53 protein-coding genes (2 of these 53 cut by a window edge) are annotated in these 55309 nt (G+C 64.9%); 39 read left to right on the forward strand and 14 right to left on the reverse strand.

Annotation, left to right across the window (positions count from 1 at the left end; all coding sequences use genetic code 11):
• Nucleotides 1-307, reverse strand: partial view of a branched-chain amino acid ABC transporter permease gene (locus ACE3RQ_RS06265; RefSeq protein WP_374520999.1) — the 5' end (the start) only. It extends 569 nt beyond the left edge of the window; the window shows 307 of its 876 coding nt (coding positions 1-307); it begins with the start codon at nt 305-307; its stop codon lies beyond the left edge, outside the window.
• Between the two features lie 212 nt (nt 308-519).
• Here ACE3RQ_RS06265 and ACE3RQ_RS06270 point away from each other — a divergent pair, with 212 nt between their 5' ends.
• Both ACE3RQ_RS06270 and ACE3RQ_RS06275 read left to right on the forward strand, forming a co-directional pair.
• Complete coding sequence (locus ACE3RQ_RS06270) at nt 520-1314, forward strand: crotonase/enoyl-CoA hydratase family protein (protein WP_374521001.1); 795 nt, start codon at nt 520-522, stop codon at nt 1312-1314.
• Nucleotides 1315-1370: 56 nt separating this feature from the next.
• Nucleotides 1371-2108 (forward strand): type 1 glutamine amidotransferase, encoded by a 738-nt coding sequence (locus ACE3RQ_RS06275; protein WP_374521003.1) that lies wholly within the window; start codon nt 1371-1373, stop codon nt 2106-2108.
• 9 nt (nt 2109-2117) lie between these two features.
• Here the strand turns inward: ACE3RQ_RS06275 and ACE3RQ_RS06280 are convergent, their stop codons facing one another.
• Nucleotides 2118-2546, reverse strand: a complete 429-nt coding sequence (locus ACE3RQ_RS06280; protein ID WP_374521005.1) for an acyl-CoA thioesterase — start codon at nt 2544-2546, stop codon at nt 2118-2120.
• A gap of 34 nt (nt 2547-2580) precedes the next feature.
• Between ACE3RQ_RS06280 and ACE3RQ_RS06285 the strand changes: the two genes are divergently transcribed.
• The 5 genes from ACE3RQ_RS06285 (at nt 2581) to htpX (ending at nt 8370) form a co-directional block, all read left to right on the forward strand.
• Entirely contained in the window at nt 2581-4437 is a 1857-nt protein-coding gene (locus ACE3RQ_RS06285; protein WP_374521007.1) for an ABC transporter ATP-binding protein/permease, read from the forward strand.
• Between the two features lie 150 nt (nt 4438-4587).
• Nucleotides 4588-5523: a LysR substrate-binding domain-containing protein gene (locus ACE3RQ_RS06290; protein WP_374521009.1), complete on the forward strand. Its 936-nt coding sequence runs from the start codon at nt 4588-4590 to the stop codon at nt 5521-5523.
• A gap of 13 nt (nt 5524-5536) precedes the next feature.
• Entirely contained in the window at nt 5537-6595 is a 1059-nt protein-coding gene (gene pyrC / locus ACE3RQ_RS06295; RefSeq protein ID WP_374521011.1) for a dihydroorotase, read from the forward strand.
• Between the two features lie 8 nt (nt 6596-6603).
• Nucleotides 6604-7347 carry a DUF3025 domain-containing protein gene (locus ACE3RQ_RS06300; RefSeq protein ID WP_374521013.1) on the forward strand — a complete coding sequence of 248 codons (744 nt, stop codon included), beginning with the start codon at nt 6604-6606 and terminating at the stop codon, nt 7345-7347.
• A gap of 153 nt (nt 7348-7500) precedes the next feature.
• Nucleotides 7501-8370: a protease HtpX gene (gene htpX, locus ACE3RQ_RS06305; RefSeq protein ID WP_374521015.1), complete on the forward strand. Its 870-nt coding sequence runs from the start codon at nt 7501-7503 to the stop codon at nt 8368-8370.
• 75 nt (nt 8371-8445) lie between these two features.
• On the opposite strand, the gene ACE3RQ_RS06310 is transcribed toward htpX, so the two are convergent.
• Nucleotides 8446-8745 carry a ComEA family DNA-binding protein gene (locus ACE3RQ_RS06310; RefSeq protein ID WP_374521017.1) on the reverse strand — a complete coding sequence of 100 codons (300 nt, stop codon included), beginning with the start codon at nt 8743-8745 and terminating at the stop codon, nt 8446-8448.
• A gap of 129 nt (nt 8746-8874) precedes the next feature.
• Here ACE3RQ_RS06310 and ACE3RQ_RS06315 point away from each other — a divergent pair, with 129 nt between their 5' ends.
• The 7 genes from ACE3RQ_RS06315 to ACE3RQ_RS06345 all read left to right on the forward strand — a co-directional run bounded on the left by ACE3RQ_RS06315 (nt 8875) and on the right by ACE3RQ_RS06345 (nt 16536).
• A complete protein-coding gene (locus tag ACE3RQ_RS06315; protein ID WP_374521019.1) occupies nt 8875-9603 on the forward strand; it encodes a DUF3047 domain-containing protein in 729 nt (242 codons plus the stop codon).
• Nucleotides 9604-9768: 165 nt separating this feature from the next.
• Nucleotides 9769-11319, forward strand: coding sequence for an ABC transporter substrate-binding protein (locus ACE3RQ_RS06320; protein ID WP_374521202.1), 1551 nt, complete (start codon nt 9769-9771; stop codon nt 11317-11319).
• Between the two features lie 53 nt (nt 11320-11372).
• On the forward strand, nt 11373-12353 hold the full coding sequence (locus ACE3RQ_RS06325; RefSeq protein WP_374521021.1) for an ABC transporter permease: 981 nt from the start codon (nt 11373-11375) through the stop codon (nt 12351-12353).
• A 2-nt stretch (nt 12354-12355) separates the two neighbouring features.
• On the forward strand, nt 12356-13576 hold the full coding sequence (locus tag ACE3RQ_RS06330) for a M20 aminoacylase family protein (RefSeq protein ID WP_374521023.1): 1221 nt from the start codon (nt 12356-12358) through the stop codon (nt 13574-13576).
• Nucleotides 13577-13620: 44 nt separating this feature from the next.
• Nucleotides 13621-14532 carry an ABC transporter permease gene (locus ACE3RQ_RS06335; RefSeq protein WP_374521025.1) on the forward strand — a complete coding sequence of 304 codons (912 nt, stop codon included), beginning with the start codon at nt 13621-13623 and terminating at the stop codon, nt 14530-14532.
• A gap of 13 nt (nt 14533-14545) precedes the next feature.
• Nucleotides 14546-15526: an ABC transporter ATP-binding protein gene (locus ACE3RQ_RS06340; RefSeq protein WP_374521027.1), complete on the forward strand. Its 981-nt coding sequence runs from the start codon at nt 14546-14548 to the stop codon at nt 15524-15526.
• Nucleotides 15523-16536, forward strand: coding sequence for an ABC transporter ATP-binding protein (locus ACE3RQ_RS06345; protein WP_374521029.1), 1014 nt, complete (start codon nt 15523-15525; stop codon nt 16534-16536). Before ACE3RQ_RS06340 ends, ACE3RQ_RS06345 begins: the two co-directional genes overlap by 4 nt.
• A gap of 253 nt (nt 16537-16789) precedes the next feature.
• Here ACE3RQ_RS06345 and ACE3RQ_RS06350 read toward each other — a convergent pair whose 3' ends face one another.
• The gene (locus ACE3RQ_RS06350) at nt 16790-17638 is read right to left on the reverse strand and encodes a MurR/RpiR family transcriptional regulator (protein WP_374521031.1); all 849 of its coding nucleotides are present in this window, start codon (nt 17636-17638) and stop codon (nt 16790-16792) included.
• A gap of 63 nt (nt 17639-17701) precedes the next feature.
• Between ACE3RQ_RS06350 and tal the strand changes: the two genes are divergently transcribed.
• Nucleotides 17702-18643, forward strand: a complete 942-nt coding sequence (gene tal / locus ACE3RQ_RS06355; protein ID WP_374521033.1) for a transaldolase — start codon at nt 17702-17704, stop codon at nt 18641-18643.
• Nucleotides 18644-18984: 341 nt separating this feature from the next.
• On the opposite strand, the gene groL is transcribed toward tal, so the two are convergent.
• Both groL and groES read right to left on the reverse strand, forming a co-directional pair.
• On the reverse strand, nt 18985-20628 hold the full coding sequence (gene groL / locus ACE3RQ_RS06360; RefSeq protein ID WP_374521035.1) for a chaperonin GroEL: 1644 nt from the start codon (nt 20626-20628) through the stop codon (nt 18985-18987).
• 47 nt (nt 20629-20675) lie between these two features.
• Nucleotides 20676-20966 (reverse strand): co-chaperone GroES, encoded by a 291-nt coding sequence (gene groES, locus ACE3RQ_RS06365; RefSeq protein ID WP_374521037.1) that lies wholly within the window; start codon nt 20964-20966, stop codon nt 20676-20678.
• 462 nt (nt 20967-21428) lie between these two features.
• On the opposite strand from groES, the gene ACE3RQ_RS06370 reads away from it, so the two are divergent.
• The 5 genes from ACE3RQ_RS06370 to ACE3RQ_RS06390 all read left to right on the forward strand — a co-directional run bounded on the left by ACE3RQ_RS06370 (nt 21429) and on the right by ACE3RQ_RS06390 (nt 26051).
• Entirely contained in the window at nt 21429-22193 is a 765-nt protein-coding gene (locus tag ACE3RQ_RS06370) for an ABC transporter ATP-binding protein (RefSeq protein ID WP_374521039.1), read from the forward strand.
• Nucleotides 22190-22894, forward strand: a complete 705-nt coding sequence (locus ACE3RQ_RS06375; RefSeq protein WP_374521041.1) for an ABC transporter ATP-binding protein — start codon at nt 22190-22192, stop codon at nt 22892-22894. Before ACE3RQ_RS06370 ends, ACE3RQ_RS06375 begins: the two co-directional genes overlap by 4 nt.
• Before the next feature lie 27 nt (nt 22895-22921).
• Nucleotides 22922-24145: an ABC transporter substrate-binding protein gene (locus ACE3RQ_RS06380; protein WP_374521043.1), complete on the forward strand. Its 1224-nt coding sequence runs from the start codon at nt 22922-22924 to the stop codon at nt 24143-24145.
• A gap of 89 nt (nt 24146-24234) precedes the next feature.
• Nucleotides 24235-25122, forward strand: coding sequence for a branched-chain amino acid ABC transporter permease (locus tag ACE3RQ_RS06385; protein ID WP_374521045.1), 888 nt, complete (start codon nt 24235-24237; stop codon nt 25120-25122).
• The gene (locus ACE3RQ_RS06390; protein WP_374521047.1) at nt 25122-26051 is read left to right on the forward strand and encodes a branched-chain amino acid ABC transporter permease; all 930 of its coding nucleotides are present in this window, start codon (nt 25122-25124) and stop codon (nt 26049-26051) included. Before ACE3RQ_RS06385 ends, ACE3RQ_RS06390 begins: the two co-directional genes overlap by 1 nt.
• Nucleotides 26052-26107: 56 nt before the next feature.
• On the opposite strand, the gene ACE3RQ_RS06395 is transcribed toward ACE3RQ_RS06390, so the two are convergent.
• The 3 genes from ACE3RQ_RS06395 to metK all read right to left on the reverse strand — a co-directional run bounded on the left by ACE3RQ_RS06395 (nt 26108) and on the right by metK (nt 29955).
• Entirely contained in the window at nt 26108-26887 is a 780-nt protein-coding gene (locus tag ACE3RQ_RS06395; protein ID WP_374521049.1) for an SDR family oxidoreductase, read from the reverse strand.
• A gap of 27 nt (nt 26888-26914) precedes the next feature.
• A complete protein-coding gene (locus ACE3RQ_RS06400) occupies nt 26915-28555 on the reverse strand; it encodes a PAS domain S-box protein (protein WP_374521051.1) in 1641 nt (546 codons plus the stop codon).
• Between the two features lie 218 nt (nt 28556-28773).
• Nucleotides 28774-29955, reverse strand: a complete 1182-nt coding sequence (gene metK, locus ACE3RQ_RS06405) for a methionine adenosyltransferase (RefSeq protein ID WP_374521053.1) — start codon at nt 29953-29955, stop codon at nt 28774-28776.
• Between the two features lie 150 nt (nt 29956-30105).
• Here metK and ACE3RQ_RS06410 point away from each other — a divergent pair, with 150 nt between their 5' ends.
• Nucleotides 30106-30939, forward strand: a complete 834-nt coding sequence (locus tag ACE3RQ_RS06410; protein WP_374521055.1) for a lysophospholipid acyltransferase family protein — start codon at nt 30106-30108, stop codon at nt 30937-30939.
• A complete protein-coding gene (locus tag ACE3RQ_RS06415) occupies nt 30936-31862 on the forward strand; it encodes a lipid A biosynthesis acyltransferase (protein WP_374521057.1) in 927 nt (308 codons plus the stop codon). The genes ACE3RQ_RS06410 and ACE3RQ_RS06415 overlap by 4 nt, the downstream gene beginning before the upstream one ends.
• On the opposite strand, the gene ACE3RQ_RS06420 is transcribed toward ACE3RQ_RS06415, so the two are convergent.
• Both ACE3RQ_RS06420 and yihA read right to left on the reverse strand, forming a co-directional pair.
• On the reverse strand, nt 31856-32785 hold the full coding sequence (locus ACE3RQ_RS06420; protein ID WP_374521059.1) for an alpha/beta fold hydrolase: 930 nt from the start codon (nt 32783-32785) through the stop codon (nt 31856-31858). The two genes, ACE3RQ_RS06415 and ACE3RQ_RS06420, sit on opposite strands and share 7 nt — an antisense overlap.
• A gap of 26 nt (nt 32786-32811) precedes the next feature.
• Nucleotides 32812-33501: a ribosome biogenesis GTP-binding protein YihA/YsxC gene (yihA, locus tag ACE3RQ_RS06425; RefSeq protein ID WP_374521061.1), complete on the reverse strand. Its 690-nt coding sequence runs from the start codon at nt 33499-33501 to the stop codon at nt 32812-32814.
• A 103-nt stretch (nt 33502-33604) separates the two neighbouring features.
• On the opposite strand from yihA, the gene ACE3RQ_RS06430 reads away from it, so the two are divergent.
• From ACE3RQ_RS06430 to ACE3RQ_RS06450, 5 genes are all read left to right on the forward strand, one after another.
• Nucleotides 33605-34219 (forward strand): cytochrome c, encoded by a 615-nt coding sequence (locus ACE3RQ_RS06430; RefSeq protein WP_374521063.1) that lies wholly within the window; start codon nt 33605-33607, stop codon nt 34217-34219.
• A gap of 161 nt (nt 34220-34380) precedes the next feature.
• Nucleotides 34381-36501, forward strand: coding sequence for a cytochrome c biogenesis protein ResB (locus ACE3RQ_RS06435; RefSeq protein WP_374521065.1), 2121 nt, complete (start codon nt 34381-34383; stop codon nt 36499-36501).
• Nucleotides 36498-37859 carry a c-type cytochrome biogenesis protein CcsB gene (gene ccsB / locus ACE3RQ_RS06440; RefSeq protein WP_374521067.1) on the forward strand — a complete coding sequence of 454 codons (1362 nt, stop codon included), beginning with the start codon at nt 36498-36500 and terminating at the stop codon, nt 37857-37859. The genes ACE3RQ_RS06435 and ccsB overlap by 4 nt, the downstream gene beginning before the upstream one ends.
• Nucleotides 37860-37948: 89 nt before the next feature.
• Entirely contained in the window at nt 37949-38935 is a 987-nt protein-coding gene (gene msrP / locus ACE3RQ_RS06445; RefSeq protein WP_374521069.1) for a protein-methionine-sulfoxide reductase catalytic subunit MsrP, read from the forward strand.
• Between the two features lie 2 nt (nt 38936-38937).
• Nucleotides 38938-39585, forward strand: coding sequence for a sulfite oxidase heme-binding subunit YedZ (locus ACE3RQ_RS06450; protein ID WP_374521070.1), 648 nt, complete (start codon nt 38938-38940; stop codon nt 39583-39585).
• Nucleotides 39586-39594: 9 nt separating this feature from the next.
• Here the strand turns inward: ACE3RQ_RS06450 and lysA are convergent, their stop codons facing one another.
• Nucleotides 39595-40863, reverse strand: coding sequence for a diaminopimelate decarboxylase (lysA, locus tag ACE3RQ_RS06455; RefSeq protein WP_374521072.1), 1269 nt, complete (start codon nt 40861-40863; stop codon nt 39595-39597).
• Nucleotides 40823-41011, reverse strand: a complete 189-nt coding sequence (locus tag ACE3RQ_RS06460; protein WP_374521074.1) for a lipoprotein — start codon at nt 41009-41011, stop codon at nt 40823-40825. The genes lysA and ACE3RQ_RS06460 overlap by 41 nt, the downstream gene beginning before the upstream one ends.
• Before the next feature lie 12 nt (nt 41012-41023).
• On the opposite strand from ACE3RQ_RS06460, the gene cyaY reads away from it, so the two are divergent.
• On the forward strand, nt 41024-41353 hold the full coding sequence (gene cyaY, locus ACE3RQ_RS06465; RefSeq protein WP_374521076.1) for an iron donor protein CyaY: 330 nt from the start codon (nt 41024-41026) through the stop codon (nt 41351-41353).
• Here the strand turns inward: cyaY and ACE3RQ_RS06470 are convergent.
• Nucleotides 41343-43670 (reverse strand): penicillin-binding protein 1A, encoded by a 2328-nt coding sequence (locus ACE3RQ_RS06470; RefSeq protein ID WP_374521078.1) that lies wholly within the window; start codon nt 43668-43670, stop codon nt 41343-41345. The genes cyaY and ACE3RQ_RS06470 overlap by 11 nt on opposite strands.
• Nucleotides 43671-44005: 335 nt before the next feature.
• On the opposite strand from ACE3RQ_RS06470, the gene ACE3RQ_RS06475 reads away from it, so the two are divergent.
• The 11 genes from ACE3RQ_RS06475 to ACE3RQ_RS06525 form a co-directional block, all read left to right on the forward strand.
• Entirely contained in the window at nt 44006-45085 is a 1080-nt protein-coding gene (locus ACE3RQ_RS06475) for a pilus assembly protein PilM (RefSeq protein WP_374521080.1), read from the forward strand.
• Nucleotides 45082-45669: a PilN domain-containing protein gene (locus tag ACE3RQ_RS06480; RefSeq protein ID WP_374521082.1), complete on the forward strand. Its 588-nt coding sequence runs from the start codon at nt 45082-45084 to the stop codon at nt 45667-45669. The genes ACE3RQ_RS06475 and ACE3RQ_RS06480 overlap by 4 nt, the downstream gene beginning before the upstream one ends.
• 5 nt (nt 45670-45674) lie before the next feature.
• Nucleotides 45675-46343 (forward strand): type 4a pilus biogenesis protein PilO, encoded by a 669-nt coding sequence (locus ACE3RQ_RS06485; RefSeq protein ID WP_374521084.1) that lies wholly within the window; start codon nt 45675-45677, stop codon nt 46341-46343.
• Complete coding sequence (locus tag ACE3RQ_RS06490) at nt 46340-46885, forward strand: pilus assembly protein PilP (protein WP_374521086.1); 546 nt, start codon at nt 46340-46342, stop codon at nt 46883-46885. The genes ACE3RQ_RS06485 and ACE3RQ_RS06490 overlap by 4 nt, the downstream gene beginning before the upstream one ends.
• A gap of 41 nt (nt 46886-46926) precedes the next feature.
• Nucleotides 46927-49011, forward strand: coding sequence for a type IV pilus secretin PilQ (gene pilQ, locus ACE3RQ_RS06495; protein WP_374521203.1), 2085 nt, complete (start codon nt 46927-46929; stop codon nt 49009-49011).
• Nucleotides 49012-49031: 20 nt separating this feature from the next.
• Entirely contained in the window at nt 49032-49562 is a 531-nt protein-coding gene (locus ACE3RQ_RS06500) for a shikimate kinase (RefSeq protein ID WP_374521204.1), read from the forward strand.
• 39 nt (nt 49563-49601) lie between these two features.
• Nucleotides 49602-50726 (forward strand): 3-dehydroquinate synthase, encoded by a 1125-nt coding sequence (gene aroB, locus ACE3RQ_RS06505; RefSeq protein ID WP_374521088.1) that lies wholly within the window; start codon nt 49602-49604, stop codon nt 50724-50726.
• The gene (locus ACE3RQ_RS06510; RefSeq protein ID WP_374521090.1) at nt 50723-51901 is read left to right on the forward strand and encodes a deoxyguanosinetriphosphate triphosphohydrolase; all 1179 of its coding nucleotides are present in this window, start codon (nt 50723-50725) and stop codon (nt 51899-51901) included. Before aroB ends, ACE3RQ_RS06510 begins: the two co-directional genes overlap by 4 nt.
• Nucleotides 51898-53103, forward strand: a complete 1206-nt coding sequence (locus ACE3RQ_RS06515; RefSeq protein ID WP_374521092.1) for a CynX/NimT family MFS transporter — start codon at nt 51898-51900, stop codon at nt 53101-53103. Before ACE3RQ_RS06510 ends, ACE3RQ_RS06515 begins: the two co-directional genes overlap by 4 nt.
• 14 nt (nt 53104-53117) lie before the next feature.
• Entirely contained in the window at nt 53118-53825 is a 708-nt protein-coding gene (locus ACE3RQ_RS06520) for a transposase (protein ID WP_374521094.1), read from the forward strand.
• Between the two features lie 187 nt (nt 53826-54012).
• Nucleotides 54013-55309, forward strand: the beginning of a protein-coding gene (locus ACE3RQ_RS06525; protein WP_374521096.1) for a glutamate synthase-related protein. 3476 nt of this gene lie beyond the right edge of the window; only the first 1297 of its 4773 coding nucleotides appear in the window; the start codon lies at nt 54013-54015; its stop codon lies off the right edge, out of view.

Below are 55309 nucleotides of genomic sequence, written 5' to 3' on the forward strand. Positions count from 1 at the left end.
AGCCCACGCCAATGGTCAGCATCACGATGGAGAAGGCCGGCTGCCCCAGGATGGGGCGCACCACCAGGCGCTCCAGCAGCACCCCGAACACGCCCATGCCGATGATGGCCGCCGGCACCGAGAGCCAGAACGGAAAGCCCAGCATCGTCATCGCGGCCAGGCCACCGAAGGCGCCCACCATCATCAGGTCGCCCTGCGCGAAGCTCACGGTTTCGGTGGCCTTGTAGATCAGCACGAAGCCCAGCGCGATGAGGCCGTAGATACAGCCTTGCGCCACGCCGCTGATCAGCAATTGCAGCAGTTGCACGAACGTGTCTCCTGTGAATTCTTGGTCTGCCTGCGCTTGTTCGCGGCCGAATGGCGCGCAACGATTGGCCTGGCTGCCGGGAGTTATAGCGGGGCATCTCATTGCATCCGCTAGGGGTTGTCCCGACTCGCGAATACCCGGTGTCACGTCAGCATCAGCCCATGGCGTCACCCCCTATGGACAAGCCTTCGGGTTTCACATCCACCCCCGAAATGGCCCCTGTGAACATCGAGCAATTGGATGGCATCTGGGTGATCACCCTCAGTCGCCCCGAGGTGCGCAACGCGGTGGACAGCCCCACTGCTCAAGCGTTGCACCGGGCCTTTCTGGCGTTTGATGACGACCCCCTGGCGCGCGTGGCCGTGTTCCATGGCGCGCACGGCCATTTCTGCGCTGGCTGGGACCTTCAGTTCGGGGCGCGCGTGGCCAGCAGCGGCGAGGCCTCGGCGCTGGGCGACCTGGATTTCGCCAGCGACGACCCGCGCGCCATCGGCCCCATGGGCCCCTCGCGCCTGCGCCTGCGCAAGCCGGTGATCGCCGCGGTGTCGGGCGCGGCCGTGGCCGGTGGCATGGAGTTGGCGCTGTGGTGCGATCTGCGCGTGATGGAAGACGATGCCTACTTCGGCGTGTACTGCCGCCGCTTCGGTGTGCCGCTCATTGATGGCGGCACCGTGCGCCTGCCCCGACTCATCGGCATGGGCCACGCGATGGACCTCATCCTCACCGGGCGCCAGGTCAAGGCCGACGAGGCCCTGCGTTTGGGCCTGGCCAACCGCGTGGTGCCCACGGGCCAGGCGCGCGAGGCCGCCGTGGCCCTGGCTCGGCAACTTGCTGCCTTTCCCCAGGCCACCATGCTGGCCGACCGCGAGAGCGCCTACGCGCAGTGGGACCTGCCGCTGGGAGAGGCCTTGCAGCAGGAATGGCAGCGCGGGCGCGAGCGCATTCCCGATGCGCTGCAAGGCGCGCAGCGTTTCGCGGCCGGGCAGGGGCGGCACGGCCGGTTCTGATCGCGCGGCGTTGATTGGCCCCAGCGCGCCGCGCGGGGCTTCCTAAGATCGCCGCCATGCGCGACCACCCGACCCTTCGCCCCGATGTGCTGGTGCTGCAGCACACCCTGGAAGACGGCCCCGGTTACCTGGGCCAATGGCTCGATGCCCACGGCGTGCGCTGGCAGGTTTGCTGCGCCGAAGCGGGCGAGGCTTACCCGGCCAGCGTGCGGCCCTACCGCGCCGTGGCGGTGCTGGGTGGCGAATGGAGCGCCAACGATGAGCGCGCCTCGCTGCGCCATGCCGAGGCCCTGATTCGCGAGGCCGATGCGCTGGGCCTGCCAGTGATCGGCCATTGCCTGGGCGGGCAGTTGCTGGCGCGCGCCTTCGGTGGCCAGGTGCAGCGCCTGCCCGTGCCCGAGATCGGCTGGTGCCCCATCGACATCGCCGACACCGCGCTGGCCCGCCAGTGGTTTGGCGCCACGCACCGCCCCACGGTGTACCAGTGGCACTACGACAACTTCACCACCCTGCCCGTGGGGGCCTTGCCGCTGGCCTCGTCGCCCGCCTGCGCGCACCAGGCCTTCGCGCTGGGGCCACACCTGGGCATGCAGTTCCACATCGAGATCACGCCCGCCAAGATCGACGCTTGGCTCGGCCACCCAGGGCCGGTGTACCCGCAGGCGATCGCGCGGCACCCCGACACGGTGCAGACACCTGAGGCCATGCGCGCCGCCACGGCTGCGCACCAGGCCAGCAGCCAGGCCCTGGCCGGCACGATCTACGCCGCCTGGCGCACGCGCTGGCGGCGCTGAACGCCGTGCTCAGGCGCCGCGCGGCGCGCTGTCCTTTGGAATGGGGCGCGGGCGGCCCTGGTCGTCGATGGCCACGTAGGTCAGGTTGGCCTCGGTCACCTTCACGTACTGGCCTTGGTCGGCCATGCGCTCGGCGTACACCTCCACCCGCACCGTGATGGACGTGTTGCCGATGCGCGTGACGTGGGCATAAAAGCTCAGCAGATCGCCCACGCGCACCGGTTGCTTGAAGATGAACTCGTTCACCGCCACAGTGGCCATGCGCCCGCGCACATAGCGCGCCGGCAGCACCGCGCCGGCCAAGTCCACCTGGGCCATCACCCAGCCGCCAAAGATGTCGCCATTGGCGTTGCAGTCGGCGGGCATGGGCACCACCTTCAGCACAAGTTCGCGGTCTTGCGGCAAATGGGTCTGGGTGGCGTGGGGTTCGGGTGACATGGGCACAATCTCCGTAAAGCCCGAATTTTCCTGCATGCGCCGCGAACTCTCCTCTTCACACCCGGCCTCCGCCGGCGTGTCTGCCAGCCCCGCCCCCCAACGCTCCGATTGGGCCACCCTCCAGCGCCTGCTGCCCTACCTCTGGCAATACAAGTGGCGCGTGGTGGCCGCACTGGCCTTCATGGTGGCCGCCAAGGTGGCCAACGTGGGCGTGCCCGTGCTGCTCAAGGAGCTGGTGGACGCCATGAGCATTCGCCCCGGCAGCGCCCAGGCGCTGCTGGTGGTGCCCGTGGGCCTGCTGCTGGCCTACGGCGGCTTGCGCCTGTCGAACAGCCTGTTCACCGAGCTGCGTGAGCTGGTGTTCGCCAAGGCCACCGAAGGCGCCACCCGCAGCATCGCGCTGCAGGTGTTTGGCCACCTGCACGCCCTGAGCCTGCGTTTTCACCTGGAGCGCCAGACCGGCGGCATGACGCGCGACATCGAGCGCGGCACGCGCGGCGTGCAGTCGCTCATCTCGTATTCGCTCTACAGCATCGTGCCCACCCTCATCGAGGTGGTGATGGTGCTCACCCTGCTGGGCACGAAGTTCGACATGGGCTACGTGTGGATCACCCTGGCCGCGCTGGTGCTCTACATCGCCTACACGGTCAGCGTCACCGAGTGGCGCACCCAGTTCCGTCGGCGCATGAACGAGCTGGAGTCCACCAGCCAGACCAAGGCCATCGATTCGCTGCTGAACTACGAGACCGTCAAGTACTTCAACAACGAGGCCTTCGAGGCCCGGCGCTACGACGAATCGCTGGAGAAGCTGCGCCGCGCGCGCCTGCTCAGCCAGAGCACGCTGTCCATGCTGAACGCGGGGCAGCAACTCATCATCGCCGTGGCCCTGGTGCTCATGTTGTGGCGCGCCACGCAGGGCGTGGCCAGCGGCGCGCTCACCCTGGGCGACCTGGTGATGATCAACGCCTTCATGATCCAGCTCTACATCCCGCTGGGCTTTCTGGGCGTGCTCTACCGCGAGATCAAGCAAAGCCTCACCGACCTGGACAAGATGTTCGTGCTGCTGGAGAAAGAGCGCGAGATCGCCGATGCCCCCGATGCCCAGCCCCTGCGCCTGAACGGGCCGCCGGCCGTGCGCTTCGAGAACGTGCGCTTCTCGTACGAGCCGGCGCGCGAGATCTTGCACGGCATCGACTTCACCATCCCGGCGGGCAAGACGGTGGCCGTGGTCGGCCCCTCGGGCTCGGGCAAGAGCACCTTGGCGCGCCTGCTCTACCGCTTCTACGACGTGAGCAACGCGGGCGATGGCCGCATCACCATCGATGGGCAGGACATTCGCCACGTCACGCAGGCCAGCGTGCGCCAGGCCATTGGTATCGTCCCGCAGGACACGGTGCTGTTCAACGACACCATCGAATACAACATCCTCTACGGCCGTCCCGAGGCTGGCCACGAGGCAGCGGTGGCGGCGGCCCAGGCGGCTCACATTCACGGGTTCATCGAGCGGCTGCCCCAGGGCTACCGCACCATGGTGGGCGAGCGTGGCCTCAAGCTCTCGGGTGGCGAGAAGCAGCGCGTGGCCATCGCCCGCACCCTGCTCAAGAACCCACCCATCCTCATCTTTGACGAGGCCACCAGTGCGCTCGATTCCGCCAACGAACGGGCCATTCAGGCCGAGCTGAAAAGCGCCGCCCGCAACAAGACCACCCTGGTCATTGCCCACCGCCTGTCCACCGTGGTGGACGCCCACGAGATCCTGGTGCTGGAGCACGGCCACATTGTCGAGCGCGGCACCCACGCGCAGTTGGTGGCGCGGGGTGGGGTGTACGCGGGGATGTGGGCTTTGCAGCAGGCGGGGGGTGAGGGTTCGCCTTCTTCTTCTGCTCAGTAGTGGGGGTTTCGCCCTCACGGGCGAGTCACTTTTCTTTGCCTTCTTTCTTTTGACGAAGCAAAAGAAAGAAGGTCGCCCGGGAGGGCGAAACCCCACCCACCTCCATACCGTCACCAAGCCCAAATCGAGCCCGCCGCATAATCCGCCCCCATGGAAACCAAGTGGCTGGAAGATTTCGTCAGTCTCGCGGAAACCCGCAGCTTCAGTCGGTCAGCGCAGTTGCGCCACGTGACCCAGCCCGCGTTTTCGCGCCGCATCCAGTCGCTGGAGGCCTGGGCCGGCACCGACCTGGTGGACCGCTCGTCCTACCCCACGCGGCTCACGCCCGCCGGCCAGACCCTCTACCAGCAGGCCCTGGAGATGCTGCAGGCCTTGCAGAGCACGCGCGCCATGCTGCGCGCCCACACCGCCGCCGCGCAGGACGTGATCGAGTTTGCCGTGCCGCACACGCTGGCCTTCACCTTCTTTCCGGCCTGGCTCAGTGGCCTGCGTGAGAGTTGCGGGCCGATCAAAAGCCGGCTGATCGCGCTGAACGTGCACGACGCGGTGCTGCGCCTGGTGGAAGGCAGTTGTGACCTGCTGATTGCCTATCACCACCCGGCGCACCCCATCCAACTGGACGCGGCGCGCTACGAAATGCTGCCGCTGGGCACCGAGTCGTTGGCGCCCTACACGCGCCCCACGGCGACGGGCGCGCCGCAATTTGCCTTGCCGGGCGCGGCCAGCCACCCCTTGCCGTATTTGGCCTACGCACCAGGCGCTTACCTGGGGCGGGTGGTGGACCAGATCATCAAGACCAGCCCCACGCCCGTGCACCTGGACCGGCAATACGAGACCGACATGGCCGAAGGCCTGAAGGCCATGGCGCTGGAAGGGCATGGCATCGCCTTTCTGCCCGCCAGCGCGGTGCGGGGCGAGTTGGCCTCTCGCCGCCTGGTGCCCGCCGGCGCCGGGCTGGACGCGCAGCTGGAAATCCGCATCTACCGCGACCGCACGGCGCATCGGCCGGTGAAGGGCACGGTGGACAAATTCTGGAACGATCTGGCGCAGCACCTGCAGCGCCACCCGGCCGGCAAGTCGGTTTGAGACAATCGGGGGCATGAACGCCGCCACCGCCCCCTCCGCTCCCGACACCCTCACCATCACCCGCCCCGACGACTGGCACCTGCACGTGCGCGACGGCGCCGCGCTGCACACCGTGGTGCCGCACACCGCGGCGCAGTTCGGCCGGGCCATCATCATGCCCAACCTCAAGCCGCCGGTGACCACCGCGGCCCAGGCCGTGGCCTACCGTGAGCGCATCCTGGCGGCGGTGCCCCATGGCGTGAATTTCCAGCCGCTCATGACGCTGTACCTCACCGACAACCTGCCGGCCGACGAGATCCGCCGTGCCAAGGACGCCGGCGTGGTGGCGCTCAAGCTCTACCCGGCTGGCGCCACCACCAACAGCGACGCCGGTGTCACCGACATCCGCAAGACCTACCGCACCCTGGAGGCCATGCAGCGCGAGGGCGTGCTGCTGCTGGTGCACGGCGAAGTCACCTCCAGCGACATTGACCTGTTCGACCGCGAAGCGGTGTTCATTGATCAGCAGCTCATTCCCCTGCGCCGCGACTTCCCCGAACTGAAGATCGTGATGGAGCACATCACCACCAAGGAAGCCGCCCAGTACGTGGCCGAGGCCGGCGCCCACACGGCCGCCACCATCACCGCCCACCACCTGCTCTACAACCGCAACGCCATCTTCACCGGCGGTATCCGCCCGCATTACTACTGCCTACCGGTGCTCAAGCGCGAAACCCACCGCCAAGCCCTGTTGGCCGCCGTGGCCAGCGGCAGCGACCGCTTCTTCCTGGGCACCGACAGCGCGCCCCACGCGGCCCACCTGAAAGAACACGCCGTGGGCTGCGCCGGTTGCTACACCGCGCACGCCGCCATCGAGATGTACGCCGAGGCCTTCGAGTCGGTGGGCGCGCTGGACAAGCTCGAGGCCTTCGCCAGCTTCCACGGCCCGGCCTTCTACAGCCTGCCACGCAACCAGGGCACCATCACCCTCAAGCGCGAGGCCTGGACGCCGCCCGAGAGCTTTGCCTTCGGCGACGCCGAACTCAAGCCCCTGCGCTCGGGCGAGGCGCTGCCCTGGCGACTGGTGGCCTGAGCCCGGCGGTGCAACGCATCGACTGGTCGGCCCCGTGGTTCGCGGCGGTGGCCGATGGCGGGCTGGCCTTGGAGAGCCTGAACGGGGCCGAGGTGGCGCCGCGCCTGAATGCCCTGGGCCACGCGCCGGTGCGCTTTGTGCCCCAGCAGGCCTTGCCTGACGGCGTGGCCTATGAGCAGTTCATCTTCGACACCGCCCAGGTGCCCACGCGCGACAACCTGCACGACCTGTTCAACGGCCTGGTCTGGCACCGCTTCCCGCTCACCAAGGTCGGCCTGAACCGCCGCCAGGCCCAGGCCATTGCCGAACTGGGGGGCGTGGGGCAGGTGCGCGGCCCGGTGCGCGACGCGCTCACGCTGTTCGACGAAAACGTGGCCCTGCTGCAGGCGCCGCCAGCCCTTTGGGCGGCGCTCCTGGCGCGCGACTGGCAGCGCCTGTTCGTGGATGGGCGCGGTCTTTGGCAGCAGGCGCGGATGGTGGTGTTCGGCCACGCGCTGATGGAAAAGCTGGTGCAGCCCTACAAGTCCATCACGGCCCATGTGCTCACCTGGGCCGTGCCCGAAGCGTTGGGCGCTGACCTCGCGGCATGGGACGCCTGGCTGGCCGGCGAGCTGGTTCGCCAGCCCCTGGTGCCCAAGCCCTTCACCCCACTGCCCGTGCTGGGCGTGCCCGGTTGGTGGCCCGAGAACGAGGCCCCCGATTTCTACGCCGACGTCACCGTCTTTCGCCCGCCGCGCCCCGCCCGCGCCTGACGCGGCGGCCCTTGAGATACGGCCGGGCGGGCGCATATTCCGTTCTCGGTATCATCCGCTGCCCCGAGGCCGGCCCGGGAACTGGCGCCCCGTTTTCAGGGTCGCAGTGGCCAGCCGGTGCAGGGTTGCACCGCCGACCATTCTGGAGAACACATGAAGCGCATCCTGTTGTTTGTTTTGACCAACGTCGCCGTGATGGCGGTGCTCATGGTCACCAGCCGCATTCTGGGCGTGGACCGTTTCCTCACCGCCAACGGCCTGAACATGACGGCCCTGGCCGGCTTCTCGCTGGTCATGGGTTTTGGTGGCGCCATCATCTCGCTGCTCATCAGCAAGCCGATGGCCAAGTTCAGCACCGGCGCCCACGTGATCGACCAGCCGCGCAACGCCGACGAGGCCTGGATCGTGGACACCGTGCGCCGTTTCGCCGACAAGGCCGGCATCGGCATGCCCGAGGTGGCCATCTACGAGGGCGAGCCCAACGCCTTTGCCACCGGCGCGTTCAAGAACTCGGCCCTGGTGGCGGTGTCGACCGGCCTGTTGCAGAACATGACTCGCGAAGAGGTGGAGGCCGTGATCGGCCATGAAGTGGCCCACGTGGCCAATGGCGACATGGTCACCATGACCCTGATCCAGGGCGTGATGAACACCTTCGTGGTGTTCCTCAGCCGCGTGATCGGCTACGCGGTGGACAGCTTCCTGCGCAAGGGCGACAGCGAGAACAGCGGCCCCGGCATCGGCTACATGGTCACCACCATCGTGCTGGACATCGTGCTGGGCTTCGTGGCCGCCATCATCGTGGCCTGGTTCAGCCGCCAGCGCGAGTTCCGGGCCGACGCTGGCGCCGCCCAGCTCATGGGCCGCAAGCAGCCCATGATCAACGCCCTGGCCCGTCTGGGTGGCTTGACCCCGGGCGAGCTGCCCAAGACCATGCAGGCCATGGGCATCACCGGCGGCCTGGGCAAGCTGTTCAGCACCCACCCGCCGATCGAAGAGCGCATTGCCGCTTTGCAGCAGAGCTAATGGCCGATGGCCAAACGCCTTTGGGCAACAAAAAGCCGCTCCAGGGAGCGGCTTTTTTGTGGGCGACGGGTGGCCTTAACGCGCGGGCTTGGCGGCCGGTGCGGCCGGTGCCTTGTAGCCCGTGCCATTGACCGTGAGGCCGTGGGTGGAGAGTTGTGCCGCGCGCTTGTCACCAATGCCAGGCACGCGCTGGATAAAGTCTTGCCAGTCTTTGAACGGGGCGCTTTTGCGCTCGCTCAAGATTCGGCTGGACGTGCTTGGCCCGATGCCCTTGATGCTGTCAAGATCGGCGGCCGTGGCCTTGTTCAGGTCAACGGCGGCAAAGCTGAGGTGGGCAGACAAGGCCAGGCACAGGCCCAGCAGGGTTTTGATCATGGAGTTCTCCCTTTGGGTTTTGCGCGTGAACGCTTCACGCCCGAAAAATATAGGTCAAAAGAGTTAATGAAAAATCCGGGTTTGCCCAGTTGGCGCGCGTGGCGCCATCGCCTAGCAGCGTTCGGGGTCGTGGCCGCATTGGCCGCTTGCTCCACCACGGCACCGGTGGATGAGGCCGCCGACGAGGCGGCGCAAGACGCCGCGCGGGCCACGCTGGCGGCTACCACCGAGCAGCTGTTGCGCCTGCCCGCGCCGCCCGCGCCGTGGCAGCCCTTGCCCTTGCCGGCCAAGCGCTTCGCCCCGTTTGAGGTGCAGGGCAATGCGCTGCGTGTTCGTGCCGACAGCTCGGTGAGCATTCTTCGGCAGCGCTTGCAGCCCGCGCTCACGCAGAAGGTGCTGCTCAGTTTTGACTGGAAGGTGGACGGCTTGCCTCGCCAGGCCGACCTGGCCGACGTGGACAAAACCGACTCGCCCGTGGGGGTGATGGTCGCCTTTGACGGCGACCGCAGCCGCTGGAGCCCGCGCACGCATCGCCTGTCTGACCTCACGCGCCTGCTCACGGGTGAAGAGCTGCCCTACGCCACGCTGGCCTATGTGTGGAGCGAGCAACACCCGCCGGGCACGGTGATTGCCAACCCGCGCACCGACCGCATCCGCAAGCTGGTGGTCGACTCGGGGAGATCGGGCATCGGCCAATGGCAGCACCACCGCCGAGATGTGCAAGCCGATTTCCGGCATGTGTTCGGCGAGGAGCCGGGGCCCATCACCTCGGTGGCCTTGATGACCGACACCGACAACACGCGCAGCCGGCTGACCGCCTGGTACGGCCCGTTGCGAATGGAGCAGGCGCCCGACTGACCAACGCGACGACTGGGGCGACCGAGGTGGCTGGTGGCCCCATCGTTCGGGGTTAAATCGGATGCGTGCTCTGGCACGCTTGCTGCATAGTCAGGGCTTCACAATTTTCAGGTGGGCCCAATGAAACTGCACTCTATCTGGTCACGCGCGGGTGTTTCGGTGGCAATGCTGGCGGCCTTGTCGACCCTGTCGGTCGGCGCGCAGGCCAAGACCTTCAAGTGGACGAGTTCCAGCGACATTCCCACGTGGGACATTCATTCGCAGAACAACGCGCTGTCCAACGGCATTCACGCGGCGGTGTACGAGTCGCTGGTGTACTACAACAGCAAGACCTTCAAGCCCGAGCCCGTGCTGGCCACCAGCTGGAAGCAGGTGTCGCCCACGCAGTTGCGGCTCACGCTGCGCACCGGTGTGAAGTTCCACGATGGTGCACCCTTCACGGCCGACGACGCGGTGTTCTCGATCGAGCGCGCCATGGCCAAGACCTCGAACTTTGGCATCTACGCGCAGGGCATCGACCGCGTGGTCAAGGTGGACAACAACACCATCGACATCTTCACCAAAGACCCCAACCCGGTGCTGCTCAACCAGCTCACCGAGCTGCGCATCATGAACAAGGCCTGGGCCGAGAAGAACCGCTCGACCGCGCCCAAGGACATCAAGACGCAGGACGAAAACTTCGCCCACCGCAACGCCAACGGCACCGGGCCCTTCATGTTGAAGGAATGGCAGCCTGACCAGAAGCTGGTGCTCACGCGCAACCCCGCCTGGTGGGGCAAGACCGAGGGCAACGTGACCGAGGTGGTGTACACGCCGGTCAAGTCCACCGCCACGCGCACCGCCGCGCTGCTCTCGGGCGAGGTGGACCTGGTGCTGGACCCCAGCCCGCAAGACCTGCCCCGCCTGCGCCAGGACCGCAACCTGAAGGTGATTGATGGGGTGGAGAACCGCACCATCTTCCTGGGCATGGACCAGTTCCGCGACGAGCTGCCGGGCAGCAACGTGAAGGGCAAGAACCCGCTCAAAGACCAGCGCGTGCGCCAGGCCCTGTACCAGGCCATCGACATGAACACCATCGCGCGCGTCACCCTGCGTGGCCTGGGCCAGCCCACGGGCGCGCTGGTAGCGCCGCAGGTCAACGGCTGGACCGAGGCCGTGCACAAGCGCCTGCCCTTTGACCCGGCCGCCTCGCAGAAGCTGCTGGCCGCCGCGGGCTACCCCAACGGCTTCGAGGTGGATTTCGCCTGCCCCAACAACCGCTACATCAACGACGAGGCGATCTGCCAGGCCGTCACCGCCATGTGGGCCAAGGTGGGCGTGAAAGCCAAGCTGCGCACGCTGCCGCTGGTGACCTACTTCCCCATGATCCAGCGCTACGAGGCCAGCATCTACATGCTGGGCTGGGGCGTACCCACGTTTGACGCGCTGTACAGCCTGCAATCGCTGGTGCGCTCGGTGGGCGCCGGTGGCGACGGCAACTACAACGTGGGCCGCTACAGCAACCCGCAGATGGACGCCCTGGTGGAGCGCACCAAGAAGGAAACCGACCTGAAGCTGCGCACCGAACTGCTGACCAAGGCCCTGGCCCTGCAAAACAGCGACGTGGCCCACATTCCGCTGCACAACCAGATCATTCCCTGGGCCATGAAGAAGAATGTCGAGGTGGTGCACCGCGCCGACAACCGCCTGGACTGGCGCCTGATCCAGGTGAAGTGACCATCGACCCTCGGGCGCCGTGGCCACACGGCGCCCTTTCGCGGACCTGAACGATGCTTGTGTTTGTTCTCCGGCGCCTGGTGCAGGCCGTGGTGGTGATGGCCAGCGTGGCGCTGATCGCGTTCATGCTCTTTCAGTACGTGGGCGACCCGGTGGTGTTCCTGCTGGGGCAGGACGCCACGCCCGAGCAGGTGCGCGAGCTGCGCGCCTCGCTCGGCCTGGACCAGCCCTTCATCGTGCAGTTCTGGCACTTCCTGGTGAACGCGGCGCAGGGCGAGTTCGGCATCAGCCTGCGCCAGGGCGCCAAGGTGTCCACCCTGATCGCCGAGCGCTTCCCCGCCACGCTGGAGCTGGCGCTGGTGGCCGCCTTTCTGGCGCTGCTGGTGGGCGTGCCCATGGGCATTTACGCGGCGCTCAAGCGCGGCAACTTCCTGAGCCAGGTCTTCATGACGATCTCGCTGCTGGGGGTGTCGCTGCCCACTTTCCTGATCGGCATTCTGCTGATCCTGGTGTTCTCTGTGCACCTGGGCTGGCTGCCCAGCTTCGGCCGTGGCGAGGTGGTGCGCGTGGGCGGCTGGACCAGCGGCCTCTTGCACCCCGACGGCTGGCAACACCTGGTGCTGCCGGCCATCACGCTGGCCATCTTCCAGCTCACGCTCATCATGCGGCTGGTGCGCGCCGAGATGCTGGAGGTGCTGCGCACCGACTACATCAAGTTCGCCCGCGCCCGTGGCCTCACCGACCGTGCCGTGCACTTCGGCCACGCGCTGAAGAACACCCTGGTGCCGGTGATGACCATCACCGGCCTGCAACTCGGCGGCCTGATTGCCTTTGCCATCATCACCGAGACGGTGTTCCAGTGGCCGGGCATGGGCCTGCTGTTCATCCAGGCCGTCACCTTTGCCGACATCCCGGTGATGGCGGCCTACCTGTGCCTGATCGCCCTGATCTTTGTGGTGATCAACCTCATCGTCGACTTGCTGTACTTCGTCGTTGACCCTCGCCTGAGCGTGGGCAAGGGCGGGGGCCACTGACCATGCCACTGCCGCGTTACAAGGTTCACGGCCGCGCGTTCGCGCAAATCGCCGCCTTCCACCCCGAGCTCACGGCCTTTCGCCGCGAGTTGCACGCCCACCCCGAGCTGGGCTTTGAAGAGCACTACACCGCGCAGCGCGTGGTGGAGTCGCTCAAGGCGTGCGGCGTGGACAGCGTGCACACCGGCATTGGCAAGACCGGTGTGGTGGCCACCATTCGCGGCCGCAGCGACACCCAGGGCCGCCTGATCGGCCTGCGCGCCGACATGGACGCCCTGCCCATGACCGAACAGAACGACTTTGCCTGGCGCTCCACCCGCGCCGGGCTGATGCACGGCTGCGGCCACGACGGCCACACCGCCATGCTGGTGGGGGCCGCGCGCTACCTGGCCGAAACGCGCCAGTTCGACGGCACCGCCGTGCTCATCTTCCAGCCCGGCGAGGAGGGCTTTGCCGGCGCCAAGGCCATGGTGGAAGACGGCCTGTTCGACCGCTTCCCGGTGGACTCTGTCTTTGCCATGCACAACTGGCCACAGATGCGCCCGGGCACGGTGGGCGTGAACCCAGGGCCCATGATGGCCTCGGCCGACCGCGTGACGATCGAGATTGCCGGCAAGGGCGGGCATGGTGCCCACCCCTACCAGACGGTGGACCCGGTGCTGGTGGCGGCGCACATCATCACGGCGGTGCAAAGCATCGTGTCGCGCAACGTGCGCGCCATCGACAGCGCGGTCATCAGCCTGTGCGCCATGCAGGCCGGCGACCTGGGCGCCTTCAGCGTGATTCCCGGCCAGGCCACCCTGGTGGGCACGGTGCGCACCTTCAACCCCGAGGTGCAGGCCATGGTGGAGCGCCGCCTGAACGAGGTCTGCTCAGGCGTGGCCCTGGGCCTGGGCGCCACCGCGCACGTGAAGTACGAACGCATCTACCCCGCCACCATCAACACCCAGAGCGAGGCGCACTTCGCGGCCGACGTGGCCCAGCGTCTGGTGGGCCACGAGCACGTGGACCGCAGCATGGACCCGAGCATGGGCGCGGAAGACTTCTCTTTCATGCTGCAGGTCAAGCCCGGCGCCTACCTGCGCCTGGGGCAGGGCGCCGACAACGGCGTGGGGAGCTGCTTCCTGCACAACGCCCGGTATGACTTCAACGACGAGGTCTTGCCCCTGGGTGCGGCCTTGCACGCCAGCCTCATCGAACAGGGCATGCCCCTGGCGGCCTGAGGCGATGCGCGCGCGTTTTCCCTTTCTTTGATGCAGGAGACCGGATGATCGATCGGCTGCGCCGTGCCTTCGACAGCGACCTGGGTTACAGCTTTCGCACCTCGCCCACCGCGGTGCTGGCGGCCGCCATTGCCCTGGTGTGCGTCTTCTGTGCGGTGTTCGCGCCCTGGGTGGCGCCGCACAACCCCTTTGACCTGGCCTCGCTTGACCTGATGAACGCCCGCCTGCCGCCCATGTGGAGCGAAGGTGGCAACCCATCGTTTGTGCTGGGCACCGACGACCAGGGGCGCGACATCCTCTCGGCCCTGATGTACGGCGCGCGCATCTCGCTGGCCGTGGGCCTGGCCTCGGTGGTCTTGTCGGTGGTGCTGGGTGTGGCGCTGGGGCTGCTGGCGGGCTTTCTGGGCGGCTGGGTCGATTCGCTGCTGATGCGCGTGTGCGACGTGATGCTGTCTTTTCCCGCCATCCTGGTGGCCTTGTTGATCGCCGGCGTGGGCCGGGTGCTGTTCCCCGAGGCGCACGAGTCGCTGGCCTTTGGCGTGCTGGTGGTGTCCATCACGCTCACCGGCTGGGTGCAGTACGCGCGCACCGTGCGCGGCAGCACGCTGGTGGAGCGCCAGAAGGAATACGTGCAGGCCGCCCGCGTCACTGGCGTGGCGCCGCTGCGCATCATGCGCCGCCACGTGCTGCCCAACGTGATGGGCCCGGTGCTGGTGCTGGCCACCATCCAGGTGGCCACGGCCATCATCACCGAGGCCACGCTCTCGTTTCTGGGGGTGGGGGCGCCGCCCACCTCGCCCTCGCTGGGCACGCTCATTCGCGTGGGCAACGACTACCTGTTCTCGGGCGAGTGGTGGATCACCATCTTTCCCGGCGTGATGCTGGTGCTGATCGCGCTGAGCGTGAACCTGCTCGGCGACTGGCTGCGCGATGCCCTCAACCCCCGTCTGCGCTGAGCGCACCCACTGCATGTCCTTGTTGCAAGTTCAGAACCTGGTGGTGGAATTCCCCACGCGGCGCGGCGTGTTGCGCGCGCTGGACGATGTGTCGTTTGACATTGCCCCGGGCGAGATCCTGGGCGTGGTGGGCGAATCGGGGGCGGGCAAGTCGCTCACCGGCGCGTCCATCATCGGCCTGCTGGAGCCGCCCGGCCGGGTGGCCTCGGGCCAGATCGTGCTGGACGGCCAGCGCATCGACCACCTGCCACCCGAGGCCATGCGCCGCATCCGCGGCCGCCAGATCGGGGCCATCTTTCAAGACCCGCTCACCTCGCTCAACCCGCTGTACTCGGTGGGGCGGCAACTCATCGAGACCATCACCACCCACTTGCCGGTGAGCCGCGCCGAGGCGCGCCGCCGCGCCATTGACCTGCTGAAAGACACCGGCATTCCCGCGGCCGAAGAACGCATCGACCACTACCCGCACCAGTTCAGCGGCGGCATGCGCCAGCGGGTGGTGATCGCGCTGGCGCTGGCGGCCGAGCCGCGCCTGATCGTGGCCGACGAGCCCACCACCGCGCTGGACGTGTCCATCCAGGCCCAGATCATTGGCCTGCTCAAGCGCATCTGCAAAGAGCGCGGCGCGGCGGTGATGCTCATCACCCACGACATGGGCGTGATCGCCGAAACCTGCGACCGCGTGGCCGTGATGTACGCCGGCCGCGTGGCCGAAATCGGCCCGGTGCACGAGGTGATCAACCAGCCGGCCCACCCCTACACCCGTGGCCTCATGGCCTGCATTCCCGACATGAGCGTGGACCGCGACCGCCTGCACCAGATCGACGGGGCCATGCCCCGCCTGAACGCCATTCCGCCCGGCTGCGCCTTCAACCCGCGTTGCGACCGCGTGTTTGACCGCTGCCGTTCGCAGCGCCCCGACCTGCTGCCGGCCGGCGCCACGCGCGCCGCCTGCTGGCTGCACGCTGCTCACGACGCAGGAGCGCGCGCATGAGCCCAGTGCCCACCCCCGGCCAGCCCCTGGTGCGCGCCACCGACCTGGCCAAGACCTTCGACGTATCGGCCCCCTGGCTCAACCGCGTGATCGAGCGCAAGCCGCGCCAGTTGCTGCGCGCGGTGGACGGCGTGTCGTTCGACATCGCCCGTGGCCAGACCCTGGCCCTGGTGGGCGAGTCGGGCTGCGGCAAGAGCACCGTGGCCCGCCTGCTGGTGGGCCTGTACGAGCCCACCCGGGGCGGCTTCGAGTTCGACGGCCAAGACGCCCACGCCGCCTTCAAGACGCCGGCCGGCCGCGTGCTGCGCCGGCGCATCCAGATGATTTTTCAAGACCCGTACGCCAGCCTCAACCCCCGCTGGCGGGTGGAAGACATCATCGCCGAGCCCCTGCGTGAGCACGGCATCGAGACCGACCCGGCGCGCCTGCGCGAGCGCGTGGACGCGCTGCTGCAATCGGTGGGCCTGTCGGGCCAAGACCGCGTGAAGTACCCGCACCAGTTCAGCGGCGGGCAGCGCCAGCGCATCTCGATCGCCCGCGCCCTGGCCACCCAGCCCGACTTCCTGGTGTGCGACGAGCCCACCAGCGCGCTGGACGTGTCGGTGCAGGCGCAGGTGCTCAACATCATGAAAGACCTGCAGCGCCAGCAGGGCCTGACCTACCTCTTCATCAGCCACAACCTCGCCGTGGTGCGCCACGTGAGCGACCAGGTGGGCGTGATGTACCTCGGCCGCCTGGTGGAACTGGCCGACAAGAAGACGCTGTTCGAGAGCCCGCGCCACCCTTACACGCGCATGCTGCTCGACGCCATTCCCAAAATGCACGACACCGGCAAGGCCCGCACCCCGGTGCAAGGCGAAGTGCCCAACCCCCTGAACCCACCCGCCGGCTGCGCCTTCAACCCGCGCTGCCCCCACGCCAACGACCGCTGCCGCCAGGAACGGCCCACCCTGCAGACCATCGGCGGCATCCGCGTGGCCTGCCACGCGGTGGAAGAAGGCAGGATCTGACGCGCTGACGCCTGGGCGTTGGCGTGGCTGATGGGTGCTCCCCTCCGCGAATGTCCCCCGGCCCGCTGCGCGGGCCTCCTCCTTTGTTTCGCTGCGGGAAGCCCCCCTCATCCCAGGGCATTTCTGGCGCGCGTGCCCCCAGCCGAGGATGCCGCGGCTTCGGCTCCGCCGAGCCGCAGGCATCGTCCCCCCTTCGGGGGGAAGCCGCGTCAGCGGCGCAGGGGGGCGTGTGACCTGTGCGCGAAGCGCACGGTCACGCGTACCGCTTGCTCCGCAAGTTGTCCTTCATCTCACTCAGCATGGGCTGCAGCTGCGGCCCGCCAATGCGCAGCGCCAGGCAAGTCACCACCACGTCGATGATCATCAGGTGCAGAAGCCGCGAGGTCATGGGGCTGTAGCGGTCATAGCCCTCCGGGTGGTCGGCCGCCAGGTGAAGGTGGCCAACCTTGGCCAACGGTGAGCCGCTGGCGGTGATGGTGATCACCGTGGCGCCGTGGCGGCGCGCAATGTCGGCCGCGTCCATCAGGTCTCGGGTGCGGCCCGAGTTCGAGATGATCACCACGCAATCGCCCGGCCTCAGCAGCGAGGCGCTCATCACCTGCATGTGGCCGTCGCTGTACGCGATGGCGTTGATGCCCAGGCGGAAGAACTTGTGTTGCGCGTCCTGCGCCACGATGCCCGAATTGCCCGCGCCGAAGAACTCGATGCGCCCGCGCTGGTGGTAGGTGGCCATGAGTGCGTCCACCGCCTGCTCAATGGCGTGGGTGGAGGCATCGTTACGGTATTTCAGAAACGCCGCCACCGTGTTGTCGATCACTTTCACCAGCACGTCGCTGGTCTTGTCGTCCACGTCCACGCTGCGGTGGATATAAGGCACGCCCTCGCTCACCGTGCCCATGAGCTTGAGCTTGAAGTCGCTCAACCCGTCGTAGCCCATGCTGCGGCAAAAGCGCACCACGGTGGGTTTGCTCACGTGGGCACGCTCGGCCAGCTCGCTCACGGGCAGGCTGGCAAAGCGGCGCGGGTCTTCCAGCACAAGCTGGGCCACGCGCTGCTCGGCCGGGGCCAGCGAGGACATGGAGGCGGTGATGCGGTCAAGCATGAGGGGCAATCGGATGGTCGCGGGTGCTGAAATTCTATTTCGCGCTCGTTTGATAATGGCGGCATGAACCAGCTCGACGCCCTCAAACAGTTCACCACCGTCGTGGCCGACACCGGCGACTTCCACCAGTTGGCCGCCTACGCGCCGCGCGACGCCACCACCAACCCCTCGCTCATCCTCAAGGCGGTGCAGAAGCCCGAGTACGCGCCACTGCTGGCCGACGCCGTGGCCCGTTACGGCAGCCAGGGCAAAGACGAGGTGATGAACCGCCTGCTGGTGCGATTTGGTTGCGAAATCCTGCGCCTGATTCCCGGCCGCGTGTCCACCGAAGTGGACGCCCGCCTGAGCTTTGACACCGCCGCCACCGTGGCGCGCGCGCGCCGCCTCATCGAGCTGTACCAGGCCGAGGGCGTGGCCCGCGAGCGCGTGCTCATCAAGATCGCCTCCACCTGGGAAGGCATCCAGGCCGCGGCCCAACTGGAGCGCGAGGGCATCCGCACCAACCTCACCCTGCTGTTCAGCTTCTGCCAGGCCGTGGCCTGCGGCCAGGCCAAGGTGCAGCTGATCTCGCCCTTCGTGGGCCGCATCTACGACTGGTACAAAAAGCAGGCCGGTGCCACCTGGGACGAAGCCGCCATGGCCGGCGCCAACGACCCCGGCGTGTTGTCCGTCAAGCGCATCTACAACCACTACAAGAAGCACGGCATCGCCACCGAGGTGATGGGCGCGAGCTTCCGCAACGTGGGCCAGATCACCGCCCTGGCCGGCTGCGACCTGCTCACCATCAGCCCCGACCTGCTGGCCCAACTCGCCGCCACCGAGGCCCCATTGGCCAAGGCCCTCGACGCCCAGGCCGCCCAGGCCATGGACCTGCCACCCGTGCAATACAACGAAGCCAGCTTCCGATTCGCCCTGAACGAAGACGCCATGGCCACCGAAAAGCTCGCCGAAGGCATCCGCGCCTTCGTGGCCGACACCGTCAAGCTCGAAGGCATGATGAAGTAAGCCCCTCAGGCCCGCCCAATGAAAAAACCCCGCGAGGTGACTCGCGGGGTTTTTTCTTGCGGTTGGCAGGAGCGAATCAACGCCCCTTCGACGCAGCGTGAGGCGCCAGGCCAAGGCGCAAGGGCGCAGACAGCGGCAGCGCCACGGCACACGGTGGTTCGTTTGCCCAATGAAAAAACCCCGCGAGGCAACCCGCGGGGTTTTTTTTTGCGGTCGGCACGAGCGAATCAACGCCTCTTCGACGCAGCATGAGGCGCCAGGCCAAGGCGCAAGGGCGCAGACAGTGGCAGCGCCACGGCAAGCCCTTGCAACGCCGGCATGGCGTCTCAGGCAAGGAGCAATTACATGCCCATGCCGCCCATGCCGCCCATGTCCGGCATCCCACCGCCAGCGGCGGGCGCATCGTCCTTCGGGGCCTCGGCCACCATGGCTTCGGTGGTCAGCAGCAGGGAAGCCACGGATGCGGCGTTCTGCAGGGCGGTGCGGGTCACCTTGGTCGGGTCCAGGATGCCCATTTCGATCATGTCGCCGTAGGTGTCGTTGGCGGCGTTGAAGCCAAAGTTGCCCTTGCCTTCCAGCACCTTGTTCACCACCACCGAGGGCTCGCCACCGGCGTTGGCCACGATCTCGCGCAGGGGGGCCTCGATGGCCTTGAGCACCAGCTTGATGCCGGCGTCTTGGTCAGCGTTGTCGCCCTTGACTTCACCAATGGCTTGCTTGGCGCGCAGCAGGGCCACGCCACCGCCGGCCACGATGCCTTCTTCCACAGCAGCGCGGGTGGCGTGCAGGGCGTCTTCCACGCGGGCCTTCTTTTCCTTCATCTCGACTTCGGTGGCGGCACCGACCTTGATGACGGCCACGCCGCCGGCCAGCTTGGCCACGCGCTCTTGCAGCTTCTCGCGGTCGTAGTCGCTGGTGGCTTCTTCGATCTGCACGCGGATTTGCTTGACGCGGGCTTCGATGTCCTGGGCAGCGCCAGCACCGTCGATGATGGTGGTGTTTTCCTTGCCCACTTCGATGCGCTTGGCCTGGCCCAGGTCGGCCAGGGTCACCTTCTCGAGGGTCAGGCCCACTTCTTCGGCGATCACCTTGCCACCGGTCAGGATGGCGATGTCTTCCAGCATGGCCTTGCGACGGTCGCCGAAGCCAGGGGCCTTCACGGCCACGACCTTCAGGATGCCGCGGATGGTGTTCACCACCAGGGTGGCCAGGGCTTCGCCCTCGACGTCTTCGGCAATGATCAGCAGCGGACGGCCGGCCTTGGCGACTTGCTCCAGGGTGGGCAGCAGGTCACGGATGTTGCTGATCTTCTTGTCGAACAGCAGCACGAAGGGGTTGTCCAGCAGGGCGGCCTGCTTTTCGGGGTTGTTGATGAAGTAGGGCGACAGGTAGCCGCGGTCAAACTGCATGCCCTCGACCACGTCGAGTTCGTTCTGCAGGGACTTGCCGTCTTCAACGGTGATCACGCCTTCCTTGCCGACCTTGTCCATGGCGTTGGCGATGATTTCGCCGATGGACGTGTCGCTGTTGGCGGAGATGGAGCCAACCTGAGCGATTTCCTTGCTGGTGGTGGTGGGCTTGGAGGCCTTCTTCAGCTCGGCGATCAGGGCTTCCACGGCCTTGTCGATGCCGCGCTTCAGGTCCATGGGGTTCAGGCCGGCGGCCACGTACTTGGAGCCTTCGCGCACGATGGCCTGGGCCAGCACGGTGGCGGTGGTGGTGCCGTCACCAGCGTTGTCGCTGGTCTTGGAGGCCACTTCCTTCACGAGCTGGGCGCCCATGTTCTGCAGCTTGTCCTTCAGTTCGATTTCCTTGGCCACGGACACGCCGTCCTTGGTCACGGTGGGGGCGCCGAACGAGCGCTCCAGCACCACGTTGCGGCCCTTGGGGCCCAGGGTGACCTTGACCGCGTTGGCCAGGATGTTCACGCCTTCAACCATGCGGGCGCGGGCTTCGCCGCCGAAAACTACGTCTTTTGCTGCCATTTGATGACTCCGGATTCAGTGAGAAAGAGGGGGAATGCGATCGGAAATTACTTCTCGATCACGGCGAACAGGTCGTCTTCCTTCATGACGAGCAGTTCATTGCCGTCAACCTTGACGGTCTGGCCGCTGTACTTGCCGAACAGGACGCGGTCGCCGACCTTCACGTTCATGGCCAGCAGCTCGCCCTTGTCGTTCTTCTTGCCGGGGCCGACCGCCAGCACTTCACCCTGGTCGGGCTTCTCGGCAGCGGCGTCGGGGATCACGATGCCCGAGGCGGTCTTGGTTTCGCTGTCAATGCGCTTGACGATCACGCGATCGGCGAGAGGACGAAGGTTCATTGCATCTCCTGAAATGGACGGTTTGGTGAAGGGGATACCCGGCGGAACCGCCGGGCCTTGGCGAGGTGTTAGCACTCATCGCCAGCGAGTGCTAATCATAAGGGCGGGCCATGGCGTTTTCAAGACAGGCCATGCCGACTTTTTGTCGATGCCCGTGTTTGCACCGGCATGCCCAAGGCCCGGTGTGGCCGTCAATCGGCCCTTGGCGCCTTGCTGATAGCTGACGACACAGGCCAAAGGCCCGGGAGCATGAAGGGGGAAATCGCTGCCGAAAACGGTGCTTACGCAATCAAATTGTGAGCGTCTGAATGATGTGCGATCAGCTTTTGCAGCGCCTTGTTCGCTTTGTCAATGCCGTGAGAACCCTCCCGGGGGAAATCCCAGTGTGTGCAGTGCACAACTCTGCCAACAATGCGTCGCAGCATGTCGGCGGCTCCTCCGCTGGCGGTTCGGACATGACCGATGAGCAACGACTACATCCTCGAAACACGGGACCTGACGCGCGAGTTCAAAGGCTTTGTGGCCGTTGACCACGTCAACCTGCGCGTGCGGCGCGGCTCCATTCACGCCTTGATCGGCCCCAACGGCGCGGGCAAGACCACGGTGTTCAACCTGCTCACCAAATTCCTGCCGGTGAGTTCGGGCCAGATTTTTTACAAAGGGCGCGACATCACACCGCTGAAGGCGGCCGAGGTGGCGCGCGACGGCATGGTGCGCTCCTTCCAGATCTCGGCGGTGTTCCCCCACCTCACGGTGCTGGAGAACGTGCGCGTGGGCTTGCAGCGGCAGTTGGGCACCAGCTTTCACTTCTGGAAGTCCGAGTCTTCGCTCTACAAGCTCAACGACCAGGCCATGCACCTGCTGGAGCAGGTGGACCTGGGCGGCTTCGCCGACACCGTCACCGTCGAGCTGCCTTACGGCCGAAAGCGCGCGCTGGAGATTGCCACCACCCTGGCGCTTGAGCCCGAGCTGATGCTGCTGGACGAGCCCACCCAGGGCATGGGCCACGAAGACGTGGGCCGTGTGGTGGAACTGATTCGCCGCGTGGCGGCCAACCGAACGGTGCTCATGGTGGAACACAACATGAACGTGGTGTCCCACCTGTGCGACACCATCACGGTGCTGGCCCGGGGCAGTGTCTTGGCCGAAGGGCCTTACGAGACGGTGTCCCAGGACCCACGCGTCCTGGAGGCCTATGTGGGTTCGACCGAGGAGACCAGCGCATGAGCCAGCCCTTGCTCAAGGTCTCTGACCTGCACGCCTGGTATGGCGAGTCGCACATCCTGCACGGCGTCAACTTCGAAATTCACCGCGGTGAACTCGTCACGCTGCTGGGGCGCAACGGCGCGGGCCGCAGCACCACCATCAAGTCCATCCTGGGTCTGGTGGGCAAGCGCACGGGCTCGGTCACGATCGATGGTGTTGAGACCATCCACATGCCCACCAACCGCATCGCGCGGCTGGGCCTGGGCTACTGCCCGGAAGAGCGGGGCATCTTCTCTTCGCTGAGTTGCGAAGAAAACCTGATGCTGCCGCCCAAGGTGGGCGAGGGTGGCATGAGCGTGGACGAGATCTACGAGATGTTCCCCAACCTGAAAGAGCGCCGCCACAGCCAAGGCACGCGCCTGTCGGGGGGCGAGCAGCAGATGCTGGCCATGGCGCGCATCCTGCGGTCCGGGGCAAAGGTCTTGCTGCTGGACGAAATCACCGAAGGCCTGGCTCCAGTCATCGTGCAAACCTTGGGCCGCGTGATCCGCGCGCTCAAGGCCAAGGGCCTCACCATCATCCTGGTGGAGCAGAACTTCCGCTTTGCCGCTCCGCTTGCCGACCGTCACTACGTGATGGAACACGGCCAGATCGTGGCCAGCGTGGAGAAGCACGAACTCGAGAGCAAAGCAGCCATGCTGCACGAGTACCTCGGCGTCTGACGCCATCTTTTCATCTGGAGACAACCCATGAAACGCAAACTGATTGCTGCTGCCATCGCCGCCGTTGTGGCGGGCGGTGCTCCTTTCGCCATGGCCCAGCAGGGCAAGCTTTCGGGGGATGCCGTGAAGATCGGCGTGCTGACCGACATGTCTGGCCTGTACGCAGACTACGGCGGACCTGGTGCCGTGGCCGCTGCCCGCCTGGCGGTGCAGGACTTCGGCGGCAAGATGTTCGGCAAGGACATCGTGGTGGTCAACGCCGACCACCAGAACAAGCCCGACATCGCCAAGAACGTGGCCCAGCAGTGGTTCGACCGCGATGGCGTAGACATCTCGGTGGAGAACCTGAACTCCGCCGTGGCCCTGACGGTGCAAGCCCTGGCAAAAGAAAAGAACAAGATCACCATCACCACCGGTGCGGCCACCGCCCGCTTGACCAACGAAGACTGCGCCCCGGCCAACGGCATTCACTACCTGATGGACACCATTGCCCTGTCCAACGTGGTGGGCAAGGCCATCGTGAAAGATGGCGGAGACAGCTGGTACTTCCTGACCGCCGACTACGCCTTCGGCCACTCGCTGGAGAAAGACACCGGTGATGTCGTGAAGAACGCGGGCGGCAAGGTTCTGGGCGCCGTGCGCCACCCGCTGGGCACCAGCGACTTCTCGTCCTTCCTGCTGCAGGCCCAGACCTCGGGCGCCAAGGTGGTGGGCCTGGCCAACGCCGGCGGCGACACCGTGAACAGCATCAAGGCCGCTGCCGAGTTCGGCATCACCCGCAAGCAGAGCCTGGCCGCCCTGCTGATGCTGCTGACCGACGTGCACGCCATTGGCCTGAACACCGCCCAGGGCCTGTACCTGACCGAGGGCTGGTACTGGGACCTGAACGCTGACACCCGCGCCTGGGCCGACAAGTTCAGCAAGGTCATGAACGGCCGCAAGCCGAACTCCAACCACGCGTCGGTCTACTCCGCCACGCTGCACTACCTCAAGGCCGTGCAGGCCGCCGGCACCGACGACACCGCGGCTGTGATGGCCAAGATGAAGGAAATGCCGATCAACGACATGTTCGCCAAGGGCGGCAAGATCCGCGAAGACGGCCGCATGGTGCACGACATGTACCTGTTCCAGGTGAAGAAGCCGTCCGAGTCCAAGGGCGCCTGGGACTACTACAACCTCAAGGGCACCGTGAAGGGTGACGACGCGTTCCAGCCGCTGGCCCAGAGCCGCTGCGCTGCCATCAAGAAGTGACAAACCTGGCCGGCTGATGCCGGCCCGATTCACCGAGCCGAACAGACGGGCCGTGCTGGCCACGGCCCGTCCTCATTCAACGGACTGCAATGGACCAAATTTTTGGCGTACCAACAGCGGCCTTCATGGGGCAACTCATGCTGGGGCTGGTGAACGGTTCCTTTTACGCGCTGCTCTCCTTGGGCCTGGCCGTCATCTTCGGCATGCTCAACATCGTCAACTTCGCGCACGGCGCTCTGTACATGGCCGGCGCGTTCATCGCGTGGATGCTGCTGAACTACGCCGGCGTGAACTACTGGTTCGCGCTGTTGCTGGCGCCGCTGGCGGTGGGCCTGATCGGCGTGGTCATCGAGAAGACCATGCTGCGCTGGCTGCATGGGCTGGACCACCTCTACGGCCTGCTGCTCACCTTTGGCCTGGCCCTGTTGCTCGAAGGTGTGTTCCGCGAGTTTTATGGTTCGTCGGGTCTGCCCTACGAACTGCCTGAGATTTTCCGGGGTGGTTTTGACCTGGGCTTCATGTTCCTGCCCAAGTACCGCGCCTGGGTGGTGTTCGCCGCCATCTTCGTCTGCCTGGCCACCTGGTTCGTGATCGAGAAGACCAAGCTCGGCGCCTATTTGCGGGCTGGCACCGAGAACCCCAACATGGTCAAGGCCTTCGGCATCAACGTGCCGCTGATGGTCACCCTGACCTACGCCTTCGGCGTGGGCCTGGCGGGTCTGGCTGGCGTGATGGCCGCGCCCATTTACCAGGTCAGTCCGCTGATGGGGTCGAACATCATCATTATCGTGTTCGCGGTGGTGGTGATCGGCGGCATGGGCTCGATTCTGGGCTCCATCCTGACCGGCCTGGTGCTTGGCCTGATCGAGGGCCTGACCAAGGTCTTCTATGCCGAGCTGTCCTCGACCGTGGTGTTCATCATCATGGTCATCGTTCTGATGTTCCGCCCGGCGGGCCTGTTCGGTCGGGAGAAATGATGTCCAAGACCCGCATTCTGTACAGCGTCCTGTTCGCGGCGCTCATGGTGGCTCCCTTCGTGGGCTATCCCATCTTTCTGATGAAGGTGCTGTGCTTCGCGCTGTTCGCGTGTGCCTTCAACCTGCTCATTGGCTTCACTGGCCTGCTGTCCTTCGGTCACGCCATGTTCTTTGGCTTCGCGGCCTATGTGTCGGGCCACGCCGCCAAGGTCTGGGGCCTGACGCCTGAGCTGTCCATCCTGGCCGGCACGCTGTGCGCCACGGGCATTGCGGTGGTCACGGGCTGGCTGGCGGTGCGTCGCCAGGGCATCTACTTCGCCATGGTGACCCTGGCCCTGGCCCAGATGGTGTATTTCATCTGCGTGCAGGCGCCCTTCACTTACGCGGAGGATGGCATCCAGAGCATTCCGCGCGGCAAGCTGTTTGGCGTGATCGACCTGGCCAGTGACACGGCCATGTATTACCTGGTGGCCGCCGTCTTCGTGTTCGGTTTCGCTCTGATCTACCGCATCATCCACTCGCCCTTCGGGCAGGTGCTGAAGTCGGTGCGCGAGAACGAGCCGCGCGCCCTTTCGCTGGGCTACAACGTCGACCGCTACAAGCTGCTGGCGTTCGTGCTCTCGGGCACCATCGCTGGCATGGCCGGTGCCACCAAGTCGATCGCTTTCGGCATCGCCACGCTCACCGACGTGAGTTGGCAGATGTCCGGAGAAGTGGTGCTGATGACGCTGCTCGGTGGCATGGGCACCATCCTTGGGCCCGCCGTGGGCGCGACCATCATCGTGACCATGCAGAACTACCTGGCCGACCTGGGCTCGATGGTGTCGATCATCATGGGCCTGACCTTCGTGGTCTGCGTGCTGGCCTTCCGCCGTGGCATCGTCGGCGAAATCGAGCACCGCCTGATCAACAAGAAGAAGTCGTCTTGAGTGCTGGTGGCTGCTGCGCCGAGGGGAGTGGTCTTCTCTCGGCCGGCAGCGATGCCTCAGAAGTGCGCGAGGTAGCCACCGTCCACCGCCAGCACCTGGCCCGTCACGTAACTGGCGGCGTCGCTGGCCAGGAATACCGCCGCACCCGCGATTTCGGGTGCTTGCCCCCAGCGGCCCAGTGAGGTGCGGCGCTTGAGCCAATCGGCCACGCCAGCGTCTTCCACCATGGCTGCATTGGTCTCGGTGGCAAAGTAGCCTGGTGCAATGGCGTTGACGCGCACACCATGTGGCCCCAATTCGGCCGCCAGGGCACGCGTCATTGCCTCGACCGCACCCTTGGATGTGGTGTAAGCCGCGTCGCCCGCCCGGGCGATGGGGCCCGCGATGGATGTGATGTTGACAATGCTGCCCTTTCCCTGGGCCTGCATCACGCCGGCTGCCTGGCGGCACAGGTTCCATGCACCCACTAGGTTCACCTCGAGCAGCTCTCGCAATGCCTGCGGAGGCAACTGCTGGAGAGACTCGCGCCGTCGTTGGCCCACCGCGTTGACCAGAATATCCCAGCGACCAGCTTGCTCAAGGAAGTTGCGAATGCCTTCGTTGGTATCCGTCTCGTGACCGACGTCGAAGGCCAGCAAGTGAACTTGACCATCGATGCCACGGGCGGCCTCTTGCAGTGCGGCTTGATCTCGGCCACAGAGCCAGACGTTGGCGCCATGGGCGGCAAAAGCATGCGCGATCTCGCGGCCTAAGCCACGCGCGGCGCCCGTCACCAAGGCGGTGCGCCCGGCGAGGTGGAAGAGAGATGGAGAGCAGGCTTGAGGGTGGAGGTTCACGCCACCATTATCGACAGCTGGGGAACTTCAGTTGGTCAGTTCGGCCAGTGATGAGAAGCCAAAACTGATTTCCGGCTCCACCTCTTCGCAAGGCAATGTGAAGAAGAAGGTACAGCCTTCGCCCACCGCGGTTTCGCACCACAGCCGACCGCCATGACGCTCAATGATGCGCTGACTCAGGGAGAGGCCGGTGCCAGTGCCTTCGAAGTCCATGGAGTGATGTTGGCGCTGGAACATCACGAACAGGTTTTGCGCCTTGCTCAGGTCGAACCCGGCGCCGTTGTCCTTGATGTAGAACATGCGGCCGCCAACTGGGTTCAATCGCCAGCCGATTTCGATGCGCGCGTGCTCGACCTTGCTGGTGAATTTCACCGCGTTGTCCAGCAGCTTGCCCATGGCTTGAGCCAGCATCATGGCGTCACCCAACACCACCGGCATGTCCTCGTCAACGACCCACTCGATCTGGCGATCGACGTGCTCACGTTTGAGGTGCTCTATCACGCCGTGCATCAGTGGGGAGAGCGGCACAGGCTGGGTTTCGAGCGCCACCCTGCCGAGGCGTGCGTATTCCAACAGGCCTTCGATCATGGTTCCCATGCGCTTGCTAGCCTTGCCGATCGCCAGCAGGTAGGGTTTCAGGACAGGGTCATTTGAGTCGGCCAGCTGCTCCTGCAGCAGGCCAATGAAGTTCGAGATGTGCCGCAGCGGTGCCCGCAGGTCGTGGGAAACCATGTGCGAGAACACGTCAAGGTCTTTGTTGGCGGCCACGAGCTGCTGGGTGCGCTCAGACACCCGTTTTTCCAGTTCCCGGTTGAGATCGTTCATCACGTCCTCGAGGTGCTTGGCGGCGGTCATGTCGCGCGTGATGCAAGATAGACCACGTAACTCGCCAGTCTGATGGCGAAGCGCTGTGACCACGGTGTGACCCCAGAACCGCGACCCATCTTCGCGTCGACGCCAACCCCGTGTTTCCCACTGACCATTGGCGATCGCCAATCGGAGAACTTGATCCAGATCGGTCTCATCGGCAGGTTCGGCCACCAGTCGTAGGGCATCGCTGTTCTGCCCCAGCATTTGCTGGTGGGTGTAGCCGTGCAGGCGTTGTGCGCTCTCTGTCCAGTCCGTCACGAGGCCCGTCTCGTCAATGAAATAGATGCAGTAGTCCTGCAGGGCATCCACCATCAATCGATATCGCTGTTCGCTTTCGAACAGCTCAGCGCTGCGTTCGCGGACGCGCTCTTCCAGGTCATGGTTGGCCCTGAGCACCATTTCCTCAATGCGGCGACGTTCGGTGATGTCGCTCATCTCGATGAAGATTCCGCGGACTTCCGATTCATGGAAGTCGGGGATGTAGTGAATCTCGTAGAAATGCTCGGAGCCATCTGCGTGTGTTCGCTGAGTTTCAAAGCTCACGGATTCACCGCTCAGCGCTTGTGCCACCTTGGGCAAGATCTCGGGCAGGGTTTCGGTCGGCATGATCTCGCTGATGTTCAAGCCGACAATCTCGTCTGCGGTCTTGCCGAAGCCTTGGGCATGGGCAAGGTTGGCAAACCGGCAAACCAGGTCCTTGTCGTAGTAGCTCAAGCGCGTGGGAATGCGGTTGGCGACTCGCTGGATCAGGTCTGCGTTGCTCTCGGTGGCAGGTGCAGAAGAAGAGATGATGTCCATGGTCTGGCCTCGTCGGATCGGAGCAACTGGCAACAAAGTCTTCGGTCTTATCGACAGCTGGACCGGAAAATTCAATGGCCCTGGCGTACGATCTGACACGCCGGTTGGGCGAAAAAAAACCCGCACCTGAAAAGTGCGGGTCTTGTTGGTGGGCGCTCGCTTTCGATCGGAGTTCCGTCAAGTCTTGGGTAGGCTCAAGAGCCTTACCGGGGATGAGATCAGAGTCCGGCGGCGGCGCGCAGGGCCGCGGCCTTGTCGGTGCGCTCCCAGGTGAACTCGGGCTCTTCACGGCCGAAGTGGCCGTAGGCCGCCGTCTTGGAGTAAATCGGGCGCAACAGGTCCAGCATCTGGATGATGCCCTTCGGGCGCAGGTCGAAGTGTTCGTTCACCAGCTCGGCAATCTTCTCGTCGGGGATCACGCCCGTGCCTTCGGTGTAGACCGTCACGTTCATGGGCTTGGCCACGCCGATGGCGTAGGCCACCTGCACCTGGCACTGGCGCGCCAGACCAGCGGCCACCACGTTCTTGGCCACGTAGCGGGCCGCGTAGGCGGCAGAGCGGTCCACCTTGGACGGGTCTTTGCCCGAGAAGGCGCCGCCACCGTGGGGGCAGGCGCCGCCGTAGGTGTCCACAATGATCTTGCGACCGGTCAGGCCGCAGTCGCCCTGCGGGCCACCAATCACGAAACGGCCGGTGGGGTTGATCAGGTAGCGCGTGTTCTGCAGCCACTCCTTGGGCAGCACCGGCTTGATGATTTCTTCGATCACGGCGTCAATGAAGCTCTGCTTCATTTTCGTGGCGGTTTCGCTCTGGTCGGGGCTGTGCTGGGTGGACAGCACCACGGTGTCAATGCTGTGGGGCTTGCCGTCGACATAGCGCATGGTCACCTGGCTCTTGGCGTCAGGGCGCAGGAAGGGCAGGCGGCCGTCTTTGCGCAGTTGCGCCTGGCGCTCCACCAGGCGGTGGGCGTAGTAGATGGGCGCCGGCATCAGTTCGGGCGTTTCGTCGCAGGCGTAGCCAAACATCAGGCCCTGGTCGCCAGCGCCAATGTTCAGGTAATCGTCAGAGGCGTGGTCCACGCCCTGGGCGATGTCGTTGCTCTGCTTGTCATAGGCCACCAACACGGCGCAGCCCTTGTAGTCGATGCCGTACTCGGTGTTGTCGTAACCGATGCGCTTGATGGTGTCGCGCGCCACCTGGATGTAGTCGACGTTGGCCTGGGTGGTGATTTCACCGGCCAGCACCACCAGACCGGTGTTGGTCAGCGTCTCGGCGGCCACGCGGCTGCGCGGGTCTTGCTCGAAGATCGCGTCAAGGATGGCGTCAGAGATCTGGTCCGCCACCTTGTCGGGGTGGCCTTCGGACACGGATTCGGACGTGAAAAGAAAATCGTTCGCCATTTAAACTCCTGAAGTGCTGTGGATCGGCGTTGCCGGTCTGTCAGAAGTCGGCGAACGCTTTAGCGGTATTTGTGAATCGCCCCGCAATCAGTTCATCAACTCGGCGATGGCGCGATTCTAGGCCAATCCGCACCAACCCCCTGGCCGCCCTTGTCCACCTTCGTTAACTGTTTGTTCCGAGGCCTGAGTTGCCTTCCCCTGCCGGTGCTGCACGCGCTGGGCTGGCCCTTGGGCTGGCTGAGCTTTTGGCTGTCGGCCCGTTATCGCCAGCGCCTGTTGGCCAACGCTGCCCTGGCCGAAGTGCCGCGCCGGCAGGCTTGGGCGTCGGTGGCCGAGGCCGGCAAGCTGGTCACCGAGTTGCCTCGCTTGTGGCTGGGGCGGCCAGTGCCAGTGCATTGGCGTGGCGCCGAGCACATTGAGGCCGCCCTGGCAGAAGGCCAAGGGCTTCTGTTTCTGACCCCTCACCTGGGGTGCTTTGAAATCACGGCCCAGGCCTACGCCGCTCGTTTTGGGGCTCTCCATCCCATGACGGTCCTGTTCAGGCCTGCGCGACAACCCTGGTTGCGTGATCTGGTGGCGGGGGCTCGCCAGCGCCCCGGTTTGCGCACTGCGCCCACCACTTTGGCGGGCGTGAAGCAACTGCTCAAGGCCCTCAAGGGTGGCGAAGCGGTGGGCTTGCTGCCAGACCAGGTGCCGCCTATGGGCCAGGGCGCGTGGGCGCCGTTTTTCGGGCGCGATGCCTACACCATGACCCTGTCCGCCAGGCTGGCCCATGCCGGGCCGGTGCGGGTGCTGCTGAGCTGGGGCGAGCGGCTTTCCTGGGGGCGCGGCTACGTGGTGCACGTCAGACCCCTTGCTGAGACTTTGTCCACCGATGCCGGGCTGGCGGCCGCCCAGATCAACCGTGCCATGGAGTCGCTGGTGCGAGAATCGCCCACCCAGTACCTGTGGTCTTACGACCGTTACAAGGCACCGCGCGAATGACCGCTCCCGATTCTGCTTTCGCTCCATCGAACGATCACCCGAACGCGTCGAGTCATTGGGTCAACCGACTGGGCATTGGCTTCATGCGCTTGTTGGCCCGGTTGCCGCTGCCATGCGTGCGCGCCGCTGGCTGGGTGTTCGGGCAGGTGTTGCATGCCGTGGCCGGGCGCCGCCGGCGCGTGGCCCGCACCAATTGGGCCTTGTGTTTTCCCGAGCAGACCGAAGCCCAGCGCAACGCGGCGGTGCGCCGCCACTTCGTGCTGTTTGCCCAGGCCTGGCTGGACCGCGGCTGGCTTTGGGAGGCCCGTCCCGACGTGGTGCGTCGCCGCCTGGTGCTCAAAGGAGACCTGAGTGCCCTGGCGGGCCAGGCGCCCACCGTGCTGTTCGCCCCGCACTTCGTGGGCATGGACGCTGGCTGGACGGCCCTGACCGCCCACCTGGATCGGCGTTTCTGCGGCATCTACGCCGGCCAGCTCAATGCCGATGTCGACCGCTGGATGTCCTTGGGGCGCCAGCGCTTTGGCCAGCCGCACATCGTGGCCATGCGCCAGGGCCTCAAGCCCCTGGTGAGCGCTTTGCGCCAGGGCATGCCCCTGTACCTGCTGCCGGACATGGACTATGGCACCCGAGACTCGGAGTTCGTGCCCTTCTTCGGCGTGCAGACCGCCACCATCACCTCGCTCTCGCGCTTCGCGCGCATGGCGCGGGCCAAGGTGGTGCCGGTGCTCAGTCGCCTGGTCCCCGAGGGCTACGAAGTGACCGTTTTGTCACCCTGGGAGGCCTATCCCACCGACGATGTGCCGGCGGACACCGCCACCATGAACCGCCACCTTGAGGCCTACATTCGCACCATGCCCGAGCAGTACTACTGGGTGCACAAGCGCTTCAAGACGCGGCCACCAGGCGAGCCGTCGTTTTATTGATTCGCGCGCGCCAGGTAGGCGCCAATCACCTCGGCCACCCGGTCGGGCATTTCATGCACGATCCAGTGGCTGGCCTCGGGCTCCAGGTGCACGGTGAGTTGGGGCACCCAGGCCTCTAGACCATTGAGCAAACCGCGAGGCAACGCGCTGTCGTTCAGGCCCCAGATCACCAGGGTGGGCAGGGCCACTGCCAAGCGTTCATGGGGCACGGTCAACGCAGCGGCAGCCGGGTCCCCCGGGCGAGGTGGACGAAGGGGGGAGGCGGCGTAATAAGCGCATGGGCCTATCAGCCCGTGGCGCCACGCCTCGCGGTAGCGCTCTCGGGTGGCGTCATCCAGCCAGGCTTTGGGGCCTGTGTCGGCGCCCATGTTCGTGAAAAAAGGCCACAGACGGGCGAAGTCGTTCTCGGCCAGCAGGTCCGGGGCATCGGGCCGAATCAGAAAGTTCATGTAGGCGCTGGCCGCCTGTTGCTCGGGCGATGACGCCAGCTCGCGCAGAAAAGGGCCGGCGTGCGGTGCGTTCAGGATCACCAGCCGCTGCATCAACGCCGGGTGCTGGTTCGCCACGGTCCAGGCGATGGCACCACCCCAGTCGTGGGCCACCAAGGCCGCCAACTGGCCTGGGGTGGGGGAGTGTGTGGTGATGGCCGCTGCGGTGGCGGCGATGTCCTTCACCAGCTCTTTGGCCTGATAGGCCGCCACTTCGGTTGGGGCACTGGAGCGTTCGTAGCCCCGCAGGTTGGGGGCCACGCAGCGGTAGCCACCGTGTTCAGGCTGGGCAAAATGCTCAAGCAGTGCATCCCAGACAAAGGCCGCTTCCGGGAAGCCGTGCAGAAACAGCAGCACTGGGCGGCCAGGTGAACCGCTGGCCCGGCAACTCAGGGTGATGCCGTGCGGCAGGGCAAGGTCGAAGGTCTCGATCATGGCGGGCATCCAGTGGCCCGCCGACATCAGTCGAGCGCGGGCGGTTCGTCTTCTGGGGGCGTTACCGGCTCGCGGCTCCACTGCCAAAGCAGGCCCGCCACCTCGTCCAGGCCCTGCTTCTTCAGGGCAGAGAACAGTCTGGCTTCGCCCCCGCCGGATTGCAGTCGCGCAATCGACAGCGCTTTCTGGGCCTCGGCATGGTTCAGCTTGTCGGCCTTGGTCAGCAGCACCAAAAACTTCAGGCCCTCTTGCACCCGTGGGCGGATGACGTCCAGGAGGGCTTCATCCAGCTCGGTCAGGCCCAGGCGTGGGTCCACCAGCAGCACCACGGCCCGCAGGTTGCGCCGCGTCACCAGGTAATTCGCCATGACCCGCTGCCAGCGCAGCTTGGCCTCTTGCGGCACGGCGGCGTAGCCATAGCCCGGCAGGTCGGCCAAGACCGCATCGACCACACCTTGTTTGCCCAGGGCAAACAGGTTGATGCTCTGGGTGCGCCCCGGCGTCTTGGAGGCAAATGCCAAGCGCTTTTGCTGCGTGAGTGTGTTGATGCAGGTGGATTTCCCCGCGTTGGAGCGACCGACAAACGCAATTTCCGGCACGTCCAGAGCCGGCAGGTGCTCCAGTTGGGGCGCCGTCGTGAGGAAGCGGGCGGTGTGTAGCCAGCCGTGCAGGGTGCGCGGGTCTGGCAGGGGGGCTGGAGCAGGGTGTTGGGTCATTGAGTGGGGTATCTAGCCGGCCATTGTAAAATCGTCAGGCTTTGCCCGGTCCATCCGAGATCCTTTATCAACCGAAACCGTCGCACCCGACGCCCGCCCCGTCATGAAACTGCCTGCTTTCCTCTTCAGCGCCGTTGCCGCCGCAGCCCTGTCGTTCAGCGCCCAGGCGCAAACGGCCAAGCCCGACCTGGCCAAAGGCGCGGCGACTTACGGCGCGGTTTGCGTGGCCTGTCACGCAGCCGATGGCAACTCGACCACGCCGGCCAACCCCAAGCTGGCCCAGCAGCACCCTGAGTACCTGATCAAGCAGCTTCAGGAATTCAAGTCGGGCAAGCGCAAGAACGCCGTGATGCAAGGCTTCGCTGCCGCCCTGTCGGACGACGACATGCGCAACATTGCCTACTGGCTGGCCGACCAAAAAGCCAAGGGTGGCGCTGCCACCGACAAAGACCTGGTGAAGCTGGGTGAGCGCATTTACCGTGGCGGCATCGCCGATCGTCAGATTGCTGCTTGCGCTGGCTGCCACAGCCCCAACGGCGCTGGCATTCCCGCCCAGTACCCCCGCCTGTCCGGCCAGCACGCCGATTACACCGCGGCTCAACTGCAGCAGTTCCGCAGTGGCGCTCGCGCCAACAACGTCCAGATGACCGGCGTGGCCGCCAAGATGACCGACATGGAAATCAAGGCCGTCTCCGATTTCATCGCCGGCCTGCGTTGAGCAAGCCCCCGGCCACAGGCCGGGATATAAGCCGTCATTAATGTTTGACGGCAAAATGCACAAATTGCCGCGCCGGCGTTGAACCGCCAGCCGAAAACAACATCAGAGAAGGGCGCGTTCCGGGCAAGCTGGAACCGCCCTTTTTCTTGTACCCCCACCCCATGAGTGTTTCCACCCAAGGCCTGCGCCTGCGCTCCGGCTCCCAATGGCTCAGTGACGCAACCGAGTTGCTGTCATCGATGCGCTTTGCCATCGCCCTGCTGAGCGTGATTTGCATCGCGTCGGTCATCGGCACGGTGGTCAAGCAGCACGAGCCCATCAACAACTACGTCAACCAGTTCGGGCCGTTCTGGGCCGAGGTGTTCGGCTCGGCTGGCCTGTTCTCGGTGTACAGCGCCTGGTGGTTCTTGTTGATCCTGGCGTTCTTGGTCATCAGCACCTCGCTGTGCATCATCCGCAACACCCCGAAAATCTTCGCGGACTTCAAGGCCTACAAAGAGAACATCCGCGAGCAGAGCCTCAAGGCCTTTCACCACCGCGCTGAAGGCTCGGTGGACGAAGTGCCGGAGGCGGCGGCCCATCGCATTGGCCAGCAACTGCTGGGCTCTGGCTGGAAGGTGAAGCTGCAGTCTCGCGAGACGCCGCAGGGCACCGGCTGGATGGTGGCCGCCAAGGCAGGCGCGGCCAACAAGGTGGGCTACCTGGCGGCGCACGGCGCCATTGTGCTGGTGTGCATTGGTGGTCTGCTTGATGGCGACCTGGTGGTGCGGGCGCAGACTTGGTTCAACGGCAAAACCCCGTTCACCGGCGGCGGCCTCATTGCCGACGTGCCGGCCCAGCACCGTTTGTCGCCCCAGAACCCCACCTTCCGGGGCAACCTGCTGGTCAGCGAAGGCACATCGTCCAGCACCGCCGTGCTGCCACAGGCCAGCGGGGTGCTGCTGCAAGACCTGCCCTTCTCGGTGGAACTCAAGAAGTTCATCGTCGAGTACTACGAAACGGGCATGCCGCGCCTCTTTGCCAGCGACATCGTCATCCATGACCTGGAAACCGGCGAGAAGAAGGAAGCCCGCGTGGAGGTGAACCACCCCGCCAATCACCGGGGCATCAACATCTACCAGTCCAGCTTTGACGATGGTGGCTCGCGCGTGAAGCTGCAGGCCGTGCCCATGCAGCCCATGGCCAAGGCCTTTGATGTGGAAGGCAACATCGGCGGCTCCACCGAACTGAGCAATGGTGAGCAGCGCATGACGCTGGAGTTCACTGGCCTGCGCGTCATCAACGTGGAGAACTTCGCCAATGCAGGTTCTGCCACCGACGTGCGCAAGGTAGACCTGCGACAGTCGATCGAGAGCCGCCTGGGCTCTGGCCACAAAACGGTCACCGAAAAAACCTTGCGCAACGTCGGCCCCAGCGTCAACTACAAGCTGCGCGACAGCGCCGGCCAGGCCATCGAGTACCACAACTACATGCTGCCGGTCGAGCTGGACGGTCAGCGCGTGTTCCTGCTGGGCATGCGCGAAACCCCGCAAGAGCCCTTCCGTTACCTGCGGGTGCCCGCTGACGAGAACGACAGCATGGACGGTTTTGCCCGCCTGCGAGCGGCGCTGGCCGACCCGGTGTTGCGCGAGCAGGCCGTGCGCCGCTACGCGGCAGGCTCAGTCGAAGGAGGTCGCGCCGACCTGGCCGAGGCCCTGGCCGCATCGGCCACCCGCGCGCTGGATCTCTTTGCGGGGGCCGAGTCGGTGAAGCCAGCCAATGGCGGGGCGCCGGTTTCGGGCGGCTTGCAGGCGGTGTCCACCTTCCTGGAGACCAATGTGCCCGAGGCCGATCGAGAGCGCGCGGGCGATGTGCTGGTGCGCATCCTTAATGGCAGCCTGTTCGAGCTGTTGCAGCTCAGCCGCGAGAGGGCTGGCTTGGCGCCCGCCGCGCGCGATGAGGCCACCCAGCGCTTCATGACCCAGGCGGTCATCAGCCTGAGCGACACCTTCTTCTATCCCGCGCCCATGACCTTCTTGCTCAAGGACTTCACGCAGGTTCAGGCCAGCGTGTTCCAGGTGGCGCGTGCGCCGGGGCAGAACATCGTTTACCTCGGCTGCGTGTTGCTCATCGTCGGCGTTTTCGCCATGCTGTACGTCCGCGAACGCCGCTTGTGGGTATGGCTGGCGCCCCGCGAATCTGGCTCTGCCGCCACCATGGCCTTGTCGTCCAACCGCAAGACGCTGGACGCTGACCGCGAATTCGATCTGCTCAAGACCCAATTGCTCAAGGTGAACCCATGAATACCGCCACCCAGACCATCGAGCTCAAGAAAAGCCACAGCGGCCAGGGGGGACTGGCGCCCGGTTACTGGGCGCGCCGCAACGTGTGGGACTGGCTGTTTGCCGTGCTTTGCGTGGTGGGAGCCGGCGTGGCGTTTCAGCGTTACGGCGCTGCGATGGACATCTACGAAAAGTCCATTCTGGTGGGAACCGTGCCCAGCGTGATCTGGCTGGGTTGGTTCTGGCGCCCCCTGCGCACGCTGATGGTGGTGGTGGCCGCGATTTCATTGCTCGCGATCAACTTGTACCAAACCCCGACGGGGGCTGATTTGGCGCGTGCCGATCAGGTGTTCCTGCTCAAGTACTTCATCTCCAGCCAGTCCGCGATTCTGTGGATGAGCATGCTGTTCTTCATGAGCACGGCCTTCTACTGGATTGGCCTGCTCACCCGCGGCGGCCAGACCTTCGAGGCCCTGGGCTCGCGCCTGGCCTGGGTGGCCAGCGGCCTGGCCCTGATCGGCACCATGGTGCGCTGGTATGAGAGTCACCAGATTGGCACCGGCATCGGCCACATTCCGGTCAGCAACCTCTACGAGGTATTCGTGCTGTTCTGCTGGATGACAGCCGTCTTCTACCTGTACTACGAAGACCAGTACAAGACCCGCTCCATGGGAGCGTTCGCCATGCTCATCGTGAGCGCGGCGGTGGGCTTTCTGCTGTGGTACACGGTGGTGCGCGAGGCCCACCAGATTCAGCCGCTCGTGCCAGCTCTGCAGAGCTGGTGGATGAAGCTGCACGTGCCGGCCAACTTCATCGGCTACGGCACCTTCGCCATTGCCGCGATGCTCGCGTTCGCCTACCTCATCAAGCAAAGCGCTGGTGAAACCCGGTGGTACAAGCTCGCGCCGCTGTGGCTGCTGGGCGTGGTGCTCTGCTTTGAGCCCATCGTGTTTCGCCAGGGCGCTGCGGACAAAGGCGGCAGCTACTGGTTTGTGTACTTCGGCGTGTCGGCTTTGATCGTGGGCGGCATCCTCACGGCCCGTGGCCGCATTGCCGAGCGACTGCCCAGCTTCGAGGTGCTGGACGACGTGATGTACAAGGCCATCGCCGTGGGCTTCGCTTTCTTCACCATCGCCACCGTGCTGGGTGCCTTCTGGGCGGCCGAGGCCTGGGGCGGTTACTGGAGCTGGGACCCCAAGGAAACCTGGGCGCTGATCGTGTGGCTTAACTACGCGGCGTGGCTGCACATGCGCCTGATGAAAGGCCTGCGCGGCACCGTGGCTGCCTGGTGGGCACTGGTGGGCCTGGCCATCACCACCTTCGCCTTCCTCGGCGTGAACATGTTCCTGTCGGGCCTGCACAGCTACGGCGAGCTGTGATCCGGAAACTTCTCGCTGGCTGGGTGGTCTGAAAAGACCTGTGGGGGCGCCTTGGAGGGCGCCCCTGTTCTCTTGAAGAAGGACCGTTTATGTTGATTCGAACAGGCGGCGACGGCTTCCAGCACCCGCTCAGCAGCGATATCACGCCCCGTGAGGCGTACTTCTCTCGCCGGCTGTGGCTGACGGCCATGGCCGCTTCTGGCGTGGCGTGGGCCGGCCGCGAAGCATTCGCACAAGGCTCGGCTCGCCCCAACCGACTGGCCGCCTTGCCAGGGCAGCGCAGTGCGGTGGACGGGGCGACCTCGGCAGAGAAGCTCACGTCTTACCAAGACGTCACCCAGTACAACAACTTCTACGAATTCGGCACCAGCAAATCCGATCCTGCTGCGCGAGCCGATTCCCTCAAGCCCAGACCCTGGACGGTTCAGGTGGAAGGCTTGGTCAACAAGCCTGGCACCTTTGACCTCGATGCCCTGCTCAAGCTGGCCCCGATGGAGGAGCGCATCTACCGGCTGCGCTGCGTGGAGGGCTGGTCGATGGTGATCCCCTGGGTCGGCTATTCCCTGTCAGCGCTCATCAAGCGTGTCGAACCGCAGGGAAGCGCGAAGTATGTCGAGTTCGTGACCCTGGCCGATCCCAAGCAGATGCCAGGCTTGCGCTCGCGCGTGCTGGACTGGCCCTACACCGAGGGCCTGCGCCTGGACGAAGCCCTGCATCCCTTGAGCCTGTTGGCCTTTGGTCTCTACGGCGAGGTCCTGCCCAACCAGAACGGTGCGCCGGTGCGCCTGGTGGTGCCATGGAAATACGGCTTCAAGAGCGCCAAGTCGATCGTCAAGATCCGCTTCACCGAGCGGCAGCCCAAGACGGCATGGAACGAGGCGGCTCCGCAAGAGTACGGGTTCTATTCCAACGTGAACCCGCAGGTCGCGCACCCGCGCTGGAGCCAAGCCTCTGAGCGGCGCATCGGCGAAGAGGGCGGCCTGTTCGCGAAGCGACGCCCCACGCTGATGTTCAACGGATACGAAAAGCAGGTGGGCCAGCTGTATGCCGGCATGGACCTGAGCAAGTTCTACTGAGCATGAGCACCACAGCCCACGCGGGCGCCATTCGTTCCCGCCTGTCCTGGCCCAACCGGATCGTCATGCACCCGCTGGCCAAGCCCACGCTGTTCGCGGCCTTGTCTCTGCCCATGCTGTATTTGGTGTGGGCCGCTTTTGCTGACGCCCTGGGCGCCAACCCAGCGCAGGCCATGGTGCGAGCCCTGGGGGACTGGACCCTCCGCGCGCTGGTGCTGGCGCTGGCCGTGACGCCTCTGCGCGTCATCACCGGCTGGTCGGCCCTGGTGCGTCTGCGTCGAATGTGCGGTCTCTTCGTGGCGTTCTACGCCAGCATGCACTTGCTGGCCTACGCCTGGCTCGACACGGGCTGGGATTGGGCCGAGGTGGTGCACGACACAGCCAAACGGCCCTTCATTCTGGTGGGCATGCTGGCCTGGGTGTTGCTGATAGCGCTGGCGGCCACTTCGTTCAACGGTGCGGTTCGGGCCCTGGGTGGCAAGGCCTGGCAGCGGCTGCACCGCCTCGTGTACCTGGTGGCCGGTCTCGCGGTGCTGCACTTTTATTGGATGCGCAGCAGCAAGAATGACCTCACCGAGGTGAGCGTCTACGCGGCCGTGTTCATCGGCTTGCTGGGCTGGCGTGCCTGGCGCCGCTGGGGCCCGCGCTGAGGTGCTGCCTCAGCTCAGCAGGGTCTCTAGCCGCAACTGGTCAGCGGCGGTCTCGCGGTGGCGAATGACGGTGGCCCGATCGCCGTCCACCAACACCTCTGCGGCGCGTCCACGGGTGTTGTAGTTGCTGGCCATGCTCATGCAATAGGCGCCAGCCGACAGCACCGCCAGCAGATCGCCGGGCTGCACCGCCAGCGAGCGTTCGTGGCCCAACCAGTCGCCGCTCTCGCACACCGGCCCCACCACATCCCACATGATGGATGCCTCGCCATCGCGGGGCTTCACCGGCTCGATGCGGTGGTAGGCCTGGTACATCGCTGGGCGGGGCAGGTCGTTCATGGCCGCGTCCACGATCAGGAAGTTCTTCTGCTCACCGGGCTTGAGGTACAGCACCTCGGTCAGGCACACGCCCGCGTTGCCCACCAGAGAACGGCCAGGCTCGATGTAGATGGCGCGATCACCGAAGCCGCGGGCGTCCAGCTTGGCCAGCAACTGGGCCCAGAGTGCATCGGCGGCCGGTGGCACATCGCCGCTGTAATCAATGCCCAGGCCACCACCGAAGTCGATGTGGCCGATGTGAACGCCAGCCGCCTCCACCGCTTCCACCAGATCGAGCACCCGGTCCATGGCGTCGAGGTAGGGCTCGACCTGGGTGATCTGTGAGCCGATGTGGCAATCGATGCCCACCACCCGCAGGCCGGCACAAGACGCGGCATGGCGGTAGGTGGCCACGGCGGATTCGTGTGCAATGCCGAACTTGTTGCCCTTCAGGCCGGTGGAAATGTAGGGATGCGTCTTGGCGTCCACATTGGGGTTCACGCGCAAACTGACCGGGGCGCGCAGGCCCATGCCACGGGCCACTTCGTCCAGCACGTCGAGTTCTGCAATGCTTTCGACGTTGAAGCAGCCAATGCCCACTTCCAGTGCTCGGCGCATCTCGGCGCGAGTCTTGCCTACGCCCGAGAAGATCACCTTGGCCGGGTCCACCCCCGCCGCCAAGGCCCGTTCAAGCTCACCGCCGGACACGATGTCCAGCCCGCAACCTTCACGCACCAAGGTTTGCAGAATGGCCAGCGACGAATTGGCTTTCATCGCGTAACAGATAAGGTGCTTGCGCCCGCTCAGGCCGCGCTGATAGGCGGCCAGGGCTTCCAGCATCGCGGCTTTGCTGTACACGAACAGTGGTGTGCCGTGCTCGTGGGCCAGGCGCGAGAGCGGCACGCCCTCAAAGTGCAGTTCACCGTTGCGGAGCGTCAGGAAGGCGGGCAGGGGCGACATCAGAGGTCTTGGCTGGAGTGGGGGTGGCAGAGGGCAAATACAGCGGACCCTTTTGCCCGCAACCGACCAAGCCCAACAGCACGCACGCCATGGCCATGACCCGCGAGGGGCCGGACCACCGGCCTAGAATTCGCTGCATCCCAAACATCCTCGCATTGTAATGACCGACACCGAATACCAGGACCGCGCAGAGGCCTTGCTCAAAGCGGTCGAGCTGGCCTGCGATCGCCTCAACGAGGCCACCGACGCCGACATCGACAACCAGCGCGTGGGCGGCATGATCACCCTGACCTTTGCCAACCGCAGCCAGATCATCATCAACCTGCAAAAGCCACTACACGAGGTCTGGCTTGCAGCTCGCGCTGGCGGCTTCCACTACAAGTTCGACGGTGCGGCCTGGGTGGACACCAAAGGCAATGGTGAGTTTTTCGCCAACCTGAGCCGCTACGCCAGCGAGCAGGCCGGTTTGACCTTGAGCTTCAATTCCTGAACAAGTCCAGAATGCTGCGCCGCTCTTCGGTCGGCGTGGGTTTGGCGGCGCCCTCTGAACTGCCGGGGGCTGCCGGGTCTGACATGCCCAGCGAGTTCACGCTGTTGCCCGGACCAAACTCGTCGTAGTACCACTCGCCGCCGATGTTCGTCACGCCAGTGGGTGGGTCATAGGTCATGACGGGCACGTTCTTCAATGCCGTCTGCATGAAAGAAATCCAGATCGGCAGGCTCAGGCCGCCACCGGTCTCGCGGCTGCCCAGGTTGCGCGGGGTGTCGTAACCCACCCAGGCGGCGGCGACCAGGGTCGGCTGGTAGCCCACGAACCAGGCGTCGACCGCGTCGTTCGTGGTGCCGGTCTTTCCGTAAAGGTCGGGGCGCTTCAGGGTGGCTTGAGCCCTTGCCGCGGTGCCGGTGCGCGTAATTTCCTGCAGCAGGCTGTTCATGACGAACGCGTTGCGGGCATCGATGACGCGGGGCGATTGGTCAAGCGGCTTTTCCGGTGCTTCAAACAGCACCTTGCCTCGCTGGTCAGTGACTTTGGTGATCAGCGTGGGCGACACCCGGTAGCCACCGTTGGCGAACACGGCATAGCCGGTGGCCATCTGCAGCGGCGTCACCGACCCGGCCCCCAGCGCCATGGTGAGGTAGGGCGGGTGTTTGTCGGCATCAAACCCAAAACGGCTCACCCACTCCTGCGCACTCTGGGTACCCACCAATTGCAGCACCCGGATCGACACCATGTTTTTCGACTTGGCCAGTGCCCGGCGCACCGACATCGGCCCTTCGAACTGCCCGTCGTAGTTCTTGGGTTCCCACGGTTTGCCGCCGGTCTGCTCGGCGCTGTAGAACAGTGGCGCGTCGTTCACCACGGTGCTTGGGGTCAAGCCCTTTTCGAGCGCAGCCGAGTAAATGAAGGGCTTGAAGCTGGAGCCGGGCTGGCGCCAAGCCTGGGTAACGTGGTTGAACTTGCTCTTCTGGAAGTCAAAGCCACCCACCAGGGCGGTGATGTGTCCGTTGCGCGGGTCCATGGCCACGAAGGCCGATTCCACCTCGGGCAGCTGGGTGATGCGCCAGCCGCTGTTGCCCACTTTGACCACGCGGATCACGGCGCCTGGGCGGATCTTCACATTGGGTCCAGCCTTGTCCGACAGGCCGGACTGCGCGGGACGGAGCCCTTCGCCCGTGATCTCGAACGGTTCACCGTCCGAGCGCACCGCCACCACCTTTTTCGGGTTCGCGTCCAGCACCACCGCCGACAGCAGATCGCCGTTGTCCGGTCGCTCGTTCAGCGCCTCGTCGATGGCGTTGTCGCGCTCGGTGGGGTCGGTCGGCAGGGAAATGAACAATTCCGGGCCACGGTAGAACTGCCGACGCTCGTACTCCAGCACGCCATCTCGAACCGCCTTGTATGCCGCCAGTTGAGCGTCAGCATCCAGTGTGGTGGTCACCACGAGACCTCGCGTGTAGGCCTCGTCGCCGTACTGCTGCACCATGGCCTGGCGCACCATCTCGGCCACGAACTCGGCGTGAATGCCGTCCTGGTTGCCCGGCATGCGCAACTTGAGCTGCTCGTTCTTGGCCTGTTCTGCCTGTTCGGCCGTGATGAAGCCGTTCTCCACCATGCGATCGATGATGTGAAGCTGCCGCGCCCGCGCCCTCCTCGGGTTGCGAATGGGGTTGTAGGCCGATGGGGCCTGTGGCAGTCCTGCCAGCATGGCAGCCTCGGCGATGGACACGTCCTTCAGTGGCTTGCCAAAGTAGATCTGCGATGCCGAGGCAAACCCATAGGCTCGCTGGCCCAAAAAGATCTGGTTCATGTAGATCTCAAGGATCTGCTCTTTGGTGAGCATGTGCTCCAGCTTGAAGGTCAGCAGCACCTCATAGATCTTGCGGGTGTAGCTCTTCTCGGCCGAGAGGTAGACGTTACGAGCCACTTGCATCGTGATGGTCGACGCGCCCTGACTCTTGGCCTGTCTCAGGTTGGCCAGCGCGGCACGCAACATGCCTCGGTAGTCGACACCACTGTGCTCAAAAAACCGTGAGTCTTCGATCGCGAGCACGGCGTTTTTCATCACGTCGGGGATTTCGTCAATACGAAGTAGGTTGCGCCGCTCCTCGCCGAACTCGTTGATCAACGTGCCGTCCGCCGCCAGCACACGCAGGGGCAGCTTGGGTCGGTAGTCGGCCAGGCCCGTGACGTCAGGCAAGTTCGGGTAGGCCACCGCCAGCGCAATGCCGATGGCCATCAGCAGGGTCACCCCGGCCGCCACCGCCAGTCCGACCACGCCCACCACCAAGCGACCCAGCCAGGTCATGTTCGTGGGGCCCGTTGATACTTGTTTACCGGCTGTGCTGGTGGCGGGTTTCTTGTTTGAAGACATTCAGATCGTCCAAGGCGGCGAGCAGGAATTATAAAAACCGCTCCCAGCGTGCCGATGCAGACGGGTTGGACGGTTGGTCAGCGTGGCGGATCGCTGCGCAAGCGTGAATGTATCGGCTTCTGTCAGACCTGCTTATTCGTCTTGTTTTGACAACGTTTCAAAATGCTAGCTGGGCAATATTTCTTTGCCGCTCAATGGCCTTGCTGCTAGCATTCATGTGAATTATTAGGTACGGCAGCTCGGCTGCGCTACAGAATTTGGGGGCTGCCTTGGCATCACTGGGGTCGTTATTCAGCCGGGAACCGGTGCCGATGTTGGGCATCGACATCAGTTCTTCGAGTGTCAAGCTGGTTGAGCTGGGGCGTAATCGCGCGGGGGATCTCGTGTTGGAGCGCTGTGCGATCGAGCCGCTGGAGCGCGGCTGGATCACCGACGGCAACATCGAGAACTTCGATGAGGTGGCCGAAGCCGTCAGGCGCGTCGTGCGCAAAAGCGGCAGCCGGACCAAAAACGTGGCGCTCGCCCTTCCCGCTTCTGCGGTCATCACCAAAAAGATCACCCTGCCCGGCGGTCTTTCTGAGCGTGATTTGGAGGCGCAGGTGGAGGCTGAGGCCAATCAGTACATCCCCTTCTCCCTCGATGAAGTCAGTCTGGATTTCTGCGTGATCGGGCCCAGTGCCTCGTCGGTGGGTGACGTCGAAGTCCTGATTGCGGCCTCGCGCAAGGAAAAGGTGTCTGACCGTCAAGGCCTGGCGGAAGCTGCCGGCTTGAAGCCGATGGTGATGGACGTGGAGTCGTATGCCTCACGCCTGGCGGCTGGTCGAGTGATTGAAACCTTGCCCAACCAGGGCGTGGACGCCGTCGTCGCCCTGTTTGAAGTGGGTGCAATGACCACCAGCATGCAGGTGCTGCGCAACGACGAGGTGCTGTATGAGCGCGATCAGGCGTTTGGTGGGGCCCAGCTGACGCAGCTGATCGTTCGCCAATATGGATTTTCTTCGGACGAGGCGGAAGCCAAGAAGCGGTCGGGCGACTTGCCGGAGGACTATGGCAGTGCCGTGCTGAGCCCGTTCATTGAGAGCATGGCGCAGGAGATCGGTCGCGCACTGCAGTTTTTCTTCACGAGTACCCCTTACAACAAGGTCGATCACATTCTGATCGCAGGCGGAAGCGCGGCTTTGCCCGGGTTGACCGACGCCGTGACCTTGCAGACCTCGTTCGCTTGCATGGTGATCAACCCATTCGACGGCATGGAGATGGGGGCTTCCGTGCAAGCGCGCAAGATCACTCGCGAGGCGCCTTCCTACTTGACCTCGACTGGGCTGGCTCTGCGGAGGTTTTACCAATGATTTTGATCAACCTCCTGCCCCACCGCGAGGCAGCCCGCAAGCGCCGCAAAGAGCAGTTTTTTACCCATTTGGGTGCCTCTGCCCTTCTGGGTGGCCTGATCGGCGGCGCTGTGTTCACCTGGTACCAAGGCCAGATTGCCGCTCAGCAAGAGCGCAACCAGTTTTTGCAAACTGAGATTTCCAAGTTAGATGCGGAAATCAAGGATATTGCATCTTTGCAGCAGCAAATCGCTTCTCTGCGAGCTCGTCAGGGTGCTGTCGAGAACCTTCAGGCCAATCGCAATTTGCCTGTGCATTTGTTGGAAGAATTGGTCGCGCAGATTCCTGATGGAATATTCCTGAACACCATGAGGCAAGAAAATGAAAACGTCTTGCTGACTGGCGTTGCTCAATCCCAAGAGCGTGTTTCCGAATTGTTGAGAAACCTGGGCGGCAAGAGCAAGTGGTTGTCTCGTCCTGAATTGGTTGAAATTGTCGCGGCCAGTTCGTCGGTGGCCGGACAGCCCAGGCGCGTTGCCAATTTCACGGTCAGGGTGGTGGTCAAACGCCCCGCCACTGAGGCGGCGCCCGCCGGGAAGGTGTAAAGACCATGGCCCCCAAAACCGCAATGTCATTTGACTTTCAGGCGCTTCAGGCTCGGTTGCAGTCTCAGTTCCGCAATCTGGATCCCAACGATCCTTCCCAATGGCCCTCGTTCCCTCGCAACCTACTCTTCGTGGTCGTGTGCGTGGCCGTGGTGGCGGTGCTGTGGTTCGCCTGGATTCAGTCCTCTGACGAAGAGCTGCTGGCGGAGAAGGCCAAGGAGGAGCAACTGCGGCAGAGTTACAAAGGCAAATTGGTGCAGGCCGTCAACCTGGACGCTCTGAAGAAGCAGTTGGAACAGGTGCAGCAATACGTTACCCAACTGGAGAAGCAGCTGCCCAGCAAGGCTGAGATGGATGCCTTGCTCTCTGACATCAACCAGGCTGGGTTGGGCCGCAGCCTGCAGTTTGAGTTGTTCCGCCCTGGGCAGGTGGCGGTCAGTGAATACTATGCCGAGTTACCCATTTCGATTCGGGTGACGGGCACTTACCATGACATTGGCCTATTTGCGGCCGATATCGCCAACCTGTCGCGCATTGTGACGTTGAACAACCTGACTTTGAATCCTCAGCGTGACCGAGAGGGCGTGCTGACCATGGATGGCGTGGCTAAGACCTACCGTTACCTCGACCCCGAGGAAGTGGCGGCTCAGCAGAAGGGCAAGGGGGCGAAGTGATTGACCGAGCACAGACCGGGCTTTTGGCGCTCGCGTTGTTGGTGGTTGGCTGTACCTCCGCCAACGACGACGATCTGAGCGCCTGGATGCAAGCCGAGCGCAGTGGCATCAAGCCATCGGTTCAGCCCATCCCTGAGCCGACCAAGTTTCAGCCCAATCCCTATGACGGGGAGGGATCGGCACCTCCGTTCAGTACCGAGAAGCTGGCAGGTGTGCTGCGAGGGCTTACCGCAGCGCCGGTGGTGAACGCCGCCTTGATTGAGCCAGAGCTGCGCCGACGCAAGGAGCCTCTGGAGGCATTCCCTCTGGACACCATGGGCATGGTGGGCAGCCTGAACCGCAGCGGGCAGCTGGTCGCGCTGGTCAAGGTGGGTGGTTTGCTCTACCAGGTGCGTCCTGGGCAGTACCTGGGCCAGAACTATGGACGGGTGACCCGCATCAGCGAGACCGAGGTCACCCTCAGAGAGATCGTGCAAGACAGCGGCGGCGAGTGGATTGAGCGTCCCGCGGCGCTAAAGCTAGTAGAGGAAGGTTCCAAATGAAAAAGGCTAACCAGGCATCGTCGATCACGTCCTTGGAGCGGATGTTGGCCAAAGGGGCTCTGTGGGCGTGCTTGGCGATGGGCTCGCTGGTGGCCCACGCGCAGAACGCCATTCAGTCTGTAACCGGTGGCGTCGAGTCGGGTGTTGAGGTCGTTCGGATCACCACCGCAGAGCCGCTCAAGGCGGTCCCCACGAGTTTCGCCATCCAGTCCCCAGCGCGCATTGCGTTGGATTTTTCTGGTGTGACCAACGGTGTCGGCCGTAGCTTGGTGGATATCAACCAGGGCAACCTCCGTTCCGCCAATGTGGTCCAGGCCGGGGATCGCACCCGCGTGGTGATCAATCTGAAGCAATCGGCGGGCTATCAGGCCAAGGTGGAAGGCAACACGTTGTTGGTGGTGCTGGACCGCTCGGAGGCGGTCACCGCCGTCACTCAGCCCCCACAGGCGTTCGCCGAAAGCCGCAACCTGGACGTGGTGTCCCTGCGTGACATCGATTTCCGCCGAGGCGTGGGCAATACCGGCCGCGTGATCGTTGAACTCGGTAACAGCCAGGTGGGCGTGGACATTCGCCAGCAAGGTCAGGGCCTGGTGGTCGACTTCCTTAAAACGTCGTTGCCAGAGGGTCTGCGCCGGCGCCTTGACGTCACCGACTTCGGCACCCCGGTTCAGAGCGTGGTGACCACCCAGGTGGGCGACCGTGTTCGCATGGTGGTGACGCCGTCCGGCAATTGGGAACACTCGGCCTACCAAAGCGACAACCAGTTCGTGCTGGAAATCCGGGAGCAGAAGATTGACAGCAACAAGCTCAGCAAAGGGCCAGGCTACAGCGGAGAGAAGCTGTCGCTGAACTTCCAGAACATCGAAGTTCGCTCGCTCCTGCAGGTGATTGCCGACTTCACCAACTTCAACGTGGTCACGTCCGATTCCGTGAGTGGCTCGGTGACCCTGCGCCTGAAGGATGTGCCTTGGGACCAGGCACTGGAAATCATTCTGCAGGCCAAAGGCCTGGGCATGCGCAAGTCGGGCAATGTGTTGTGGATTGCACCCAAGGACGAGATTGCCGCGCGTGAGAAGCAGGAGTTGGAAGCCAAGGCCTCGATCGAGAGCCTGGAGACCTTGCGTACCCAGGGCTTCCAGATGAACTACGCCAAGGCGGCCGACATTGCTGCCCAGTTGGTCTCGGGTGGCGCCGCGGGTCAAGCCGCGACGTCGGGCACCACTGGCGCCCGTATCTTGTCGGGTCGGGGTAGCGTGATCGCCGAGGCTCGCACCAACCAACTCTTCGTGACCGATGTGCCTTCTCGCCTGGAAGCCGTGCAAGAGCTGATCAACAAGCTCGATATTCCGATTCGCCAGGTGATGATCGAAGCGCGCATCGTTGAGGCGGACGACACGTTCAGCAAGTCGATCGGTGTGCGACTGGGTGGCGGCATCAATGGTTTCAAGGTCGGTTCCAACAACGGCAACGACGTGTACGGCAACTTTGGCTCCACCTACAGTGCCGTGAGCACGGGTCCGACCATGACCTCGCTGCCCTTCGTCAACCTGCCGGCCAACCCGTCAGGTGCGCAGGCGGCCTCGTATGCCCTGTCGCTGTTCAGCCCGAACAAGTCTCGGTTCCTGTCGCTGGAGCTATCGGCACTCGAGTCCGATGGCAAGGGGCGAATCGTGTCCAGCCCGCGCGTGGTCACCGCTGACCAGGTCAAGGCATTGATCGAGCAGGGCACCGAGTTCCCCTACCAGACGGCCACTTCCAGCGGTGCCACGGCCATCGCTTTCCGCAAGGCCAACCTGAAGCTGGAAGTCACGCCCCAGATCACGCCGGAAGGCAACATCATCCTGGACCTGGACATCAACAAGGACAGCCGAGGCGAGACCACGGTGGACGGGATCGCCATCAACACCAAGCACGTGAAGACCCAGGTGCTGGTGGAGAACGGCGGTACCGTGGTGATCGGCGGTATCTTCGAGCAGACCGAGCGCAACGAAGTGGACAAGGTGCCGCTTCTTGGCGACCTACCTGGTCTTGGCAACCTGTTCAAGACGCGCAATCGCATCAACGACAAAAGTGAATTGCTGATCTTCATCACCCCTCGGGTGTTGGGTCGCACGGCCATCAATTGAGTTCGTCACCTCTTTATTTGGTGGGCTTGCCAGGGTCTGGCAAGTCAACTGTTGGACGGCACCTTGCCAAGCGTCTGGGTGTGCCCTTTCTTGACTCGGATCATGTGATCGAAGAGCGGCTGGGTTGCACCATTCGAGAGTTTTTCGAGCGTGAAGGCGAAGATCGTTTTCGCGATCTTGAGTCCGAGGTGCTGGATGAGTTGACCCGTCTTCCCGGGGTGGTGCTCTCCACCGGTGGTGGTTCGGTGTTGCGCAAGGCCAACCGCGAGTGGCTTCGGGAGAGGGGGCATGTGGTGTATTTGCGTTCGCATCCGGAAGAAATCTTTCGGCGCTTGCGCCACGACCGGGTTCGCCCACTTTTGCAGGTGGCCGATCCGCTGCAACGCTTGCGCGACCTGTTTGCAGCGCGAGATCCTCTTTACCGTGAGACTGCTCACTTTGTCATTGAGACGGGCCGCCCATCCGTGTCCACCTTGGTCAATATGATCGTGATGCAGTTGGAGTTGGCAGGCGCTGTGCCGGCGCCTGACCTGGGGGCACCCCGGGGTTGAGCTGCGCGTGGCCCGAAGGGCAACGCATACACTTCGGGGATGCAAGGCACTTCCTCTTCGAACCTCTCTGCCGTGGTGTCGATCGACCTCGGCGACCGGCGTTATGACATCCGCATCGGATCGGGCCTTCTGGACGATCCTGCGCATTTCGCAGATCTGCCCAAGGCGGCCACCGGCATGGTGGTCACGAACACCACCGTGGGGCCTTTGTATGCCGAGCGTCTGCGGGTGGTGCTGGCGCGCCAGTACCAGCGGGTGCTGGTGGTGGAGCTGCCCGATGGCGAAGCCCACAAGACCTGGGAAACCCTCAACCTGATCTTCGATGCCCTGCTGGCCAACGGCTGCGACCGCAAGACCGTGTTGTTTGCCCTGGGCGGCGGGGTGGTGGGCGACATGACGGGCTTTGCCGCCGCTGCGTTCATGCGCGGCGTGCCCTTCGTGCAGGTGCCCACCACGCTCTTGGCCCAGGTGGATTCTTCGGTGGGGGGCAAGACGGCCATCAACCACCCCTTGGGCAAGAACATGATCGGCGCCTTCTACCAGCCACAGCGGGTGCTGTGTGACCTCGACACGCTGGCCACGCTGCCGGCGCGCGAGCTCAGTGCCGGGCTTGCCGAGGTGATCAAGTACGGGCCCATCGCCGACATGGATTTCCTGGCCTGGATCGAGGCCAATGTCGATGCGCTGCTGGTGCGCGAGCCCCAAGCCATGGCGCACGCGGTGCGCCGGAGTTGTGAAATCAAGGCCCTGGTGGTGGGGCAGGACGAACGAGAGAGCGGGGTGCGCGCCATCCTGAATTTCGGCCACACCTTTGGCCACGCGATCGAAGCCGGCATGGGTTACGGCCAGTGGCTTCACGGCGAGGCCGTGGGGTGTGGCATGGTGATGGCTGCCCGGCTCTCGGCGGCGCTGGGTCACGTGGACGCGGCTTTCGTGGCGCGCCTGACGCGCCTGATCGAGCGGGCCGGGCTTCCCGTGGTGGCCCCGGTGCTGGACGACAAGGACAACGTGGGTCGGTACCTGGAGCTGATGCGCGTTGACAAGAAGGCCGAGGCTGGGCAGATCAAGTTTGTGGTGATCGCAAGGCCGGGTGAGGCGGCGGTGGAACCCGCACCGGATGAGGTGGTGGCCGAGGTGATTCGCGCCAGTTGCTTGCCGGCATGACAGACCAGCCCATTGGCAGCGGGGTCTTGGCCTCCTACGCCAGCCACCCGTCTCACAGCAGAGGGCGTCGACACGACGAGCCGCCTGCGCCTACCCGCAGTGCCTTCCAGCGCGATCGCGATCGTGTTATCCACTCGACCGCCTTTCGGCGCCTGGTCTACAAGACGCAGGTGTTTCTCAACCACGAGGGTGATCTGTTTCGCACGAGACTGACGCATTCGCTGGAAGTGGCGCAACTGGGCCGCAGCATTGCCCGCTCGCTGGGGCTGAACGAGGACCTGGTGGAGGCCATTGCACTCGCCCACGACCTGGGCCACACACCCTTCGGGCACGCCGGTCAGGATGCCTTGCACGCCAGCCTCCAAGCCGTTCCCGCGACGGACGATGAGCCCGATGGATGGGGCTTTGAGCACAACCTGCAAAGCTTGCGGGTGGTGGACGAACTGGAGGAGCGCTACCCCGCGTTCGATGGCCTGAACCTGTGTTTCGAGACGCGTGAGGGCATCCTCAAGCACTGCTCGCGCCACAACGCTCGCCGTCTGGAGGCGCAAGAACCCGGCGGCGTGGCCCACCGGTTTTTGCACGGCGGCTCGCCCTCACTGGAGGCGCAGTTGTGCAACCTGGCCGATGAGATCGCCTACAACGCCCACGACATCGACGATGGCGTTCGTTCGGGCCTGATCACCCTGGAGCAACTGGAGGCCGTGGAGCTGTTTGGCCACTACCGCCGGCAGGCGTCGGCGGCGCACCCCCATCTGCAGGGCCGGCGCCTCTTGTACGAATCGGTGCGGCTGATGTTGAGTGACCAGGTGTACGACGTGATTGACGCCTCCCGCGAGCGGCTAACAGCCAGCGGCGTGGACAGCGCTGACGCCGCCCGCCGAAGCGCCCCGTTGGTGGGCTTCTCCGATGGCATGCGCCAGCGCAGTCAGGCGCTCAAAACCTTCTTGTTCCGCAACCTCTACCGCCACCCCCAGGTGGTGGAGACCACCGGGCGTGCCCGGCGAGTGGTGGACGAGCTGTTTCGCTGCTACCTCGCGCGGCCCGAGGAAATGCCGCCTTCGCCAGGCCGTGAACACGGCCCGCGCCGGGTGGCCGATTACATCGCCGGCATGACCGACCGCTTCGCCATCCGTGAACACGAGCGCCTGCTCGGTGAGGTGTTGTTCCCATGAGCCGGTCGGTGAGTGAGGCCGGCCTGGCCGCCACCGTGGTGCTGGCTGGCGTGGCCAGCGCGCTGCACATCGGCAAACTGCCGGTGGCCATCCCGGTGCTGCAGCAGACCATGGGCCTGAGCTGGATGCAGGCCGGGTTTCTGTTGTCGGTGGTGCAGGTGGCGGGCATGGCCCTGGGGCTGCCGGCAGGCTTGCTGGCCGATCGTTTTGGGCCGCGCCGTGTGATGCTGTGGGGCCTGTGCCTGTTGGCGCTGAGCAGCGCCGCTGGCGCCCTGGCCCCGACACCGGACGCCATGCTGGTGGCTCGCGCCTTTGAGGGCGCGGGTTTTTTGCTTGCGGTGCTGCCGGCGCCTGGCTTGCTGCGGCGCTGCGTGACGCAACCGCAAGCACTGGCCAGGTCCCTGGGTTGGTGGGGCGCCTACATGCCGCTGGGCACGGCCCTGGCTTTGGGCCTGGGGGGCGTGTCCATCGAGGCGGTGGGCTGGCGTTGGGTCTGGCTGGGCCTCGGCGCGCTCGCCTTGATCGCTGCCCTGGCGCTGGCGCGCCAAGTGCCTGCAGACGCACCTGCCGCGCCCGGCGCGGCTGCCGCACTGGGGCCTCGTCTGCGGCGCACGCTGGGCGCACCCGGCCCGTGGCTGGTGGCCCTGCCGTTTTTTCTGTACTCGGCGCAGTGGCTGGCCGTGATCGGTTTTCTGCCGGCCTTGTTGGCGCAGGCCGGCTATCAGGGGCCGGTGGCGGGAGCGCTCACGGCGGCGGTGGCGGCTTCCAACATGCTGGGCAATATCGGTGCCGGGCGTTGGCTGGCCCGCGGTGCCCGCCCCGGGGTGTTGCTGGCGGTGGCTTTTCTGGCGATGGCGGTGGGGGCTTTGCTGGCCTTCGGCGTGCGTGAGTGGCCATTGCTGGCCTATGCCTCGGTTGTGCTTTTCTCGGCCCTGGGGGGCATGATCCCTGGCACCTTGTTCAGCGTCGCGGTGGCCGTGGCGCCGGGGGAGGGCACGGTGTCCACCACCGTGGGCTGGATGCAGCAGTTCTCGTCGCTGGGCCAGTTCCTGGGGCCGCCCGTGGTGGCCTGGGTGGCCACGCGGGTTGGGGGCTGGCATTACACCGGCTGGGTCACGGCTTCTGCCGCCCTGTTGGGCTTGGTGCTGGCCTGGCGTCTGCAACGCGAATGGGTCGCGCACCGCCACCCGGGCCACGCCTGAGGCTGTTTGTTCCCATGGCCCGACTGCCTCGTCTCACCGTTCCCGGTCAGGTGCACCACGTCATTCAGCGGGGCAACAACCGGCAGCCCATCGTGCACAGCGATGCCGATCGCCAGTTCCTGCTGGACCTGCTCGGTGAGCAAGCGCGCCAACACCGGGTGGCCCTGCACGCCTATGTGCTGATGGACACCCACTTTCACCTGTTGCTCACACCCGAGTCGGAGACCGGGTTGGCCGCGATGATGCAGGCGGTGGGGCGCCGCTATGTTCGGTATTTCAATGACTTGCATCACCGCAGCGGCACGTTGTGGGAGGGGAGGTACCGCTCCACCGTGGTGCAGGACGGTCCCTTGGTGCTGCAGTGCATGGCCTATCTGGACCTCAATCCGGTGCGCGCCGGGCTGGTGGTGGAGCCGACCCAGTACCCGTGGTCCAGCCACCGGCACGGCGTGGGGCAACTGGTGGATCGCCGCCTGACGCCGCCCGCGGCCTACTGGGCCTTGGGCAACACGCCCTTTGCCCGCGAGGCCGCTTACGCCCTCCTGGTGAAAGAGGGGCTGTCTGCCGCCATCGAGCGCGCCATCGTGGACGCCGCGCTGCACGGCTGGGCCTTGGGTGACCCGGCGTTTCTGGCCCAGCTGCAGCAGCGCACTCCTCGGCGGGTGAGCCGTGGCCGCCCGGGTCGGCCGCCCTCGCTCGACAAATCCGACGCGACCCGTTGAACGCCCTCGGGCGATCTCTCAAGGGTCAGTCATTGCCCTGATTAATCTGTCCCCATTTAAACAATGAAGATTTTTTAAGTCTTCAAATAAGAATCTGACCCCATTTAATCTGCTTGGCATCGATGTTGCGTTGCGATAGGCTCGCGCATTCGCATTTCTGTCCGCCCCGAACCCTAAAGGAAGCGCCATGACGACGGCAGCCGAGCAGCAGCAAATTCAACAACAGGGTCTGTACGACCCGGCCAACGAGCACGACGCGTGCGGCGTGGGTTTCGTGGCCCATATCAAGGGCGAGAAGCGCCACGACATCGTGACCCAGGCGCTCAAGATTCTGGAGAACATCGACCACCGTGGCGCCGTGGGCGCCGACCCGCTGATGGGCGATGGCGCCGGCATCCTGATCCAGTTGCCCGACGCGCTGTACCGCGAAGAAATGGCCAAGCAGGGCGTGACGCTGCCGCCCGCCGGTGAATACGGCGTGGGCATGATCTTCCTGCCCAAGGAGCATGCCTCTCGCCTGGCCTGCGAACAAGAGATGGAGCGCGCCATCAAGGCCGAGGGCCAGGTGCTGCTGGGCTGGCGCGATGTGCCGGTGAACAAGGACATGCCCATGTCCCCCACCGTGCGCGAGAAAGAGCCGATCATGCGGCAGGTCTTCATCGGCCGTGGCGCCGACGTGATCGTGCAGGACGCGCTGGAGCGCAAGCTGTACGTGATCCGCAAGACCGCCAGTGCGCACATCCAGGCGCTCAAGCTCAAGCACAGCAAAGAGTATTACGTGCCCAGCATGAGCAGCCGCACCGTGGTTTACAAGGGCCTGCTGCTGGCCGACCAGGTGGGCACCTACTTCCTGGACTTGCAAGACCCCCGTTGCGTCTCGGCCCTGGGCCTGGTGCACCAGCGCTTCTCCACCAACACCTTCCCCGAGTGGCCGCTGGCCCACCCCTACCGCTACGTGGCCCACAACGGTGAGATCAACACCGTCAAGGGCAACTACAACTGGATGAAGGCGCGCGAAGGCGTGATGTCCTCGCCTGTGCTGGGCGAAGACCTCAAGAAGCTCTACCCGATCAGCTTCGCCGGCCAGTCCGATACCGCCACCTTCGACAACTGCCTTGAGCTGCTCACCATGGCGGGCTACCCCATCAGCCAGGCCGTGATGATGATGATTCCCGAGCCTTGGGAACAGCACACCATGATGGACGAGCGCCGCCGTGCGTTCTACGAGTACCACGCCGCCATGCTGGAGCCCTGGGACGGCCCGGCCTCCATCGTGTTCACCGATGGCCGCCAGATCGGCGCCACGCTGGACCGCAACGGCCTGCGCCCCTCGCGCTACTGCGTGACCGACGATGACCTGGTCATCATGGGCTCCGAGTCGGGCGTGCTGCCCGTGCCCGAGAACAAGATCGTGCGCAAGTGGCGCCTGCAGCCCGGCAAGATGTTCCTGATCGATCTGGAGCAGGGCCGCATGATCGACGACG

It is taken from the genome of Hydrogenophaga sp. (assembly GCF_041913525.1).
Classification (GTDB): Bacteria; Pseudomonadota; Gammaproteobacteria; order Burkholderiales; family Burkholderiaceae_C; genus Hydrogenophaga.

What these genes read in the sequence shown, in the direction of transcription:
- ACE3RQ_RS06270 (WP_374521001.1), top strand. Translation starts at nt 520, where the DNA reads ATGGCCCCTGTGAACATCGAGCAATTGGATGGCATCTGGGTGATCACC.
- ACE3RQ_RS06275 (WP_374521003.1), top strand. Translation starts at nt 1,371, where the DNA reads ATGCGCGACCACCCGACCCTTCGCCCCGATGTGCTGGTGCTGCAGCAC.
- ACE3RQ_RS06280 (WP_374521005.1), bottom strand. Translation starts at nt 2,546, where the DNA reads ATGTCACCCGAACCCCACGCCACCCAGACCCATTTGCCGCAAGACCGC.
- ACE3RQ_RS06285 (WP_374521007.1), top strand. Translation starts at nt 2,581, where the DNA reads ATGCGCCGCGAACTCTCCTCTTCACACCCGGCCTCCGCCGGCGTGTCT.
- ACE3RQ_RS06290 (WP_374521009.1), top strand. Translation starts at nt 4,588, where the DNA reads ATGGAAACCAAGTGGCTGGAAGATTTCGTCAGTCTCGCGGAAACCCGC.
- pyrC (WP_374521011.1), top strand. Translation starts at nt 5,537, where the DNA reads ATGAACGCCGCCACCGCCCCCTCCGCTCCCGACACCCTCACCATCACC.
- htpX (WP_374521015.1), top strand. Translation starts at nt 7,501, where the DNA reads ATGAAGCGCATCCTGTTGTTTGTTTTGACCAACGTCGCCGTGATGGCG.
- ACE3RQ_RS06310 (WP_374521017.1), bottom strand. Translation starts at nt 8,745, where the DNA reads ATGATCAAAACCCTGCTGGGCCTGTGCCTGGCCTTGTCTGCCCACCTC.
- ACE3RQ_RS06320 (WP_374521202.1), top strand. Translation starts at nt 9,769, where the DNA reads ATGCTGGCGGCCTTGTCGACCCTGTCGGTCGGCGCGCAGGCCAAGACC.
- ACE3RQ_RS06325 (WP_374521021.1), top strand. Translation starts at nt 11,373, where the DNA reads ATGCTTGTGTTTGTTCTCCGGCGCCTGGTGCAGGCCGTGGTGGTGATG.
- ACE3RQ_RS06330 (WP_374521023.1), top strand. Translation starts at nt 12,356, where the DNA reads ATGCCACTGCCGCGTTACAAGGTTCACGGCCGCGCGTTCGCGCAAATC.
- ACE3RQ_RS06335 (WP_374521025.1), top strand. Translation starts at nt 13,621, where the DNA reads ATGATCGATCGGCTGCGCCGTGCCTTCGACAGCGACCTGGGTTACAGC.
- ACE3RQ_RS06340 (WP_374521027.1), top strand. Translation starts at nt 14,546, where the DNA reads ATGTCCTTGTTGCAAGTTCAGAACCTGGTGGTGGAATTCCCCACGCGG.
- ACE3RQ_RS06345 (WP_374521029.1), top strand. Translation starts at nt 15,523, where the DNA reads ATGAGCCCAGTGCCCACCCCCGGCCAGCCCCTGGTGCGCGCCACCGAC.
- ACE3RQ_RS06350 (WP_374521031.1), bottom strand. Translation starts at nt 17,638, where the DNA reads ATGCTTGACCGCATCACCGCCTCCATGTCCTCGCTGGCCCCGGCCGAG.
- tal (WP_374521033.1), top strand. Translation starts at nt 17,702, where the DNA reads ATGAACCAGCTCGACGCCCTCAAACAGTTCACCACCGTCGTGGCCGAC.
- groL (WP_374521035.1), bottom strand. Translation starts at nt 20,628, where the DNA reads ATGGCAGCAAAAGACGTAGTTTTCGGCGGCGAAGCCCGCGCCCGCATG.
- groES (WP_374521037.1), bottom strand. Translation starts at nt 20,966, where the DNA reads ATGAACCTTCGTCCTCTCGCCGATCGCGTGATCGTCAAGCGCATTGAC.
- ACE3RQ_RS06370 (WP_374521039.1), top strand. Translation starts at nt 21,429, where the DNA reads ATGAGCAACGACTACATCCTCGAAACACGGGACCTGACGCGCGAGTTC.
- ACE3RQ_RS06375 (WP_374521041.1), top strand. Translation starts at nt 22,190, where the DNA reads ATGAGCCAGCCCTTGCTCAAGGTCTCTGACCTGCACGCCTGGTATGGC.
- ACE3RQ_RS06380 (WP_374521043.1), top strand. Translation starts at nt 22,922, where the DNA reads ATGAAACGCAAACTGATTGCTGCTGCCATCGCCGCCGTTGTGGCGGGC.
- ACE3RQ_RS06385 (WP_374521045.1), top strand. Translation starts at nt 24,235, where the DNA reads ATGGACCAAATTTTTGGCGTACCAACAGCGGCCTTCATGGGGCAACTC.
- ACE3RQ_RS06390 (WP_374521047.1), top strand. Translation starts at nt 25,122, where the DNA reads ATGTCCAAGACCCGCATTCTGTACAGCGTCCTGTTCGCGGCGCTCATG.
- ACE3RQ_RS06400 (WP_374521051.1), bottom strand. Translation starts at nt 28,555, where the DNA reads ATGGACATCATCTCTTCTTCTGCACCTGCCACCGAGAGCAACGCAGAC.
- metK (WP_374521053.1), bottom strand. Translation starts at nt 29,955, where the DNA reads ATGGCGAACGATTTTCTTTTCACGTCCGAATCCGTGTCCGAAGGCCAC.
- ACE3RQ_RS06415 (WP_374521057.1), top strand. Translation starts at nt 30,936, where the DNA reads ATGACCGCTCCCGATTCTGCTTTCGCTCCATCGAACGATCACCCGAAC.
- ACE3RQ_RS06420 (WP_374521059.1), bottom strand. Translation starts at nt 32,785, where the DNA reads ATGATCGAGACCTTCGACCTTGCCCTGCCGCACGGCATCACCCTGAGT.
- yihA (WP_374521061.1), bottom strand. Translation starts at nt 33,501, where the DNA reads ATGACCCAACACCCTGCTCCAGCCCCCCTGCCAGACCCGCGCACCCTG.
- ACE3RQ_RS06430 (WP_374521063.1), top strand. Translation starts at nt 33,605, where the DNA reads ATGAAACTGCCTGCTTTCCTCTTCAGCGCCGTTGCCGCCGCAGCCCTG.
- ACE3RQ_RS06435 (WP_374521065.1), top strand. Translation starts at nt 34,381, where the DNA reads ATGAGTGTTTCCACCCAAGGCCTGCGCCTGCGCTCCGGCTCCCAATGG.
- ccsB (WP_374521067.1), top strand. Translation starts at nt 36,498, where the DNA reads ATGAATACCGCCACCCAGACCATCGAGCTCAAGAAAAGCCACAGCGGC.
- msrP (WP_374521069.1), top strand. Translation starts at nt 37,949, where the DNA reads ATGTTGATTCGAACAGGCGGCGACGGCTTCCAGCACCCGCTCAGCAGC.
- ACE3RQ_RS06450 (WP_374521070.1), top strand. Translation starts at nt 38,938, where the DNA reads ATGAGCACCACAGCCCACGCGGGCGCCATTCGTTCCCGCCTGTCCTGG.
- lysA (WP_374521072.1), bottom strand. Translation starts at nt 40,863, where the DNA reads ATGTCGCCCCTGCCCGCCTTCCTGACGCTCCGCAACGGTGAACTGCAC.
- ACE3RQ_RS06460 (WP_374521074.1), bottom strand. Translation starts at nt 41,011, where the DNA reads ATGTTTGGGATGCAGCGAATTCTAGGCCGGTGGTCCGGCCCCTCGCGG.
- cyaY (WP_374521076.1), top strand. Translation starts at nt 41,024, where the DNA reads ATGACCGACACCGAATACCAGGACCGCGCAGAGGCCTTGCTCAAAGCG.
- ACE3RQ_RS06470 (WP_374521078.1), bottom strand. Translation starts at nt 43,670, where the DNA reads ATGACCTGGCTGGGTCGCTTGGTGGTGGGCGTGGTCGGACTGGCGGTG.
- ACE3RQ_RS06480 (WP_374521082.1), top strand. Translation starts at nt 45,082, where the DNA reads ATGATTTTGATCAACCTCCTGCCCCACCGCGAGGCAGCCCGCAAGCGC.
- ACE3RQ_RS06485 (WP_374521084.1), top strand. Translation starts at nt 45,675, where the DNA reads ATGGCCCCCAAAACCGCAATGTCATTTGACTTTCAGGCGCTTCAGGCT.
- pilQ (WP_374521203.1), top strand. Translation starts at nt 46,927, where the DNA reads ATGTTGGCCAAAGGGGCTCTGTGGGCGTGCTTGGCGATGGGCTCGCTG.
- aroB (WP_374521088.1), top strand. Translation starts at nt 49,602, where the DNA reads ATGCAAGGCACTTCCTCTTCGAACCTCTCTGCCGTGGTGTCGATCGAC.
- ACE3RQ_RS06510 (WP_374521090.1), top strand. Translation starts at nt 50,723, where the DNA reads ATGACAGACCAGCCCATTGGCAGCGGGGTCTTGGCCTCCTACGCCAGC.
- ACE3RQ_RS06515 (WP_374521092.1), top strand. Translation starts at nt 51,898, where the DNA reads ATGAGCCGGTCGGTGAGTGAGGCCGGCCTGGCCGCCACCGTGGTGCTG.
- ACE3RQ_RS06520 (WP_374521094.1), top strand. Translation starts at nt 53,118, where the DNA reads ATGGCCCGACTGCCTCGTCTCACCGTTCCCGGTCAGGTGCACCACGTC.